The organism is Terriglobia bacterium (assembly GCA_020072645.1).
In the GTDB taxonomy this organism is placed as follows: Bacteria; Acidobacteriota; Terriglobia; order Terriglobales; family Acidobacteriaceae; genus Angelobacter.
Genome location: JAIQGK010000006.1, coordinates 172,557 through 230,227 on the forward strand (window position 1 = coordinate 172,557; position 57,671 = coordinate 230,227).

The window sequence follows — 57,671 nt, forward strand, 5'->3', positions numbered from 1 at the left end:
GGGACACTGGAAAAGCCGGAAATTACGCCGCAACCGTTGACCGCGCAGGCGGCTCCCGCGCACGCTAAATGATCTCTAGAATTGTTTTAACAATATTGCTGGTGGCGAGCGTAATCTTTATCGTCCAGGAAGGGCCCGCCTCGGGGCAGCAGCCGTCTTCTGGAGCCAGCCCAATTGCTGCGGAGCAATCTACCGCCCGTCAGTCTTCGGCTCCGCATGGATCTGGACATCGTCTCGCTGACAGCCTGCAAACCAAACTGGATCATATCCAGCAGAATGGTGAACAAGAGCATCCAGATCAAGCGCCAACCGTAATGACTGAAGAAGAAGTCAATGACTACATTGCGTCGGGAAGGATTGTGCTTCCACAGGGCGTGAAAAAGCTGAAGATGGAAGGCCGCAGCGGGGTTGTGACGGCATTTTTGAATGTCGACTTCGATGAGATTCGAGCGGGACAAAATTCCTCCAACCCTTTGCTTTCAGTCTTCAGCGGTCAGCATGACGTTCGAGTTGAGGCTGATGCATCCGGTAGCGGACGCGAAGGGCGCGTGCATGTACGGGAAGTGGATATTGATGGATTTAGCGTGCCGCGGATGGCGCTGGAATATTTTGTCAGCAAATACATTACGCCCAAATACCCCAACGTGGGCATTGATTCCGAGTTCCAATTGCCGAACAAGATTGACATAGCTACAGTGGGCTACCACAAGGTAACGGTCACCCAGAAGTAGCCTGGCCATCGGCCCCGCCCTGTTTCCGATAAAATAACCAACATGCTTAAACACATCTGTTGGAATGATGTTGAACTGGAAAAACTGAATCCTTTGCTGGATCGCCAGATGATCACGGGCGAAAACCTGATGCTGGCCCGCGTGCTGTTAAAGAAAGGCTGCGTGGTGCCGGAGCACAGCCATTTGAACGAGCAGCTCACTTACATTGTGGAAGGCGCGCTGAAGTTCTGGATTGACGGCAAGGAAATTATTGTCCGAACAGGCGAAGTGCTCTGTATTCCTCCGCACATGCCGCACAAAGCCGAAGCGATAGAAGACACAGTTGACCTGGACGTGTTCTATCCGCCGCGCCAGGACTGGTTGAACAAGTCAGACGTTTATCTGCGGAACGCTGAGCCGGCTGCCAGCCGCTGACCCCGGGCTTTCGCCCGTGTGCTGACGACGCGCAGCTGAGAACTCATAGGGAGGCTGATTGGAGAAAAACCAGCCTCCCCAGTGGTGGATTAACTGCGTCAAACGCAGTCCAAGCTGAAAACAGCAAACGCGCACCCGAGATCAACGTGGTTTCGCGGCAAGGGATTACTCCCGAGCACAGATTACCCGTCAATCTTCGTTACACCGACGCTTCTGGGGGAGGAAAAAGGTATCCTTGCCAAATGCGCCGCAGTCGTGTTGTGTTGCCGTCTTCTGTCCCCGATTGATTGCTGCGCCGGTCGAGCGGGCCAGCGCGTGCAATGCTGAGCAGCGAACTATTTCCACACCCGATTAGCGGGATCGTGATGTCGAACCAGAACACCGCCCGTCCCCAGGGCACACTCCAACCACCACACCACTCCGTGCGCTCGCCTTCATCCTTGTCACAGCACGGGCTTACACTTCATTACCGAAATTTCAAATGGCGACTTGCTGATAATGGCTTTTTCATTTCAACAGCAGCGATTTAAGGGTGGATTAGTGTTTGATTAAAATTTCTCATCGGGCTTTTGCAGAATATCGGCATCGTGATTCCATGCAGTGGATATCGAATGACCATTAACGCGGAGACCGACCTGAACTAAGAAACATCGAGTCCGATGGATTTCATTAGTTCTATTCCATTGCTGGTGGTGACCACACCGGGGCGGAGACGATAATCGAAAGAAAGCCTGTCGTCTTCAAAGCGTTCCTGGAAATGGGCGTTGCGTACATGCTCGGAAAAAACTTGCTCCAGAGAAGTGAGGGCAAGGTCGTGGGTTGTGACAAGACCGATAGCGCCGTTGCGAACCAGTGTGCGCAGCACACCCTCTGTGCCTACCCGCCGATCATGCGAGTTTGTGCCCTGCAAAACTTCATCGAGCAGAAACAATGCTGGCTGTGTAGACGAAAGGTCCACGACTTGGCGGAGCCTTTTGATTTCGGCATAAAAATGGGAAATGCCTTTCTGCAGCGAGTCAGAGACACGCATGGAAGCGCCTACTGCAACGCGGGAAAGCCGCAAGCGCTTGGCTCGCACGGGAGCGCCCATCATCGCGAGGGCCGCATTGATGCCGATCACGCGCAAATATGTGCTCTTACCGGACATGTTGGAGCCGCTCACCAAAAGCACCTGGCTGTTCCCCCCCAGCTGGACGTCATTGCGCACGCATTTGTCGTCGGGTAAAAGAGGATGGCCAAGGCCATCGCCCTGGAAACAGATTGCAGCCTCGGGCGGCGCGAATTCCGCGAACTGGTCCTGGGGATGCTCGTAAGCGTAAGCCGCAATTGAAACAAGGGTCTCGATTTCTCCCACGACATCCAGCCATGCCTTTATCCCGCCGCCGTAGGTGCGACGCCAGCGCTCCAGCGCAAAAGCAATTTGCATCGAGTAAAGCAGTGGGATATCAAAGATCCGCACGAACCAGTTGTGGCGCGAATCATCCAGATCAGCCAATGTGTCAAGGCGTGCGATACACGCCGATGGCGGCAAACCATGGGTAAGAAGTCGTGCCTGCAATTGCTGAAGCAAGGGAGAATCAAACTTTTCTGTTTCGATGCGACGCAGCAGCAATGCCAGCGAATCAAGATCCTTATGGGTGTCGCTCACACCGGCAAAGATCTTTTGCAAACGATGGCGGGCCCGGGAGGTAATGATGCCATTGATCAGCAAAAGAATAATAAAGGGCGTCCACATCACCATGAAGCCGAAGACCAGCGCAGCCATGCTGAGAATGGCCAGACCCAACGCCCACCATCGGCCATCCTTCAAGCCGCTTTCTTCCTGCGCCCAGGCGGTCAGCGCTTCAGGTTTGGCGGCAATGCGCTCGCTTTCGCCGCTTACCGCAAGGTCTTCCCGAAAATCAAGTCGCGACCTCAGTTCGGCGACCGCGGCTTGCCGCTCCTGGATTTCCTTCACCTCAGCATGAGACAGGAGCCAGCGTGCCAGACACTGCTTGCCCATGTTGGTGCGTGCGGTCGATAGCAACTGGAACAGGCTGCCTTCGCCAAGAATATCCAGGTCTTCCGCGTACAGATGTAGCGGATCTTTGAATTCTTCACCTGTTGCACCGCTTCCGGCCCAGCGATCTTCCATGCGTGCGAGTCCGAGGCTATAAACGGAAACCGCTCGCTTCGCCATATTGAGCGCAGTCACTACGCGGCGGTGTGCGACGACGAGGACGGCGAATAGAGCAATGGGAACTAGCAGCCAATAAAGAGACGGAGAGCCGGTTTTGCCGGTGATCCAGCACTGGACGAATATCGCGACAAAAAGGACGATGCGCGCGTTGCCGAGCCAAAGATGCTTGCGTTGGAGCTGCGCAGCTAGAGTTTCACGGTCTTTAAGGCGACGTGAATACTCCTGATGTGGAGCGGAGGCCGTCACCGTCGCCGGGGTTGGGGGAGTTTCTCGTTCTTCAAGGATGTGATCGTTCACCACACACCATTCTGGCTGGAGCGCGAGGCAAATGCAAAAGGGCACGGCTGAAAACCGTGCCCCTGCTAATGACTACATCAAACCCTCACGCCTCACCATACCCTGCACGCATTTTCAGGCGCCATGGGCTGGCCGGGTTTGCATCCGAAAGCTTTCTGAAATTCTGGCATGTTGCGCACAACGCCGTTCACGCGCCATCTGCCGGGGGAATGCGGATCCACGCGGACCAGCATTCGTGACAGCTCCGGCGTGGTGTTCTGGCACCAGACGCGGCCAAAGCCCAGGAAGAAACGCTGATCGGGCGTGTAACCATCAATCTTTTTGTCAGGATCTTCTTTGGCCTGGGCCATGAGGTCGTGCAGCGCCATCAGAGCGATGCGAGCGCCGCCATTGTCTGCGGTATTTTCACCCAGGGTTAAGCGGCCATTCAGTTTGAGGTCGTCAACAGCGGTAAATGAGCTGTATTCATCGGCCACGCAACTTGCGCGTTGTTCAAATTCTTTACCGTCTTCAGCGGTCCACCAATCGCGAAGATTGCCTTTGGGATCGAACTTGCGGCCCTGATCGTCAAAGCCGTGAGTAAGTTCATGCCCGATCACCAGTCCAATGCCGCCCATGTTGACGGCATCATCCAGCGTGCGATCGAAGAATGGCGGCTGAAGAATACCGGCGGGGAAGACGATCTCATTGTGGCTTCCGCTGTAATAAGCGTTCACAGTGGGCGGAGTCATGCCCCACTCCAGCTTGTCCACCGGCTTGCCGATCTTTTGCAATTGCCGGTTGGATTCAAATTCGCTGGCGCGGTAAAGATTGCCAATCATGTCTCCGCGAACGACCTTTAGTTTGCTGTAATCGCGCCATTTATCGGGATAGCCGATCTTGTTGCGGATGGCGGCCAGCTTGACCAGCGCTTCTTTTTTGGTGGTTTCGGTCATCCAGGGCAGAGTAGTAATGTCACCCTTTAGTGAGTGTTCCAGCGCGTCCACCATCTTGAGCATGCGCGCCTTTCCTTCCGCGCCAAAGGTGGCGTCCACGTAAGGCTGGCCCAGGGCCTCGCCCAAAGCATTGTCAGTTGCGTTGATGCAGCGCTTCCACCGTACCGGCAATTCCTTTTGTCCTGTGATCGCCTGCTGGAATTTAAAGTCTTCCTGCACAAAATCGTCTGAAAGCCAGCTGGCGGCATGGTTCACCATTTGCCAAGTCATATAGGTTTTCCAGGCGTCCAGCGGAGTGGAGTCGATCACCGGGTTGATCGCCTTGAAGTACTCAGGATTGCCCACATTCAGCTCAGCAAAAGATGGCGCGCCGCTGGCTGCGAAATAGCGGTCAAGGTGGAAGTTGGGAGCCAGCGCCTCAGCCTGCGCGACCGTCATTTTGTGGTCGCGATTTTTGGGGTCGCGACGCAGTGTGCGCTCCATGAAGGCTTTGGCCAGATCAGTTTCAATCTTCAGAACGGTTTCGGCGCTTTGGGCAGCTTGCTCAGGCGATTGCCCGAGCAATGAGAACACCTTTTTCATGTGATCGACAAACGCAGTGCGAATGGCGACAGTTGGAGCGTCATCTTTCAGGTAATAATCGCGGTCAGGCAGAGAAAGGCCGCTCTGGTCAATAGCGGCAATCGTCTGATCTGCGTTGTGCAAGTCAGGACTGGAGCCAAAGCCCAAGAGGGGGTTAGGACCAATCAGTTGCTCATGCGCCATCACTTCAATCATCTGAGTCTTGTCTTTGATGGCTGCAATACTGTCCAATTCCGGCTTCAGCGGCGTGGCGCCAGCTTTATTCGCGGCGGCTTCATCCATGCATGAGGCGTAAAAGTCGCCGATCTTTTGCGTCACGGCGTTGCGTCCCGGATCATTTTGGGCTGCTTTTTCCAGAATTTGGCGCAGAACCTCCAGATTGTGCTCGTACACTTCAGCAAAGCTGAGCCAAATGGGCTGGTCGCCGGGGATGGGATTATTTTTGAGCCAGTTTCCACAGGCATACTGGTAAAAATCCACGCAGGGATCAACCGTCTTATCAATATTGGCGATATCGAATTTGGGCGCTGGACGGGCCGGAGCATCACTGACCTTTGCGGTCATTGGATTTGCCGGGGGAGTAGTAGGACCGGCGTTCTGAGTCTTGGCATTCCCCGCCTTTTTTGTGGACTTTAAGTCTGGCTTTTGTGGCGTAGGTTGTGGTGATTGGGCAAGCGCCACGCCGGCGGTAAACAATACCAATCCAATGAAAGACAAGACAGACTTGTAAAACAGGTATTTGCGCATTCGCAATTCTCCCCTCAGGCAAAACATGTCATTGTATAAGACGGACAGAAACAAAAGACGTTGGCATTCGCCAATGAGCTGGGATATTCCGATGGCATCCAAGCTGCGCTTTTTGCGGTGAACGGAAGCTTTCCCTTATAGGATCCATCGCTCGCCTTCGTCTTTACCCCGTGAACGCGATATGATGTTTCTTATCCCGCATGGAACAAGATCTGACAACTTTGAAAGATGATATGGTGGCCTTTATTGAGGGCCATGGGCTGCGCCGCTTCAGTGCGTACGTGAGCGATGAGGTCGCCAATGTGCCCTGGTCCACCGACGAAGACCATCCTGATGGCTGGAAAGACTTTGTGGAGCTAGCCAAGGCTTCGAACGTGAGTTTTGTCACCATGAATCACGTTTCGCTGGACAAAGAAGACGTGGACCTGCTGGTGAACCGGCTCCAGGAAATTGAGTACATGAATGAAGAAGAGTTGGAAGAGGCCGGTTGGCTGCGCAGCTTTGTCGGCAAGGTGGGCTATCTTCAGCTTGGATTTCCCTGCCAGGGCGTGATGTTTTTATATGAGGTTTCCACCCCGTGGTATGACACGTACCAGCGGCTGGAGAGCGCGGCCGATGATTATGACGGTATCCTGATTGACGATACCGATCAGGACGACGAGTAAGAGCCGGTGCGCTGGTCATTTGCGAATCCCGATGCGGCCCAGGTGGAAACGCTTTGCGCCGAAGCCAACGTCTCCCCAATTGTCGCCCGACTTCTGGCCCTTCGCGGAATTACTGCGTCCAATGCGGCGAATTTCCTTTCGCCTTCACTCGATCATCTGTATTCCCCCTATCTGATGCGCGGAATGGCGGCTGCCGTGGAGCGCCTGAGTGCGGCCATCGCCAACAAGGAAGGCATTCTGATTTATGGCGACTATGACGTGGACGGAACCACTGCCGTAGTGATCCTGAAAACCGCGATTGAGCTATGCGGCGGCGCAGCGGACTTTCACGTTCCGCACCGGATCAAAGAGGGTTACGGCATCAAGGACGATGTCATCGAGCGGGCCGCTGCGGGTGGAATAAAAGTCGTTATCAGCGTGGATACTGGCATAAGGGCATTTCAAGCGGCTGAGACAGCGCGGCGCGTCGGCATTGATCTGATCGTTACAGACCATCACCTGCCTGAAGCGCATGAAGGCGTACCGAACGCGTGGGCAGTACTCAATCCCAACCAGCAGGGCTGTGATTATCCCTGCAAAGAACTGTGCGGCGCAGGGGTCGCGTTCAAGATTGCGCAGGCGCTATTTGCCAAATTCAAAGATCAGGTGGACCAGGCAAAGCTGATTCCGTCTTTTCTCAAGATGGTAGCCATTGCCACCATCGCGGACGCGGTTCCGCTGGTCGGAGAGAACCGTACGATCGCGCGTTTAGGCTTGGAGGGGCTGCGGCGTCCGGTCAACGGAGGACTTAGAGCTTTAATGGAAGTTTCCGGCCTGACCGGCGAGCGCGCAATTGGCGCTGGCGACGTCGGCTTTCGCCTGGGGCCTCGCATCAACGCAGCAGGACGAATGGACGTGGCTCGCGACGTGATCGAACTCTTCACGTGCAAAGATCAGGACCGTTGCAAAGATATCGCGGAAAAGCTGAATCAGCTGAACCTGGAGCGCCAGTCAGAAGAGCAGCGCATTGTGGCGGATATAGATGAGCAGCTTGCAGCAGAGCCCGATCTTACAGGGAAGTTCTGCATGGTTTTTGATGGCGATGGTTGGCATCGAGGCGTTGTTGGGATTGTGGCATCACGGGTCGTGGAGAAGACCGGCCGCCCGGCACTCGTAATTGCCAAGGATGCGGAAGAAGCTCACGGGTCGGGCCGCTCCATCAGTGCGTTCCATCTGCTGAATGCGCTCGAATCTTGTCATGATCTATTTACGCGCTTTGGCGGCCATGCCCACGCAGTCGGTTTTGCCATGCCCAGCAAGGATGTTCCTACCTTAAGGCAAAGGTTGAATACTTACGCGCAAGCCATGCTTAAACCTGAAGACTTGCTGCCGGAACTGAGCATTGATGCTGAAATTCCTCTCAGTTCGGTGACGCCAGAGTTGCTTAATGATTTAGGCCGATTAGAGCCATTCGGCCACGGTAACCGTGAACCGGTGTTTTCCAGTTGCGGCGTGAGCCTATTGATGCCGCCAAGGATTCTGAAGGAGAAGCACATTAAGTTGCGGGTCAATCAGAGACTGCCAAATGCCAGGGCCAGCTTCAACTATGAAGCCGTGGGCTGGCGGATGGCAGAACGGGCCCAGTCAGCAGCTCTGCAATCGGGTGACAATCTGGATGTCGCCTACAAAATCGGGCTGAACTTTCATCCCGACTTCGGAGGTCTGGAATTGACTTTAGAGGATTTTAGAAAGTCAGCTCCGGCCGCAATTTCTGTTTGCGGCTGAAGGCCAATGGAGTTATAGTGCCCCTGCTATGCCAGAAAACTTTATCTTTTGCTCCAAGTGTGGCACGCAGAACCCTGCGACGGCCCAGTTTTGCCAGAGTTGTGGCTTAACCCTTTCCAGTGGCCTTGCCCCAAATCAGGCAGCAGCTCCGGCGCGTGCTTATGCCGCTGCTCCTCCGGCCGCGTATGTTGCGGCTCCCGCTGTGCCTTATGGCGGTTTCTGGATTCGTTTTCTGGCGCACTTGATTGATCACGTTATCCTGAGCGCGGTAGCGGCTCCTCTGTTTTTTATCATGGTCTTGCCGGCAATTATTCGCATCGCACATGAAGCGGAGCAGAATCAGGAACCGCCTTCTCCAGAGCTCATCGTCACGATTTTAAGTTCGATCTTCATTTACATTGCGCTGGCCTTTGTCGGCCAGTGGCTTTATGAAGCCCTGCTCACCAGTTCCTCATGGCAGGGAACAATAGGGAAAAGAGTTCTGCGCCTAAAAGTGGTGGATGAAGCAGGTAACCGGATTGGTTTCGGGCGCTCCACCGGACGGTTCTTTGCCAAGATTCTTTCTTCCATATTTTTCTATATCGGCTTCATCATGATTGGGTTTACTGACCGCAAACGCGGATTGCATGACATGCTGGCAGGCACGGTGGTGATGAAGTACTAAGCTCTTGTTTGTTTTTGATTCCACGGGAATGTCGCGTTCTTTGTCATTTACCATAAAGGCAAATGTCCTTTGATCCCAAGCGGCTAAGAAAAGTCTTTGCCGGCGGCGCTGTGATGGTGTTCGTCATCGCCCTGGGATTCTATTTGCGTGGGTTCTTTAAGCCGCAGGACAAGATTCCTGATATGCCCAAGAACATCCCTTCTGGCGTGGAAAAAAGCGCAACAGGTTTCAATCTCTCCAAGTCAGAAGGCGGAAAGACGCTCTTTACCATCCATGCAGCCAGCGTCCAGCAATATAAAGAGGGTGGACGCGCGGCGCTGCACGATGTCAGCATCACAGTTTTTGGACGCAACCAGGACCGCTCCGACCAGATTTACGGCGCCGATTTCGGGTATGATCCGGTCGCAAAAGTTGTCTCTGCGGAGGGGGAAGTCCGCATTGATCTGGAGGCTGTTTCCTCCGCTGCAACTCCCGCAGGCGGGCCAGCGGCGGAAACCAAGAACCTGATTCACGTAAAGACGAGCGGTCTTACCTTTAGTGAGAATACCGGAATTGCCCAGACCAAAGCGGCGATTGAGTTTCGCGTGCCGGAAGGAAATGGATCGGCGGTGGGTGCAACGTACGATTCGCACGGCGGCGTGCTTACGTTGAAGTCGGCTGTGCGAATTACCAGCACCGGTCCGCGCAAAGCCACCATCACAGGCCAGAGCGCCACAATCACCAAAAACCCGAGCAGGATCGTGATGCAGTCTGCCAAAGTCGAGGAACAACAGCGTGTGATTTCCGCTGATAAAGTCACGGTTTTCATGAGCGATGACAATAATATTGAGCGCGTTGTTGGTTCTGGGAACCTGCATGCATCCAGCACCGGCGCAAAGGCGTTTGAGATTAACGCTCCTGAAGGTGAGCTGGAAATGACGGGCGCGAACCAGGCGCGAAGAGGCGTTCTTTCCGGTGGCGTAACTTTCCTGAGCAAAGGTGATTCTCCTGCGCAAGGCAAGGCTGGCAAGATATTACTCACGTTTGTGGCTGATAATCGGCTAAGCAAGGCAAGGGCGGAAGATTCAGTCCAACTGAAACAGGGCCCAGCCGGAAAGTCACAGGAGTTGCATGCAGTTGCACTGGATCTTTCTGTGAAGGATGGCCGCCGATTGGAGAAGGCCGTTACTTCCGGCGGACCGGCGGAGATTGTACGCGAGCAGGCTACGGGCAAGACCACGATCAGCGCAGGACATTTTGAAACCGTTTTCAATGACCAGAATCGTCCGGTATCTCTCTATGGAACGCCCGATGCCAAAATTGTTGATTCTGTTCCGGGCAAGCCGGACCGCATTCTCACATCGCGCGAACTCACGGCAAAGTTCAATGACAAAGGTGAGATTGTTTCAGCCGATCAGACCGGCGATTTCCGTTATCAGGAAGGAACACAAACGGCTTCTGCCGAGCGCGCCAAATATGCCGCAGCCGAGGAAACGATCCTTCTTTCCGGATCACCACGTGTCATTGACGCGAACCAGGGTATTGCGCTCACAGCCGACAGCATCCAACTAAATCGCAAAACTCGCAACGCTTTTGCCCAGGACAACGTAAAGACCACTTATTCCAAGATGGGTGCCCAGCCGGGCGGGGCCATGCTGGGCTCGGCTGACCCAATCCATGTTACGGGCTCAACTGCCACCCTGAACTCTGCTACCGGAGTCGCCCGCTACGCCAAAGCCCGTCTGTGGCAAGGTCCAAACATCGTGGAAGCGCCAACCATCAGTTTTGATCGGACGAAGCGCAGCCTTCAAGCCCAAGGTGGACAGGGTGACCATGTTGCATCAGTTTTTGTGCAAAAGGATAAAAATGGCAAGCTAACCCCGGTAAATGTGATGTCAGATAGGCTCTCTTACGTCGATGCGGAGCGCAGGGCGGTCTTTAGCGGCAATGTGGTGGTCCGGGCCCAGGATGCCACTATCACGTCAGCCAGCGTTCAGGTGATCCTGCTGCCAAAGAAAGGCCAAGCCGAAAATCAGAGTGCCAGCCAGCTGGAACGTATTGAAGCGCAAGGAGATATCAAGATTGAGCAAGGAAGCCGGAAGGCCACTGGGAACAAGCTGGTGTATACCGCTGCAGAGGAAAAAATGGTGCTTACTGGCACCTCGGAAAAACTCCCTAGCATTTTTGATGCCGAACGGGGCCAAATTTCGGGCGATTCGTTGACTTTCTTTACCCACGATGGTAGGGTTCTGGTAGGTAGCGGAGAAACATCCAAAACCGAGATTCCAAACAGGATTCCAGACGCGAGCAAGAAGTAAATGCAGACCTTGGCCACGGACGAAATCGCGAAATCGTACCGCGGGCGCAGGGTAGTCAACGGCGTCAGTCTTCATATCAACCAAGCTGAAGTGGTCGGGCTTTTGGGCCCCAACGGCGCCGGCAAAACTACATCTTTTTACATGATTGTGGGGCTTGTGCCCCCGGATAGCGGCCGCATTCTTGTGGACGGTCAGGACATCTCCAATGTTCCCATGTACCTGCGCGCCAGGAATTACGGCATCAGCTATCTTCCGCAGGAGCCTTCGGTATTTCGCAAATTGAGTGTGGAAGAAAACATTATGGCTGTGCTGGAAGTGCAGCCCATCTCATGGCAGGAGCGCCGGCGCAAGCGTGATCAGTTGATTGATGAGCTAGGGCTTGGACATATTCGCAACAATATGGGCTATGCGCTTTCCGGTGGAGAGCGGCGCAGAGTGGAAATCGCGCGCGCGCTTTGTATTGCACCAAAGTTCATTCTGCTGGATGAACCATTTTCAGGCATTGACCCCATTGCCGTGCTCGACCTGCAAAAGATAATTTTTGATTTGAAGGGAAGCGGCATCGGTGTGTTGATCACTGATCACAACGTGCGCGAAACGCTGTCAGTGACGGATCGCGCTTATATCATCAATGAAGGCCGCATTTTCCGCACCGGTACGCCGGAGCAGCTTGGCAACGATCCAGAGGTGAAAAGAGTCTATCTGGGAGAGAGTTTTTCATTTGTTTAATTGCGTCAGGTAAGAAGCAAAAATAGTCGAATTACGACGGTACTCTTTTGGGCCACGGGCCAGCGTGTGATAGTAGAATTTAACTAAAGAAGCAGGGATGGTTTTACTCCAAAACAAACTGAATCTGAGAGTCTCGCAAAAGCAGATTCTCACTCCAGGGCTGGTCCAGATGGTGAGCGTGCTCGCGCTCAACAAGCTGGAGCTCAAGGAGATGATCAACACGGAAATGGTGGAGAACCCCGTGTTGGAGGAGCTGGATTCCACTGTCCCACTGCTGGATGAGATTGCCGGAAAGCAAGAGGCCCATGAACGCCAGGACGCAATCGACATTAAAGAGAAGGATGAAACCGGCCCCGAGGCCGAAAAGAAAGATCCCTTTGATGAGATCGATTTCGGCTCATTCTTCCGCGATTACCTTGATCCCGGCTATCGCAACTCCGCCGATCTGGAAGAGATCGACCGGCCATCCTTTGAAAATTTCCTCTCCAAACCGGGGACTCTCTCTGACCATCTCATGTGGCAGTTAGGTTCCGTCACAGTACGTCCTGCGGTCTATGCCCCAGCGGAACTGGTGATTGGCAATTTAAACGAGGAAGGCTACCTTACTGCTTCAGACGATGAGTTAATGGGGGTGGCACACGCCCAGGAATCCGAAGATCCTGCTCCTGAAGTTGCACCTACAGATGTCACTCTGGCGGATACGCCAGCCGAACCTTCTCACCTGGAACTGATCGTCTCCCATGAGCCCACGCCGGAAGCAGTTGCGGCAGAGAAGAACAATGGGTTTGCTCCGGTTCTGCAGTTCACGCGCGATGACCTGCGAGAAGCGATCGCGCTGATCCAGCATTTTGATCCAGTAGGCGTGGCGGCGCGCGATCTGCGAGAGTGCCTGATGGCCCAGCTTGAGCACCTGATCAAGACGCGAGACATGGAAGGTTCCGACGATCCTGAAAACGATCAAGTGGTTGAAGACGCTTTAAAGATTGTAGACAAGCAACTCCACTTTCTGCAGAACAAGCAATATAAAGAAATCGCCAAGGCCATTGCGCGCCCCATGGAAGCGGTGATCCAGGCGCATGAGTTTATTCGCACGCTCGATCCCAAGCCGGGTCTTCGCTATAACAAGGTTGAGCCCAAGCTGATTGAGCCGGACGTTGCCTTTGTGAAGCATGGTGACGAGTATCTGGTCCTGATGAACGATGAAGACCTGCCGCAGCTTCGCGTGAGCCCGACATATCGGAAGATGCTGAACCAGAATGGCGGCGTGGAGAAGGACGTAAAGTCCTACGTGAAAGAGCGCTATAAATCCGCGGTGCAACTGATTAAAAACATTGAACAAAGACGGCAGACGATCCTAAAAGTTTGTTACGCCATCATCGGACGGCAGCGGGATTTTCTTGATCAGGGTATTGACCAGCTCAAGCCGATGATGATCAAAGAGGTCGCAGAAGAGATTGGAGTTCATCCATCCACGGTGAGCCGGGCAGTTGCCAGCAAATACGTTCATACTTCGCAAGGTGTGTTTGAACTGCGCTACTTTTTCTCAGAAAGCGTGCAGGGCCCTGAAGGCGCGGGCACATCGCTGCTGATCCTGAAGCGCCGCGTTAAGAAGCTGATTGAAGAAGAAGATCCTGCCCATCCGCTGACCGACGACCAGATCACACGCGTCTTGCAGTCGCAAGGCATCCAGGTGACGCGGCGCACAGTGGCGAAATATCGCGAAGACATGAAGATACCCAGCACGCATCAAAGGAGGACGAAGAGCTAAATCGGGAAGCGCGGACACATCCGAGCCGGCGCTTTTCGGGCAGACGTTAAAAAGCCGCCTGTACCCGTGCCGTATCTCCCAAAGCACCCGGCAGACGACTCTCAGTTGGACCCAATTTCAGGAGGGAGTCAATGAACGTCGAATATACTGGCCGCCAGTACGAAATCACTCCTATCACCCGCAAGCAGGTCGAAGGCGGGCTTGAAAAAATCCAGAAAATCCTTGGCACATTTGAGACGCACGTGATTCTCTCAACGGAGAAACGCCGTCATATTGCGGAGATCACAATTACAGTGCGCAATCACGCCCCGATTGTTGGCCTCTCTGAAGCCCAGGAGATGAATACAGCAATAGGAGGAGCGCTGGACAAGATCGAGCGCCAGGCCGTGAAATACAAGACGCGATGGAAGAGCAAGAAACGCCAGGCACGAAAAAAAATGGAATTAGCCGGCGAGTCGCAACAAGAACCCACGATCGCCATTGCAGTAAACGGCGACCTGACGACGGCTGTGCCGGTAAAGGTCCACAGTTTTCCCAGCAGAGTAAAAGTGACTGAGACGCACGTGACCAAGAGCTCTGATTCGGTCTCATACAAGCCTTTGACTTTGGAGGAAGCGGTAAAAGAAGCAGAATTTCGCGACCGCGAAGTATTTGTTTTTCGCGATCTGGAAGGCAGAGTGAAGGTGCTGCATCGCAAGCGTGACGGGAAAATGGAGTTGATCGAAGCGCCGTGATTTTCACATTTGGCATTCAAACAGTTCCATTATCGTGGACTGTAACGATTTAGATATAAAAACCCGCTGAGCTCAGGCCCAGCGGGTTTTGTCATAGCTTATACGTTATTTTAAATCTTACGCGGCTGGCCGCTTTTGTTGAACTCCTGCGCTAAACAGCTCGATCATGGCGCGATTGAATGCGGGAATATCATCGGGCTTGCGGGCTGTCACAAGATTGCCGTCGGTGACTGCTTCCTTATCGACCCACTCCGCACCGGCATTGCGGATATCAGTCTTGAGCGAAGGCCACGACGCGATCTTGCGGCCGCGCGCCACGCCGGCTTCAATGATCGTCCATGGACCATGGCAGATTGCCGCCACGGGTTTGCCTGCGTCAAAGAACGATTTCACGAAAGCGACGGCCTTCGGTTCCATGCGCAGCTTGTCTGGGTTGATCACTCCGCCGGGAAGCAGTAGAGCGTCAAAGTCTTCCGGCTTTGCGTTATCAAGCGTGAGATCTGCCGGGACTTCCTTGCCCCACTTTGTCATGTCCCAGCCCTTTACGGGCCCTTCTTTCAGCGATACGACTTTGGTTTCAGCACCGGCTTTGTTCAAAGCTTCGCGAGGTTGCAATAGCTCGACTTGCTCAAATCCATCGGTGACCAAAATTGCTATTTTCTTGCCTTTCAGATTTTCATTAGCCATTTTGTGATTCCTTTCCTTCAGAAATAAATGCTTTTCAATATGAGTGTGTTTGGAATAAATGACAGACGCGCGCCGGTATGAGCCGGCGCGGTCTGCCAACAAATCAGAGAATGCGACTAAGCTGCGGCTCCATTTGCCCACGGATCAAGAACAACCTTGGTGCAATGGTCCTGCTTGTCGCGGAACACTTTGTACATCTCAGGGGCCTTGTCGATGGGCACCCGGTGGCTTATGACAAAGCTGGGATCGATCTTGCCACCCTGAATCAACTCCAGCAGCGGTTTCATGTAGCGCATCATGTGCGTCTGGCCGGTCTTCATGGTCAGGGCTTTATTCACATAAGCGCCCATTGGCATTTTGTCGATGAATCCGCCGTACACACCCGGGACGGAAACCGTACCACCCTTACGGCAGGCCATAATGGCCTGCCGCAGGACTCCAGGACGGTCAGGCTGCATCTTTAACATCTGCTTTGTCCTGTCGATGGCCCACATTGGTCCGCTGTAATGCGCTTCCATTCCCACGGCGTCCATGCAGGCGTCTGGACCGATGTTGCCGGTCATGTCTTTCAGAAGCTGAACGACGTCGTCAACTTCTTCATAATTGATGATTTCCGCGCCAGCCTGCTCGGCCAGTTGCAGACGGTAGTCAAAGCGGTCAATGGCGATCACACGTTCAGCGCCGAGAAGGAAAGCGCTGCGAATCGCGAACTGTCCCACAGGGCCGCAGCCCCAGATTGCCACCGTGTCGCCAGGCTTGATGTTGCAGTTTTCCGCGCCCATATAACCTGTTGGAAAAATGTCTGAGAGAAAGACGACTTGTTCGTCGGGAATGCCGGCCGGAATTTTCAATGGGCCCACGTCAGCAAATGGTACGCGAGCGTATTGCGCCTGGCCTCCGGCGTAGCCGCCCAGCATGTGTGTGTAACCGAATAAACCTGAAGGCGAATAGCCCATCAGCTTTTCAGCAATCCAGTAGTTGGGGTTTGAATTGTCACAGCAGGACCACAATTGCTGCTGGCAGAAGAAACACCGCCCGCAGGCAATGGTGAAGGGTACGACCACCCGATCACCCACCTTTAGTTTTTCACGGTCGACGCCCGCGCCAATTTCCACTACTTCGCCCATGAACTCATGGCCCATGATGTCGCCTTGCTCCATGGTAGGCATCAATCCGTTGTATAAGTGCAGATCAGAACCGCAAATGCAGGTGCTGGTAATGCGGACAATCGCATCGCGCGGATTCAGAATTTTTGGATCGGGCACGTTCTCCACAGTCATCTTCTCAGTGCCCATCCAGCAAACTGCTTTCATGAGGCCCTCCTTTTGGCGTTTGCAATGTCAGTTAAATTTCCTTCGCCCTTGATGGGATCGTCTGGGTTGAGCACGCGCGCAATGGCTGCCATCCCAGAACGTGGCCCATGCGACTGGCCTTCTACGGTAGGAATTTCGCCGGCTTCAATCAGGGCTTTCAGACGACGCAGGTCTTGACGCATCATAAAGCTGGGGTCTTTGCCTAGAATTTTGGCCAACGCTCCCCCAATGGCGCCTGCTGGCGGCTGATAAACCACAACCACGGTGATAATGGTTCCACGGTTCCCAGGAGCATTGCGGAACTTGACGATGCCATCGACGTAAATTTCAGAATCGGGCAGGGAACGCCATGCGATCACATCGTCTTTGCGATCAAAAGCAATTTCTGCGTCCCAGATAACGCGCCTGCCCAGCGGGCCAATGGCGGTCCACCTGGAGCGGCTATCGCTCAGGAGCGTGACGGATTCAAGATGACGCATGAATAGCGGCAAGTTTTCAAACTTACTCCAGAACTCGTACGCCTGTTCCGGAGTACAGTTCAGCAGGATACTGCTGCGGGCGATCAGTTCCCGTTGGCGGGTGCCGGCCTTGGCTCCCGCATAAGATAGAAGTCCGCCGGCGGTTGCAATGGCAACGCCGGATTTGGAACGTTTAGACAATCCTATTAGGGCAAGCGCGCCCCCGGTGATCAGCGCACCCCAGCGGAATGCAGTAGCTGCCCGGTAACGGCGGCCTTGAGCATTCCTTAGGTGAATGCGTGCAGCTTCGCTCATAACAACACGACCTTTCCTTTGGGAATAATCGGTGAGATGCCACGGGGATTTGAGAGGTGCGCTCGCCAGCAGGTTTTTCGCGGAGCTCACGATGAGGAGAGAGATGAGGCGTTGCGGGTGTAAAACTTTCGTAATAGAAAAAGCGGCTGCTTGGATAACGAGTATTAGCAGCGCTGGCTCGAACTAAGGGGACGTCGGCTGCGCAGGTTCTTGCTTTTCATTCCAGAGAATAACACCAGCGCTGATGAACCAGACTGCTTGTCCGATTACGACCATGCCAAAACCGTGCACGTTAAGCCGTATATGTCCGGAAAGAACACCTAGGATGGTCAGGGGGCCCAGAATACATCCGTAAATTCCAAGTGCCCGGTTGAAGATGCTGCTTTTTAGGATTGCTGCTGACCAGAACACAATCGCAACCGATGAGGCCACGGTAAAGATCAGGGCAAATGCCTGGTTCAAATGTCCATTGAGTGCCATAGCGGCGCGCCATGCGTCGGCTGCAGCCGGGCCGGCCTCTGACATGTGATGAAAGAGACCGGGCGTAATCAGTCCGCTTGCCGCTGCTGCAATCATCACTGCAACCTCGGCAAATCCAAACAGCACCAGCCCTGACAGCGCAAGCCGGTTGGGCGAGGCTAGCCGTTGTGTCAGGCCAAGCGCGCCCAGAAATAGTATGGGAACGCACACCAGGGCCAGCGTATGAACCGCCACATTCAGTTGCATCATGGAAGCAGCGTGTCCAGAGATCAGATCGTGTCCGGTTGGATGGAGCGCCATGGTTATAATGGTGCCCGCCATTCCCGTAATCAATGCGATTCCGCTCTTGCGATCGTCTGTCATGAGTGTGACGTTAAAATTGAAACGCAGCGCAGTCAATATGCCCTGACCGGAAAAGCCGAGTTACGGAACAAAGGGGCCGACAATGTCCGGAAAAAAGCCGGGAGCTAAATCAACACGCGCGGAAAAGTCCCGGACAAAGTCTCCCGCCAAAGTGAAAGGCAAGCCGAGAACTGACAGGCGCACGCTCCGGACGAGAGACGCGCTTGGTGATGCGCTGGTTGAGTTAATGCATGAGAGACCGTTCAAGTCTATTACCGTGCAGGATGTGCTGGATCGCGCCGGAGTCGGTCGCTCCACTTTTTACACACACTACCGCGATAAAGACGATCTGTTCATCAGCGATGTTGAGGACTTCTGGGAAATGATGTCCAGCATGCTGGATCGGAGCGGCGAAAGCTCAACGCGTGTTGCTCCCGTGCGCGAGTTGTTTTCCCACATTGCCGATGTGAAGATTTTCCGCGATGCGCTGGTCGCCGCCGGCAAAATGCACGATGTGATGGAGTTGGGCCAAGGACACTTTGCCCGCGCCATTGAGAAGCGTCTTGTGAAGCTGACCAGCGGACAGGGAACTGTGCTCGCGCAGCTTTCCGCCACGGCTCATGCGTTGGCGGGCGCACTGTTTTCATCCATGATGTGGTGGATCGACCGCGGCATGCCAGCTTCTCCCGAAGCGATGGATGAAGCCTTTCACCGACTAGTCTAGTCGGGCGTGAACGCCTCAGCGAAGGGTTAGTCCAATGAAGCACAAATCATTCTAATCTTGCGGAGAACACAGAAGAGAGGCCATGAACCGGATGGCTCTCCGGGTTTGCCTGTTGAAAATCTGTCCGCTTGAAAGCGGTATAATCTAAGTTCCAGCATGAGCTATCAAGTTCTAGCGCGCAAGTACCGGCCACAGCGTTTTTCTGAGGTAATTGGGCAGGAACACGTGACCCGCACCCTGAAGAATGCCATCGATCAGCAGCGGATTGCGCACGGTTATATCTTCAGCGGTCATCGCGGCATCGGCAAAACGACCATTGCTCGCATTCTGGCTATGGCGCTGAATTGCCGTGGTATTGATGGCAAAGCGGACAAGCCGACGCCAGAACCCTGTGGCATGTGCGACTCATGCGTGGAAGTGCGTGCAGGTAGCTCGGTGGATGTAATTGAAATCGATGCGGCGACGAACCGCGGCATTGATGAGATACGGGAGCTGCGCGATGCAGCACGGTATCGACCGGCGCGTGATCGTTTCAAAATTTACATTCTGGACGAAGCGCACCAGATTACCGATGCGGCGTTCAATGCTCTGCTCAAGACACTGGAAGAGCCACCGCCACACATTATCTTTATGATGGCGACCACGCAGGCCGAGGATATTCCGCAGACCATCCGGTCGCGCTGCCAGCATTTCAGTTTCCACGCGGTCAAGTTCGATGAGATTGTCAGCCAATTGGGCGCGATTGCCGCCAAAGAAAATATTCAAACAGACGATGAAGCATTGGCTGTGCTGGCTGAGGCCGGCGATGGTTCCATGCGCGACGCTCTCTCCATCATGGACCAGGCCATCGCTTGCTGCGGCACCAAGCTCAGCGGTGAACTGGTGCGCGGGCTGGTTGGGAACGTGGGCTCTGAGGTTTTTGAAGATTTGATGGGCACCGTGTCGCGTGGTTCCAGTGAAGAAGCTTTGCGAACACTTGACCGGCTCATGACTGAAGGACACAACCCAGCGCATTTTGCCCGGCAGTTGGTACGTTTTCTGCGTAATACAGTGGTTGCCAAAGTAGCGGGCGACGATTCGTCGCTGCTGCAAATCTCATCGGACGAACGTGCACGCGTGGGACGGGTGGCCAGCCAGTTTTCTGAGGAAGAGCTGGCGCGGTTTCTTCAGATTATGCTTCGCACTTTCGATGAATTGGGATACCGGCAGGAGCAAAGATTTCATCTTGAACTTGGCGTACTGAAGTTGGTCCACGCGCAGCGTATTCTTCCGTTGGAACAGATACTGAGCCAGGTTAGCGCAGAAACTCAGAAAATCCCTGACGTGCAACGGGTGGCGTCGACGCGGCCCGCACCTGTCAATGCTTCCTCGACGGCCCCAGCAATAGGCGGTGTTCCGAGGCAGCAAAGCCCCGTTTCGCCGTTTGAAGCTGATCGTGCCCGCAAAGGCCGCAGCTTCGACCCGGAAATGTCAGCAGCAACCGTGACAGCGGTCCAAGAACAGACGTCTGCAGCGGCTATAGCAGTTGCAGTGGAAGAGCCAGAATCTACCGAAGATCCTGGGAGGGTCATGGGCCACGTGTTGGCGGAGTTGGAGAAAGCAGGGCACAAGATGTTGGCTTCAACGCTGGAAAGCGGCAGTGTGACACTGAAGGGGAATGAAGTTGTTGTGAGCATTGCTCAATCGGCGGCGGTAATTGATTTGATGATGAGCGCGGAACCCAAGCGCCTGGCCAATGCCGCCGCCAGCACGGCAATGGGACGCCCAGCAAAAGTCAATGTGGTGAGCGGTGTTGCTGGGGCATCGAATGGAGCGACGGCCGTGGTGCGGCCACGCAATGGCGCCAGCGCGCGCAGCCGCGCGGCAGAAGACCCAATCGTACAGCGCATGCGCGAGAAATTTGGCGCAGAGATTCGCACGGTGATTGATCATCGCGATAAGAACTAGGAGAAGCCATGGGCGGATTTAATTCACGCCAATTTCAAGAGATGTTGGAGAACGCACAGAAGCAGGCACAAGACCTGCAGAGCAAGATGAAGCAGACGGTTGTCGAGGCTTCTTCCGGCGGCGGCACGGTCACCATCAAGATGAATGGGCAGAAGCAGGTGCTAGCGACAAAGATCGATCCGGAAGCGGTGAAATCCGGCGACGTGGAGATGCTGCAGGACCTTGTGACTGCAGCCGTCAACGCGGCGGGGCAGAAGGTGGATGAAGCAATGCAATCGACCGTGGGCGGCATGCTGGGCGGAATGGGAATTCCGGGAATTTAGAGGGACCTGTGTCAAAGTTCGCCGAGCCAATGGCTCGACTGATTGATGAGTTAAAAAAACTTCCGGGCATTGGCGGCAAGAGCGCCCAGCGTCTGGCATTTCACATATTGCGCTCCAGCGCCGAAGATGCCGATGATCTGGCCGCGGCCATCCGCAACCTTAAAGAGAAACTTCACCTTTGCTCCGTATGTAGCAACATCACGGATGTTGATCCGTGTAGCTATTGCACCAGCGCCACTAGAAATCAGCGATTGGTTTGCGTGGTTGAAGAGCCCACGAATATTGCTTCCATTGAGAAGGCCCGGTTTTATAACGGCGTTTACCATGTGCTTCACGGAGCCATTTCTCCCCTGCATGGGGTCGGGCCGGAGCATTTACGGATACCGTCGCTGATGAGACGAATTGAGAGTGGCAGCCTGGATGAAGTCATTATCGCAACTAATCCAACGATTGAAGGCGAGGCGACCGCCGTTCATCTTACTGGTTTGCTGAAGCGTCCAGGCGTAAAGATCACGAGGATTGCCACCGGAATTCCCGCCGGTAGCGACATTGAATATGCTGATGAAGTGACGATGCTGAAGGCGATGGAAGGCAGAAGAGAGCTGTAACCACAAAGGACACGAAGGACACGAAGGACCACAAAGAAGTTGAACCGAGGAGTCACCTAAGTCCTTTGTGGGCCTTCGTGACCTTTGTGGTTAAGTCCTAATTCCTCAACTTTGCCAGTAAATCCTGGGGATGAACTGGTTTTGCAAGAATCTCAAACTCGTGCCCTTGGGCGCGGGCTTTTTCCAGTAAATCGGCGGTTGCAGCCTGGCCGGAAAAGAGAAGAATCTTGCATCCGGGCAGTGCCTTACGGATCCGGATGGCAGCTTCAATGCCGTTCATATCCGGCATGATTACATCGCTAATGATCAGGTCGGGCTTGGTTTCGCGGGCGCGATCCACGGCCGCAGTTCCCGTATAGACGGCTGAAGCGTCAAATCCGTTCTGATTGAGAATTATCGCCAGGGTGTCGGCGATAACGCGCTCGTCATCCACCACCAAGACTCGGGGTTTGGAAGGCTGACCATTGGATGTCAATTTGGGAACTCCTGTAGCGGTAAGATCAGAACCGGTTCATCGACCAAGAAACATTATAACGTGTGACGGCCTACAGCTGTCTCTTTAACAGAGATGCTGGATTTGGCAAAAAAGAGGGCTGACCCAGGCCAACCTGCGATCAATTGGCAGCTTCTCACCTGTGGTGTAACCACATGGAGGACGTTTACTTTATGCGCAGGACAGCCACGCTCATACTGTTCGTGCTTGTGGCTGCGGCCATGGGGTTTGCCCAGAACCCGCCCGGAACCAACAATAGCCCGGCAACCACGCGGCAAGCGCAAAATCCGGCCATACCGAATCCCAATAATGGCGCCGTACCGCCTGCACGCACATCGCCCGCCGACATGCCACAAGGGAATAATGGACAAGCGGCGAACCCTGCCCAGAGCGCAAACACAGCCGTGCTCGATGAAGTGGGTGCGGGTACGGAAATCCATGCAGCCCTGGATACCCCCCTCTTTAGCAAGACTTCCAAGCCGGGTGATCGCTTTACTGCCACGGTGAGTGATCCAGTGCGGGCGAATAATGGCGCGGTGGTTATTCCTGCAGGCGCTCGTGTAGAGGGCGAAGTAGCTGAGTCAGACGATGAGAAGACGCTGGCCGCTCTTAAGGATAAGCCCAAGCTGAGCCTGCGCTTCAGGGACGTAGTGCTTCCCAGTGGCCAGACACTGCCGCTGACAGCAACCTTGGTTTCAGTACACGATAGCAGCAGCAAGAATTCCAAGAAGGTGATTAAAGAAGGCCAGGGCGAACCGAGCAGAAGTGCCATTGGGGCTACTGAACAGGGTCGGAATTTCGGCGGACCGATCAAGGGCTTAGCCATTGGTACGCTTTCCGGCGGTGGCTACGTGGTAGCGACTAATGGAAAAGATGTGCATCTTCCTGCGTCCGCTGGGATGCTTATCCGCGTGGACCAGCCAGTGAGTTGGAATGGGACTTCTGCGCCGACGCCAAGATAGATCGAAATTGATTTCGTAGAAAACACGCAATGCCGTCGCCAGAAGCGGCGGCACTGCCTTTTAGAAGCTGGTCAGGGCTTTCGCTAACCCCTCCGGGCTGCCACCCGTTTTTCTTTTTTGCGACGCAGGCGAGCGGCTTCCCTCCGCTTCTTGCGCTGGCGCAGAACTTTTTTCTGGCGCGCAACTTCCTCCTCAGAAAACATGGTGCGGCGGCAGTTTTTCAGACCGCAATAGCACGGCGCGCTCTCGCCGATATCGCCATCAAAGAGATTGTAGTCATAGGTGAGCTCTTCTCCGGCTTCGATGTCGCGAAGGGCCATGATCCAAATTCGGTTGTCGATCTGATCGGTTTCGCAGTTCGGGTCACAAGTATGGTTTACGAAAGCGGCCATGCCGAAGCCATCGATGATTGTGTCGCCGTCATCCATGGCAAAGAGGTACGTTACCTCGGTATCCGCATACATTCCTTCGCAAGCCTTTGCTGTAAGCCGAGGGCCCGTATATTCCAGGATGAGAGTGCCTTTTTTTATGGGAGCAGTGGTGTAAACGCCGGCGCCATGCAACGAGGAAGATTTAACGATTATGGCCATTGGTTTATCTGATGAATGATAAATGATAAACAACACTGCCTTGGCATTGGCATGATGTATTACTTTGACTGCCGCTGCACCGCGCGCTGCAATGTTTTATCCAGCGCTGCTTTGGCGGTCTGATAGTCCTGCGGATTGATCTTGCCTTGCAAGCGGTCTGATTCAAGCTGAAATACTTCTTCTTTCATGGCTTCCATCAGCAAGGCAGAGCGATCTTGCGGGATGGCCGGACCTGCCGTGGCAGCTACATTCTGGTTGGAGGTGTAAACAAAGACTCCGCCCGCAGCCAGAAAGAGCGACAACACACCCAGGAAGAGCCATTGCCCGGAATGGAGAGGATCAGGTCTTTCATTGGGCACACCCAGACCGCCGCCGGGACCAGCGGGCTCTCCGGGTGCGCCGCCGTTCGAGGCGGTCTGCTCCTGCTCACGCGGCATTGCGCCTTTGCCTGAAATCGTGAAAGCTACTTTCTGTTTTGGCGTGACGTTTTTGGCGATGAAAAAATTTACGCTCTTGAATTGAGGATTGGATTTTGCCTCATAGACGGCGCTGTCACTGGCGGCAAACTTGATCGAGTCAGGTGCTGCCACCATCAATGTTCCTGTCGGCAAATCGGAGCGTGGGTCGAGCTCCAGTTTTCCGGAGTAGGGCAGCGTGTACAGGATGTGAAACTGGGTCTGCCCCGGCCGTATTGGAAAGACGAAAGCGTATTTATTTTTTTCTCCAGCGGGAACCACCGCCGTCTTCAACTGTGTTTTGCCGGTCTGAACGCTGGACTCGCTGAGCGAAGCGCCTTCAGGCAGATAGAACTCCAGCGTTTGTTTTCCAGTGAGAGTCCGGGGCGGCGATGATTGGTTCCCCACGGTATAAAACTCTTCGCCGCTCAACGTGGCGCCATCTTCAGACGTCTGGATTGCGATGGCATGGTCAAGAATGCTGATTTCTTTGATGCTGCTGGCCGCATCAAAAACCCGCACTGCCACGGGCACGCCTCCCGGCAAACCCGCTTGGGTGTAAGTGACTCCCTGATGCTGTACCCAGACCAAATAGGGCTGCTGCGCCGGAGGAACGTTAAACGTGAACTCTCCCCTGGCGTTGGTCTTTGTCTTGGCAACATCCTCCATGCCATTGCCAATTTTCTTGAGCGTAACTTCATCGCCCGCAGAAGGCTTATTGGTAGTGCTGTTCTGCACAACGCCCTTCAGCGTGTCCGCCGCGGCGGCAAGTGAACAGACAAGGAGAAGTGTGAACGCAACTTGCTTCAATGGGATGGACTCCTTCAGGCTTTCGCCGATTCCAGCATTTCGATTTCGGCCAGGATGCGCGCAGCCTCTGCTTCCAGGCCAAGACGCATGCCGTCATAGTCAGCCTGGGTAAATTTACCGGACTTAAATTCAAAACTCAGGTCGCGCAGGTTCTCATAGACCACTTCTTTGCGCTCATTGAGGTAGGCGGTCCGGGTCTTGGTGACTCCAGTATCGGTATCACGGCTGGGATAGAAGACGTAAATCAAAATGCCAGCCGCAAAAACGCAACACACCATCTTGATGATGTAGTCAAAGATGGCCGGATTCATAGCTCAGTCTCCCGGCGGGCGCGCTCGCGGAGAATTTCAAGATCGGGGGCAAGACTCATGTCTGCGGCGGCAACCGGCGCCGGGCGCATTTTCCAATTGCGGATCAACACGACGACCAGCATAAGTCCCAAGCCCAAACCGGCGGCGGGCAGGATCCAGGCCAGCAGTTCAAAGCCATGCGTGGAAGGCTCCACAACAGCCGTAACGCCCCATTTGGCGCGAAACCAGTTCAGGACGGCTTCATCATCCTTTGTCTGTGCGACGTTGGCACGGAGCTCGCGAATCATCTGGTCAGAATTGGGGCAGCCTACGTGGTTGCACTTTAGCAGCATTTGCGAGCAACTGCAGGTGCACATGATTTTGCCACCCAGATTCTGGAAGCGGGCTTCCTGATTGTCGGCCCCCATGAGCAATACCAGAGCGCAGGGAAGCAGCAGAGCTTTTAGAAGTTTCTTCACTTGCCTGCTCCCGCGGGATGCATGCCCCGCTCATCCATCTGTGATACGGCGACGGAGCTTCGGACGGGCACGCTGACGGGCGCCGCGTTCGGAATCAATGCCATGCCGGTTCCCATCACTATTACCAAAACGCCAATCCATATCCAATTCACCAGCGGATTGATAATGATCTTGATAATGGGATGGTCGGTGTCAGGGTTGCGGCCTTCATAGACCACATAAAGATCTTCGCGCAGGGTGGAGTGGTTCGCCACAATGTGGACTGGCTGACCGCCACTGGCTTTAAAGAAACGTTCTTCAGGATTGAGTCGAGTAAGAAATTTACCGTCTTTATAAACTTCCAGTAGCGCGGCCTGAGACCTGTAATTGGCGTTATCGTCCTCGGTATATTCCTCGCCTACGACCGTGTATGAGCCGATCTTGACTGTATCGCCCTTACCAATTTCCTGTTCTTTATCCTGGTTAAAAGCTGCGCCGGCCAGCCCGATCACGACCAGCACCACGCCAAAATGGACAACGTAGCCACCGTAGCGGCGCATGTTGCGGCGCGATAGCTGATAGATTCCAGCAAGCAAATTGGTCTGCAGCTTGTTTTTCCAGACAATGCCGCCGCGGACGAACTCAGATGCAACCGTGGCGAAAACCAGCGTGCTCAGACAGAAAGCGATCATCGCGTACATCTGGCCCATATCCGTCCAGAAGCGGACGCCACTTCTATAGAGCACGAAGCCGACGACAATTTCAATCAGCAGGGCCGCTGTTGCTGGTATGGCAAAGTTGCGCTTGATGCTACCTACGGATGTGTTGCGCCACGCAAGCAGAGGCCCGATGCCGGTAAGAAAGATCAGCGACAGGCCGATCGGAACCATTACCTTGTTATAGAAGGGAGCGCCCAGGTTCATTTTTACGTCACGCACCGCTTCAGAAAGGATGGGGAAAAGTGTGCCGCACAACACGGCAAAACATGCGCCCAATAACAGCAGGTTATTGAACATGAAGCTGGATTCGCGTGATACCAGCGATTCAAGCTTATTTTCAGACCGCAGATGGTCGCGGTTACGGACGTAAAAGACCATGCAGACGGCAAAGATGATCGCCAGAAATCCTGAGAACCAGTTGCCGATGCTGGACTGAGCGAATGAATGCACAGAACTGACAATGCCACTGCGCGTAAGCAGCGTTCCGAGCACGGAGAGCATGAAGGTGATAAAGATCAACCAGACGTTCCAAACCTTCATCATGCCGCGCTTTTCCTGCATCATCACGGAATGCAGGAACGCAGTTGTGGAAAGCCACGGGAGCAGGGAAGCGTTTTCTACCGGGTCCCAGCCCCAATATCCGCCCCAGCCCAGAACCGCATATGCCCAGTGCGCGCCCAGTGAGATGCCAAAGGTGAGAAAGAGCCATGCCACCATGGTCCAGCGGCGGGTAATGTGTATCCATTTCTCACCGGGATAACGCATGATCAGTGCGGCCAGCGCAAACGCGAATGGAACCGACACGCCGACATAGCCCAGGTAAAGCATCGGCGGATGAATGACCATCTCCGGATACTGCAATAAGGGATTCAGGCCGTTTCCATCGGAGGCGAGGCGATCCATGATCCCAAAGGGATTGGCTACAAAATTAACCAGAATCAGGAAGAAAATTTGAATGGCGGCCAGAACCATGGACGCCATCGCGACCAGGCGCTGATCGACCTTGTGGCGCAAGCGCAGAACAAACCCATACGCGGAGAGCAGCAGCGCCCAAAAGAGAATCGAGCCTTCCTGGCCAGACCATAAGACTGCAAATTTGTAAGGCCCCGGCAGAGCGCGATTGGAATGATGAAGAATGTAAGCGACGGAAAAATCATCCGTCAGCGCGGCATATACCAGCGCACCCGCAGCCACCAGAACAGCAAAAAAAGACGCCATGCCGGCACGCCGGGCCGTTTCCGCCAGGCGATACCCAAGGGCGTCTTTGCGGACAGCTGCGATGACCCCAGCTACAAAACAGTAGCCGGCCAGCGCCAAAGCGAATAAAAGACAGAAGCTTCCTAGTAATGGCATTGTCAGGAGCTTAATATGCTTTCACATCTACTGCAATGATTCAATTAGGCGGAGGCCCTAACATTTAGCGCGGATTTCACTAGGGCAATTAAGTCCTCTGGATCACACGGCTTAACCCGGAAAATGACGCTCAGCCCGGCATATTCAGTATCAGCGTCCGGGAGGCCACTGATCACGATTACCGGTACTTCCTTATTAAAAGCCCGCAACTGGCGGACGAACTCCACGCCATCCATGTCCGGCATCAGGTGGTCTGTGATGACCACGCCGATTTTTGTCCGTCCGGGATCACTGCGCAAAAAGGCCAGCGCGCTTTGTCCCTTGGTGGCGACATGGCTTTCAATCTCCGCTTTGCGCAGCACCAACTCACGCACTGTGAGCTGTGCAATATTGTCGTCCAGCAGAAGGGCCTGCTTCATGCGGGCTATGCCGTTTTGTCCCTTCGATATTTAGCCAGGACTTCAGCCTCCGCCCGTGCCCAATCTTCGTCATGAAAGCCTTCCAGCCTTCCGCGCTGCTCAAAAAGTTCATAGGCGCGGATGCGGATCTCTTCTTCGATTCTCTGGTCTCCTGAAGGCTTGTGGTCGATTGGCTGGAATGCACGATTGCTGGTTTCCGCAACACTGGAACCCTGGCCGATCTGGGTGACGGTGGATTTTTGCTGTGTTCCTTCTTTTGCAGACGTGGTTTTGCGGGGTTTAGACGGTTTCGTTGCCATGCTTTTCTTCTTGCTCCCTCAGCTCCGGAAATGGTGATTTTCAAACGAGAGCGGCGTTGCTTTGATTATAGAAGAATCCCCGCCCGCCTGCGGGCAGACGACAACAAAAATTGAGGATATTGCTATCGATCCGACAGAGGTGTTAAGTGTTTTGTGTCACACCCATTTGTATCGCGGTACGAGACCCTGATTTTTTAAAGCATTGGAAAGAAAAGGCAGCAATTTGATAACAGTAAACCGGACGGGATTGCTCTGGGGCCTTAGAGCTTTGTTATACTGCATAAGCCCCCGCACAACAGAGTGGCGCTATCGTCTAGGGGTTAGGACGTGAGATTCTCAATCTTAAAACCCGGGTTCGATTCCCGGTAGCGCTACCAAACCTTCTTTTTTGATTGCCTTTGTTCCCATCCCATTGAAAAGTAAGCAGGTTACAGCGGTTCGATATTTCCCGTCTGAATAGGTGACGCCCTCGGGGAATAGAACCTGCTGCAAACGCTGCTTCTGCTCAGATGGCGCGGCTTTCCAGAGGTTCGATGCATTCGTTAAAACCATCTCCGCGTAGTCCAGAACGGTCTCTATTTCGATTTCTTCGGCTTGTGCTTCCCGCAGCTCCATTTCGGCGAGGGTGAGGTCCTCAGTCAGTTTTGCGCGCATTTCCTTATACGTGGATGCATCGATGGCCTTTTGATAGATAAATGCTTCTTCCAGCTTGGTCTTGTTTTTGCGCAGCTCCGCGATTTTCCGAGATACAACGCCTTGCACCTGCTGGCTGTCGCCTTGCTTCTTTCGCCAGACATCCAGCACGATCTCGCGATACAGGCGCATATACCCGGCGTTCGGTTGCAACTGCCGCATGAACTCCTCAAATTGGCCCTCCATCGCGTCCTTGGTCACGCGGATGCAGCCATCCTGACAATGATAGTAGGCGTAGTAGCGATTGCGGCCTTTGGACCAGCTTCCAGTGAGCGCCTCAGCGCAATATCCGCATTGCACGAAACCCCGCAGCGGAAAATCGGCATGGCTGCGAGCGCGAGGGGTAACCGATACTGTCCTGCCGTTGAGGATCGCTTGCACCTTGTCGAAGATGGCCTCAGTCACCAAAGGCTGGAATTTGCCCGAAACGTCAATATTCCATTCAGGCACGACAATGCGACCGGAATAAACCGGCTTCCTGAGCGTCTGTGAGAACGTCTGAGAACTGAGGAATTTGCCTTTTTTGGTTCGCAACCCAAGCTGAGTAACCTTGCGGAGCACCTGCTCTCTCGTATGAAGGCCGGTCGCGAACTCCTCGAATGCTTGGGTAATGAGGGGAGCGGAATGCTCGTCTGGCATGATCGTCTTTGCGCCGGTCGCATCTCGTCCAGCCCGATAACCAAGCGGAGGCGGAAACGTCCAGCAGCCACTTTGAAGACGCTGCTTCATACCTTTGACGCTCCGCTCGGTTCGTATGTCATTGTCCAACTGAGCGACTCCAGAGAGAACTACCTCCATAAATCTCCCGGTTGAGGTCTCGTCAATCGGCTCAGTTACGGAGCGAAGTTGAACGCCCAAGCCGCTCAGAACGGCACGTAATTGAGCGTGATCCGTAGTATTTCGGGAAAACCTGTCCAGCTTGTGAACCACAACAGCTTTAATGTTTTTGTCTTCCCGACAATATTTGAGCATGGCCTTCAACTCAGTCCGGTTTGCTGTCTTTGCAGACTCGCCCTCTTCCACAAAGACCCTAGCCACCTTGAATCCCTGCTTCTCGCAATACTCCAGACATGCGGCTTTCTGACCGGCAAGGCTAGTGCCGCCCTTGGCCTGTTCCTCTGTCGATACGCGGGTATAAATTACGACTCGCTCGGCCATGATTTACCTTGCCCTTCCTCTGGCTCTCTTCGGCTCGCGATGCCGGGTTCTTCGTCCATCGGTAAAACCGTCAACAATCGCCTTTGCTTTAAAGATGTCTTTGTCCTTCCAGAGCCGTACCGTCACCCCGCCCACTCGGGTTAGCGGAGGAACTGGGATTGTCCCGGCCACGATATAGCGGTTAATGGTCGCCATGCTCACGCCCAACAATTTCGCCGCCTCTCTAGTTGAGTAACTCGCCATAGTGATATACACCTATCTCATATATAGCATAAGATGTCAAATGGATTTTGACTTCCTCGGTTTTTTCTTCCGGGCATTCCTACGTGGCTCGCCTGGAGGTTTCTTTGACTGTACCCACTCCCCAAATGCCTGCCGCTCGGCTTCGGGTTTTTTCAGGTTCCCCTCGTACTCCAGGATCGCAGCCCGCTCTGCAACGGTCTCGCGTTCGTCGTCCGGAATTGCGTCTAGGCAGCTCTCAACGATTGGACCTACTCGGGGCGTTTTAGACGCACGGAATGATTCCAGAGCAATGTCGGCATAAGCATACAGTTCCTGCCGAAGTTGCTCTAGCTCTGCGTCTGTCAATTTGCAATCAATGCCGAGAAGAGATCGGCACCTTTGCAAAGTCAGCACGGCTCTCCTGGAGAGAATCGTGACATTTGAATCGGACCCATGACAACGTCAACAAACGAATAATTACGCGCTATCTAAAACGAGGGCCAACCCGCTCGAACGCGGGAACCGGATTGAAACCATCAGAATGTTTGGAAATGTCAGGTATAAGAATCGGATTTTTGGGCGTTTTACCACATCCCTAGGCACGATGAATGCCTAGCTGGTCAACCGCTTTAACGTGCGGGCTACGTTTCCGGTCGGTTCCACTTTACTTCTCAAGGCCGCCGTTCCGCATTATGTTTAACCGGTTGCGGAGAACCAATTTTTCATGGTGTTTTCTTCTGCCCTACCTGCCTAGCGGACGATACACGAGGGGCTTTGGTAGACTTCAACACCCCGTAAGCGCCGATGCTTCGCCGTGCGGTCGATCAAAGCCGCTGTTTCCGTCATACACATAAGCTCCTTGAATCGCCTACCCCTGGGATCAAGAAGGACGGGGGAACAACGCCTTTCCGCAACGATAAGATTTTGGGTCTTTCCACCTCGCAGTGCCCTGGAAGTCGCCGGGTTGGGCTACGAAGCTAGATTCAGCATAGGAGAAAATCTGGCGACACTCAAGTAAAAAATGAGCCCGACCGATATCTAAAATTCTGTCGTCTTTTGGAGTCATTCGGTGCAAGGTGTAAGCTATCCGGTCTCAACATTGTTCAACAGCCCGGAGTCTCCTGAATGCCACGCAAGAGCACGACGCCCGCGCGCAGCAAGTCTGCCAAGAGTTACAAGCACCCTGAATCTGAAAGCCCCATGCGGCCCGAGGTCGGGACGCAGGCGCAATTCAAGAAGAAGAAAGCGCCGCAAAAGTACCGTTACGATGATTCCCTCGCTCCGTCGCTGGAATGGGACGGGCAGAATCCCGCCCGAGAGCGAGGCGAGACAAGGATCGCCAGAGCTGAGGCAGAACTCAGCGAGGCCCGAAAGAAGCTCAACGGAAAGCCGGAGGCGAAAGAGGCTGCCGCGCATGTCTCTGCCGCTCAAAAGGCCGTCGCTGAACTGAAGGCCATGAGCAAGCCCTTCCTGAATTGGGCAGGGAAGGCCGAGCGGCTCTCTTTTGACGTTCCCACGCTGCCCTTGTTCATTCACGAGCGGCTTTCTACCAAGGCGATTCTGGACACGCTGAAGGGCCACAAGCGAGATAAGCAAACAGACTTGTTCGACCTCTTCGGCGATCCTCAGCACTCAATCACAGATCAAGTCCTCCGAGCGTACGAACATAAAGACAAATGGGTCAATCGCATGATCCTGGGCGACTCGCTCGTCGTAATGAATTCTCTTTTGCGCTACGAGAATCTCGGCGGACAGGTGCAGATGATCTATATCGACCCGCCGTATGGAGTGAAGTTCGGCTCAAACTTCCAGCCGTTTGTACGTAATCGAGATGTTAGCCACAACGACGACGATGATATGACTCGCGAACCTGAAATGGTCCAAGCCTATCGAGATACTTGGGAGTTGGGGCTGCACTCGTATCTAGCGTATCTGCGTGACCGATTTCTTCTGGCCCGTGATTTGCTTTCCATAAGTGGCAGTATCTTTGTCCAGATCAGTGACGAAAACCTTCACCACTTGCGTGAGTTGCTTGATGAGATATTTGGAAGTGAGAATTTTTGCTCTGTCATAAGCATTAAGAAGACCAGCGGACTTGGCGCTACATTGCTTCAGAGTACCCAGGATTTCTTACTCTGGTATGCCAAGGACAAGAGTCACGTAAAGTTCCACCGGCTATTTGCTGATAAAGCCGAAGCCGCCGAAGGTGACTCACATTACACCAGCGATGAATCAGGACGCTTGTACACCCTCAGCGATCTCACAGCACAGAACAACAACGTCCGGTCTTGTCTGTACGACTTCACGTTTGAAGGGCAAGTCTTCCACCTGCCAAGAGGCAGGCAGTGGAAAACAACCGAAGAGGGGATGAAACGTTTGGTAGAGGCGAAGCGAGTCGTCGCGTCTGGAAATTCGATCCGATATAAACGATTTCTCGATGATTTCGCGATGAGTCCAATTACTGATACCTGGCATGACATAGGCGGCAGTGTCCAGAGTCGCTCTGATCCAAAAATTTATGTGGTGCAAACTGGTACGACCATCGTCCAGCGTTGTTTGCTAATGACAACCGATCCCGGCGAGTTGGTCCTCGATCCGACTTGCGGGAGTGGTACCACAGCATATTGCGCAGAAATGTGGGGAAGACGTTGGCTCACTATTGATACGAGTCGGGTACCCCTTGCCCTCGCACGCCAGCGTTTGCTCACCGCAACTTTTCATTGGTGGGAATTAACCGATGAAAGCCGAGGCCCCACTGCTGGCTTTCGCTATGAACGTAAGCAAAATCGAAAAGGAGAACACATTGGCGGTATTGTGCCGCACATAACCCTTGAGTCATTTGCGAAAGATGAACCAGCCGAGGAAGAGGTCATAGTTGATCGACCGGAAGTATTTACAAATATCACGCGGGTTACCGGCCCGTTCTGCGTCGAGGGCACTATTCCCACTCCCATTGATTGGGAACAGACGAGCGCAAGCTCTTCAGAGACCGATGCGGACCTCTCTTTTGTTGACCGCATGATGGAAATTTTGCGGAAATCGCCTGTTCTAAGGTTGGAAGGAAATCGCACTGTAACGCTCAAGAACATCCGTCCACCGGCAAAGAGCCTCTCCCTTTCTGCCGAGGCCACGCTTAACGGCAGCAATGGAAACGGAAAATCTAAGTCCCTGCCGGAAGCAGTACAGGAAGCAGCCGAAGCCAGCGGCAAGTCATTGCCATTCTCACAGAAGACTGTCGCCCTGGTCTTCGGCCCGGAAAATGGAGCAGTGAGCGAGAAGCTCGCATACGAAGCCGCACGGGAAGCCCGCGCTAAAGATTATTTCCATCTATACGTGATTGGCTTCGCGATCCAGCCAAACGCACGGCAGCTAATCGAGAAATGCGACGAGGTGGTCGGGATTTCCGCGACCTACATTCAGGCGACGCCCGACCTGATGATGGGCGACCTGCTCAAGAACATGCGTTCAAGCCAGGTCTTCAGCGTCTGCGGTATGCCTGAGGCTGAATTGCGTCGCGTTAAACCTCAGAGCAAGGACGACGCGCCGAAATATGAAGTGCAGCTTCTCGGGATGGACGTATTCGACCCTGCGACGATGGAGGTCATTCATCGAAAGGGGGAAGAGGTCCCGGCATGGTTCCTGGACACGGATTACAACGGCCTCTGCTTTCATGTCTCCCAAGCTTTCTTCCCACGTACCGGCGCATGGGAGAGCCTGAAAAAAGCTCTCAAGGGAGAATACGAGGAATCCGTCTGGGACCATCTTGCAGGAACCACGAGCACACCTTTTGAAGCCGGAGACCAAATTGCCGTAAAGGTTATTGACGACCGAGGGAATGAATTGTTGATCGTGAAAGCTCTGAGCGAGGCAAAGAGATGAGCGGCTACACAGCGCCTGAAGTTGACGAGCCAATTCTCAATACGCCGTTTGAGAAGCCGCTGCGCTACTGGTATATCCAGGAAGGCGAGCCGCCGGTCAAACGCGAAGGCAAGCGCCGGCCAGCGATTGTGTTTCCGCCTCGCGACCAGCGAGAGCCTTGGCAGACCGATGAAAAATTGCTCAAGGTCTCTCAGGAATATCCCTCGGGGTACGATCTCGCTCTCGTCAATCTAGTTCGCGAGCGCGTGGAGAACTGGCAGTCGCAAGGTTGTCCTGGAGTGACTCGCACGACGCTTGAACTGATCCAGTGGTGGACACGCGACGGAAGAGAGAAGCGGCTCTTCTTCGCGCAATTGGAAGCCGCTCTCACAATCATTTTTCTGACCGAAGCGAGAGCCGATTTTCTTCAAGGAATTTCAATACCTCGCGACGAGCCGAGCGACGACCGAAAGGCCGAAGGCTATACCGGCTTTCAGCGATACGCCTGCAAGATGGCGACCGGCAGCGGCAAGACTACGGTAATGGGGATGCTTACGGCCTGGAGCATTCTCAATAAGGTGAACAATCGCAGCGACGCGAGGTTCTCAGACGTGGTCCTTGCTGTTTGTCCAAATGTGACAATCCGGGACCGTCTACAAGAGCTAAATCCCGAGAGGGGCGAAGCGAGTATCTATCTCAGCCGTGATCTTGTCCCGCCTCATCTCATGCCTTCACTTACACAGGGCAAAGTCCTGGTCACGAACTGGCATATCTTTGAACCGCAAACCACGCAAACCGGAGGGGTCGGCGGAAAGGTAATAAAGGCTGGCGTTCCTGTCTGGAGCAAGGAAAAAATCCTCATCGGTAGGAAGACTCAGACCGCACGGGGAAAGCGTTATTTCACCTTGGCCGCTCTCGAAGCAATGAAAGCTCAGGGCAAAGTGGACGTGGTTCCCGGCAGCGAAGAATACGACGAGACCGGCAATTTAGTAAAAGTCGAAATAGGTACGCTGCGGTACGTTGAGAGCGACACATCCGTCATCAATCGTGTGATTGGTCGCGAGGTTGGCGGCAAACAGAACATCCTTGTTCTGAATGACGAAGCTCATCATGCGTATAGACTTAGACGCGACGAGCCGCAAACCGGAGAAGAGGACGAATTCGGCGAAACGGAAGAGGCTGACGAGTTTTTCCGCGAGGCCACCGTGTGGATTGATGGCCTCGACAAGATCCAAAAGCTACGCGGCATCAATGTCTGCATAGACCTCTCAGCAACGCCTTATTTCCTTGGGCGAGTCGGCCAGGAAACAAATAAACCATTTCCCTGGGTCGTGAGTGACTTCGGCCTGATTGACGCCATAGAAGCCGGACTAGTGAAAATTCCACAACTCGCGGTACGCGACACGACCGGCGCTGAGATACCGGGCTATTTCAATATCTGGCAATGGATTCTGCCGCAACTGACTCCAGCCGAGCGAGGCGGAAAGAAGGGAAGCCCGAAGCCGGAAGCCATCCTCAAGTTTGCTCATCACCCGATTGCGATCCTAGGCGCGAAATGGGAAAAGGAACGCGAGGAATGGAAAAAAGAGGGAGTGGACCCGCGTCCCCCAGTTTTCATTCTGGTTTGCAAGAATACGGCAATCGCGAAAGTAATTTATGAGTGGCTGGCGAATGACGCTGAGCCTGTCGGAATTCCCCCTGCAAAAATAGACGGCTTTCGCAACAAGAACGGTCAGATCAATACCATTCGCGTCGATTCCAAAGTCGTGCATGAGACCGATACGGGAGAAGCGAAGAGCGACGAATCGCGATGGATGCGAATCACTCTCGACACGGTGGGCAAAATGGATTGGACCCGCGACCGGCAGGGAAGGGCGATCTACCCCGAGGGATTTGAAGAACTGGCAAAGAAACTTGAGCGCCCGTTGCATCCTCCCGGACGAGATATTCGCTGCATAGTAAGCGTCGGAATGCTTACCGAGGGCTGGGACTGCAATACCGTGACTCAGATCGTCGGTTTGCGTCCTTTCATGTCGCAATTGCTCTGCGAACAAGTAGTCGGACGCGGACTTCGCCGAGCTAGTTACGAAATCCGCGAAGACGGGAAATTCACGGAAGAAGTCGCTCAGGTCTTCGGAGTGCCTTTTGAGGTTATTCCGTTCAAAGCTAGCAAGACCGGAACATCAGCCCCAAGAGTTAAGCGGTTTCACGTTCATGCTTTGCCTCAGCGGGCAGAGTTTGAAATCAGATTTCCTCGCGTTGAAGGTTACACTCAGGCGATTCGTAACAAAGTAACTGTGGACTGGACCAGTGTTCCCAAACTCGTCCTTCAACCTGACCGTATTCCGCCCGAAGTCCAGATGAAGGGGCTGAGTGTCAATAACAAAGGGCGATTGTCGCTAATGGGACCGGGACGAATCAGCGACGCATCTTTACAGGAATTTCGCGCTAACCGCAGATTGCAGGAACTCGTTTTTGATCTGGCAAAGGCATTTACCCGCGACTGTCTCGCGCAGCCACAATGCATAATTCCGAGTCACGTCCTATTCCCGCAACTCGTCCAGATCGTTTCTCGGTACCTGCAAGCGAGAGTCGAAGTGCGTCCACCGGCAGACCTGAAAGACCTCTTCCTCGCTCCTTATTACGGCTGGCTGGTCGAAATTCTGCTGGAAGCCCTGCGGCCCGACACCTCAGCCGGAGAAGCGCCGGAGATTCCACGATATGAATCCACTCGCGGCCCTGGTTCAACCGCAGACGTGGATTACTGGACGAGCCGCGATCCTGTCGAAGTGCTTCGCAGTCACGTCAATTACGTGGTTCCCGATACCAAGAGATGGGAGCAGTCTGCCGCTTACTACATTGACAAACATCCGGCAGTGCATTCATTCGTCAAAAACGCGGGACTCGGCTTCGCCATTCCGTACCTGTACAACGGCCAAATGCACGATTACATGCCGGACTTCATCGTTCGCCTGAAAAGCGACTCGCCCGTTCACATGATCTTGGAAACCAAGGGATACGACCCCCTGGAGGAAGTGAAGAAAGACGCGGCAAACCGCTGGGTTTCGGCTGTGAATGCTGAGGGAAGCTATGGAAAATGGTTTTATCGTGTCGTGAAAAAGACTACCGATGTTTCAGGGACGCTTTCTGAGCAGCAAATTGAAAGCGCTTAGGACGAGAAATGGCTTCAATTCGCCAAATCCGCGGAGCACTACTAGAAGAGATTATCCTGTTTTTGCTCGAACACTCGGGATACAGAATTGTGCTCCTCGGCGAAGAAGGGACTCACGACGGTCGGGCTGGGCTGGAAGTAGAAGGACGAGGTTCTCGCCATCAAATTGATGCTCTTGCTACGCCACTGCACGCCCAAGCTTTTGTTTATCCCATCCGGCTCATCGTGGAAGCAAAATGCGAAATCAAGCCGGTACGATTAGGGACGATCCGTTCTGTGGTCGGAACCGTAGCTGACATTAATCAAAACTACTTTTCTGCGCCGGTCAGACGTGGAAAGAGCGTCAGAATGCAACGCTTCAACTATCATGCGGCAATGTTTGCAGCAAACGGCTACTCAGACAACACGGAACGATTTGCGATGGCCCATCAAGTGTTCTTGATTGATTATTCGCATGTTGCCAGCATGAGACCTGTTGTCGATGCTCTATTTGAGCTGGACATTGACGACATTGGGGAACTCGCTGAGAACGGGAGAAGGCTCGGACTGACGGAGATTCGCCTTGGATTTAGGGCACTATTGCGAACACGGGAGGTCCAAGCTGCTGAAGAAATATTTTCGCTTCGAGGCACAGCCAAGATTCAAGAACGGCTCTTGCCTGCACTCCAGCAACTTCGCGGCTCCTATTACGGCATGATAGAGAGTATTTACCCTGTTCATCTAGTTTCGCGCAGGCCGATACCGACACGATTAATTCGCGAACAGGGAGAAATTCCCTGTGAGATTCGAGTAAGTGACGACGATCAAACCTGGGCATTCGAGCCTTCGCGGATTCCACCAAATTCACCCGATTTCTTCCGCTTAGAATTCTCAATTCCCGATTTCATTGCTGACATGCTAAATGTCACTACCGGACCGGAAGGCAGGCGAATTCCTGGTTGGCGACATCTCGTAAACATCAAACGCGAGTACATGCGTTACATTGACGTTACAGCCGTGTTGGATGGTCGCTTACTTGGTTTCAAATTAACTTTAGACGAAGATTGGCTTAACCAGTATGCGGAGAACCGGGAGAGGCTAGCGCGTCGGGCGAGACGGAACCGTGAATTTATGGAAGAGTAAGTGGCCATTGAAACAGCAAGCCTTTTGGCGGGGTGAGAATCAGCGCTTTTCACTGATACATTGCAAACAAAGAAGCGATTTCGTTCACATATGACTCTTTTCGCACGACGGCATCCCAAAGCGCATTCAGAACTGCAGTTGGTGCCGCATCAGGCACTCTACCATTCTGGAGAGCTTCTTTCACTTTGGTTTTGGCGTCATCATGTTCAGTGACTGTGTACGGTCGGGGAACCAAGGCTTGAATATCGCGGCTTAAGGTGTTACCGATTGTTTCGTCTCCCACTGTCAGGAGCTTAGATTGGAACGGAACATCAAACCCCCTGGCTTTTAGAAATGCAAGACAGCAGCGTAATCTATTAGCAAATGGAGGGTGCGTCTGCGTGCCCTTGCGGCGCGACTCGCTCAAAGTGCCGGTTGCGAACCTTGCCATGGCATAAAGAAATGCCGGTCCAGCAATCAGCGCTGCAACGCAATCGGCAAGGAGCTCAAGTGCCCACGCACGGGCCATTTCAGCCTCCTGCATTTTGCTAGGCAAATCATCTTCGGCCATCTGGCTAATTTCCTCGATAGTTGTCGTGAGTGAATCTTTTTCCGCACGGTATTTGCGATCGGCCAATTTCTCAACGAGTAGAGAGTGATCGAGAACCAGATGAGCTATTTCGTGTGCAAGCACCGGCAGAGCCCCCAATCGCAATCGGAATTGAACTGGTATCGTGGCAAGCACCGTTTTTTCAAAAGTGTCCGACCAGTCCGTAGAATATCTAACAAAAAAAGGATCGTTATGGATGGTAAACGCGTCCGCAATGACAGGAATAACTTTCGTTCTAGCAATTCCGGACCTACTTACAAATTCCTCCGCGAGATTTCTGGCAGCTCGCAAGAAAAAAGGAGCAACCGCCTCCGAATAAGAGGCAGTCTCGGCGACGGGTTCTGTCAACAAGTTTTTCGGTGAGGCGTATTGATTGGCTTGTCGAATGAGTCTATCGAAATTACTTGAAAAGGCATTAATCTGAGCGCTCAAATTATCTACCAACCCTAGAGCAATGGCTTGTTCGCGTCGATCATCCGCAAAGACCTCTAGAAACTCTCGCAGAGTCTCTCTGTTTTTCATGATCGTATTCTCGATGACTCGTAACTCCTGCGGCGGAGTGCCGCCTACAGAATGTCGCCAAACCGTGCCGAGCGTCTTTAACTGTTCGGCGATTACTGCGGAACTGCTATTTAAGACTTCTCTTATTTGCGCATTTAAAGGGTCATAAGCTCCTTGACTCGGTTTGCGGGGTTCTCGTAGCGATAAAACTTCATGGCAGCACACGAGACCTGTGAGAGGGCGAGGTAACTGTTGGTGCTTCCGAAATAGTTGGAGTCCTTCCGCGCTCGGCAAAATTCCACAAATCAAATTCGGTGCCACTGCGCAAAAAATGTTCCCAAGCTCCTCGTCGGCATTTAACAGGCCACTTTTCTTTGGATCACTTGCGTCATAGAAGAGATATGCGTCTCTCTTTGGAGGGACCAGAGCTGAACCCTCCAGAATTCCCGCAATCACGGATGAGCCGTCGATCATCTCATGGGCTTTGTGTAACCAAGCCTGCACGGGTTCAGCATGTTGTTCACCCACAGCAATGGCCACTGTTACTTCGGGGGATGCATACACCCAAACAGACAGCCCTTCGACGGGAGAAAGACTAGAAAGGACTGTCTCTGACTGTGATACGCGGGAAAAGAACAGGCCAGCGTAGCTGTCCGCGAAATGTAGGTGAGTTAGCACAATTGTCAACTCGAAAGGTGTCCAATATGGTACTCGAAATCGCGAGCGCTTGGAGCGTCGGTTCTGCTGTCTAAGAATCTCTTCAGTAAGTTGTGAAATTGTTAACCCGAATCTGCCCGCGTGCTAAGATTCCCGATGTTCTACGGCATCGGAAGACAATGGAAGATGAAAGAATGGACCAAAATAATATTGGTGATTCAATTTTGAAGGAAATGCACAAGGCATTCCTAGAAGCATTGCGCCAACGCGAACAGGAAATATTTACGTATCTGACGACACTTGGACTGGCCTTCGGCGGATTTGCCTGGTTACTAGTCCAACAGAACTCGAAAGAACCCCCTCCCACAACGATCCCATTTCTATTCGGAACAATGGGCGTTTTGTTCCTCCTCTGCCTAGGAGCTGTTTATGCTGCCGCCCTTGGTTACAACTATCGTTATCTCACGTTTCAACTCGCAAAAATTGAGGACTTTTTGAAAATCAAAGAAGTCATTCTGCGCGGTTGGCCTAGAACAGTTCGGGAATTTGAAAAATACTCGCGATGGTGCGATCCTCCGGAGATTATCAAAGTTTTTTGGTTCTCTTTCATAGCGGGAATTCCCTTCGTCACTTGGTTCGCTGCCAAAGTAAGCGGGTTGCCGGTTCGTATTTGGCTGTGGGGTGGCGTCTTTTTCTGCATCGGCACATTAAGCCCAGGCTATTTTGCACTCCGGTTCGGTCGGCTGTTGAGAAAGGAAACCCATTGGTCGGAGCGGCAGAGCGAAACAGCAAGAAGTTAGCGCGACAATTCTCGTTCTTCTAAACGCTTCGGGCTAACAGCTTAAGAATCATCGGAGGCCAGCTGTGGTCTTCCGCTTCATCTGCTTTTTGCTTCCAGCGCCAATATGTCCGCCAGTGCATCCCTTTGGGTTTCTGCGGGAATTCATCGGCAACGCAAGGCGTTCCACCGAGTTTTTCGCGAATTGCCTGGGCTTTGAGAAGCATTCGACCATGACGCGTTTCACTCTGGCTGTCATACGCTAGATTGTGACAACGCCTGCAAGCGAAGATGGAACCGCCGTACAGGATCGCCACACGTCGCCCGCATCCTAAAGCGGGACATCGGAACCAAGCTCGCTCACCACCGTAGTTGCACCGCGTCCACTCTACCGACACGGGATATTCTTTTTGCTCCCATTCATCGCTTCCCCGATCCCTCGTGCGATATGACAGTGTGACGTGTCCATCCCACGCGCTCAAGTTGATGGAAGCGAACTGTTCACCACGTCGCGACCATTTTTGCGAAGAGCCCGTGCCCGGACGCAAATATCCATTCCGTTGAAGATACCGCACGTCCAGAAACAAATATCCCGAGGTCGTTGACCGTCCGCTGCCGCTATACCTACTCATGATTGCCTTTCGGTGCCATTTCCGAAATCATAAGACAAAAAATGCTTTCCAACATGCGGCAATTTGGGTGCGCCCACTAAGGGGAATCTGATTTCGTACATCAAAAGACTCATGGAAATACAAAAAGATCTGACGGAAGAGATCGTGATAGAAATCGCATTCGCCATCAAAAAATTGGGCGGCGAACCTGGGGCTCTGAATCTGACCGACACGTGGGCTGTTAATCGTTTACTCGAATTTTTAGGAGCGGATATTTACTTGATGGCAGCCGTGGGCTCTTGGCGCGACACTCTTTCCGACGATGAGGTTCTAGCGGACTTACGGAGATGGAATCGCGGTGAATCGCTTGGCCCAGAAATCTCTTTTGTTAAGTGATTTCAGGCGGTGAGGGCTACGCTTTCCATTTCCGAAATCATTAGGTAAGTTACCTGTTTTTCAAACAAGCTTTTCCGCTCACTGGAACCTGATAAAACTTGAGTTTTCTTTAAGCTACGTGTTCAACCAACGACCCGTTTTTCACCATGCCGGGGGGTGATCCCACCCGGTGCCCTTTGTGGGACTCCAGTAACCTTTTCTCGCTTGTTAAATGCCTGTTCTCAGGCATTGATATCAACGTCCCCGCGACTCTGACACGCCTGTGATCCAATCGGTGCCATGACCGATTCGCAGTTCACTGCTACGTTCACAGTTCTGAGTGAAATGCTCTCGGCAAGGGCTGCACCTCAGCTACAAAGAAAAAAGGGCACCGAGGAGATGCCCCTTAACGTGATATGGAGAGTGCCTTCCTGTTTTGCAGAATTTTCTACTTGGTTGTTCTCTTTCGTTGTTTGGCAAGTTGCTTTTTGCGTTCTTTGGCGTGAATGAAAACGTCGTCGGGATCGCGGAGATGCTTTTCGTATTTGTCTCTGGCCTTTCCGTAACGTCCCCAATCATCAAGCTCAAGCTGATGCAGGTGTTCGAGAAATTCTTGGTTAAATTCGGCTTGCAGCTCTTGGGTGAAACTCGGAAAAAGTTTGGCCGCTTTTGATTTGAACAGTCCGGTTTTCTGAAGGGTTTGAAGGTGCTGGACAATTCCAGCAAAGGCCATGTTGAGAGATGACAGAGTTTCATAAACCTCCGTCTTTTGGGTAACATCGAAGGTAGCCATTGGTCGCCTCTAATCCAGGTGATTTTTTGGTTAGGGCGCGTTCGGTGCTCATTACACCGGGCGCTGCCCGTTAGTTAAGGTTTGGACTTGCGTCCCGTTTGTTTCTTTCGTTGTTTCTGATACCGGGTCTTTCTGCCGTTGGCAATCTTCGGCAGTAAGGCCCGGACTCGTTCTATGTCCTCTTCTGTCCAGCCGTGCAAACTGGCGCTTCCAACCTTCATGATCTCGGGTGCTGGCACTTTTTTCGATGCGACATACCGGCTGAGAGTCTTGGGAGCCAATCCGAGTTTTGCAGCGGCTTGCCTTGTAGAGAACATGTGCGCCAGTGTGACAGATTGCTTTACTGAGAGTCAAGCGAATCGCCGATCTCAAATTTTCTCAGTCTCTAGGTGTTTGGCTTCCGCCGGTTTTTTGACCATCCCCCTTGGGGTGTCCTGCCACTCGGTTCGCTCGGGTCCCCGGAAAAAGAATTCTTTTATGCCTGTTTACAGTAAGAGCGTCAAGGGCCATTTAGTTCAACAAATGTTAACAGGCCCTCAGTAACGGCATGAGAGCCGCTCAGGTCGCCTTGTGACGCGGTACAAGGGTATTTGGCGTTACTCTCTGAATCCGGTGACCGCACAAAGGACAAGAACCAGCTTTCGCTTGCTGCCTTTTTGCTTGAATGCGTTCTCGCTTGTCTGCATTCTTACAGTCAGGCCCGCAAAAATGCCGATGGTAGTCAGGTGCTCCGTCCTTGCGGACGAGACGCCTTGCGCAACCTTCGCGAGCGCAGATTCTCGGCATTGATTAAGCCCTCATGAATCAAAAGAATCAGACCCGGTGAATACGTGGCTGCTGGGAGAAGGGACACCCTTCTCCCAGTCCCTCATCCCGTTTTGTTAGTGAAAAAATGCCCGTCTTCGGAGGACCAATAGAGGTTCAATGCAGTCTTGGGAGCAGGGAAGATGCGGCAACCGGCGTCTTTGGCCGTCCTGGGGCGCTTTCCTGAGAACTCTAGGCTGCACGGAAGAGGCCCTCACGCCTCAAGAGGTCCATTTCCCGCAAGCCAGTGACAATTTGGTTCCAACCGGCAACCGTTTGGGCTACCAACCCTTCCTTTGCGACCGCGTTTGTTTATTCCACTGAAAAGCAAGCAAGTTACAGCGGTTCGATAATTTCCTTCGGAATAGTCACGCCCTGCGCGCCAAGCTCGCCTCGGTTCTGGTACATCAACGTTGGCTATGGTCGTCTCTCTGGTGTGGGTTCCCTCTCCCCCCTTTCGCGGGATCGGGATTACAGAAAAAAGCTATTCCAATCCCGCCTCATGCATACGCTGATTGTGGTTCGCATAAGAGATCTGCTGGATGCGTTCCCGATCGAGCCCGAGTGGATTGGGCGTAAATACAAAATCCGTCCGGCGAGGAATGTTCGCGGCCTGTGTATTGAATAATTCACGCACTGGCGCCACATGCTCCGGATACTTCATTAACTGTTCGCGAAGGAAATCCATGCCGTGAACCAGGTGGCGGCCTTCGTCGGCGCGAATTAGCTTGATTCCTTCAAGCAGGCGAGGGAACATTCCGGTTTTGGCCAGCAAGTCTTCAAAAAATTCATACCCGGTGAGCGCCATTGTGCCTTCCACCACGGCCATGTAATGGCACGCGAAGAGGCTAAGCGCCAAGGGAAGGTCGCCTTTGCCGCTGGTGAGCGCCTGACCAATGGTTTCACCTCGCTGGCGGAGTTCGTCGAGCAGGACGCCTTTGTATTCCGGGACGAGGTAAGCCGATGTATCCACCTTGCCGCAGACTTCCTGAAAATAGCGTTCAAAGAACTCAGCGTGCTTTACTTCTTCAAAAATCTGGGTGGAAAGAAACATGCGGCGATCGAGATCAGGCATGGCCAGCATGAACCAGGCGAGTGTGTCTGATACGCTGACTTCGCCTTCATAAAAGAGAGCACAGGTCTTGATGAGCTGCTCGCGCTGATCTGGATTCAGCATCTGCCAGTGCGCTTTGTCTTCCGTCAGGTCAATCTTTGCCGGGTCCCATACGCCAAGCGTTTTGGCGATGTTATAAAGCTGGCGTGGAGATTTGCTGGTATGAGCGGCCGTGGACATAAATAAAGCCTCCGCTGAAGCAATAACAGTATCAAAAAATTCGATGCCGGGAGCATGCGGGACAAAGTGCACTGCTTCTGCCACTGCTATCGGCACGTGAGCGGCTTACAATTTGTTAGACCGAAAAAAATGAGCGGGAGAATAATAAATCTTGCGCCTCCGGCATGGGTACAATCATCTGATCAACGATTATTCAGGAGGCACCATGGCTGCACAGCCACAGACATTCCAGCAAGGAAGCAGAAACATTAGCCAGGCACTTCTGCCGGAGTTCGACCACGAAATGGCCAACACGCGCAAGTCACTGGAGCGCGTTCCGGAAGATAAGTTCAGCTTTAAACCACATCCCAAGTCCATGACGCTGGGCGCACTCGCGACGCATCTGGCAACCATCAACCATTGGGCTGAAGCGATTTTTGGCCAGGACAGTTTTGACGTGAGCACAGCGCCGCCCAACCCCGAACTCAAGACGAGGGCTGAAGTGCTGGCGTCCTTCGATAAAACCACCGCGGCCGCACGCAAGGCAATCGCAGATTCCACTGACGCTCACTTCATGAAACCCTGGACTCTGACGGCAGGGAACCAGACAGTACTTTCGCTGCCACGCGTGGCGGTGGTGCGCAGCTTTTTGCTGAACCACAACATCCACCATCGCGCGCAGCTGGGCGTTTACCTGCGCCTGAATGATGTGCCTGTTCCCTCGATTTATGGGCCCTCGGCTGATGAGAGAAATATGTAAGCTGGAGTTTGGGCGAGCTTGGTCCGATGTCCGGCGAGCTAGCTGGGAAATATGCTAAAAACTACAGGCCTCGGTTTAAGCCGAGGCCTGTTTAAGAGCCCTAATCTGACCGGGTGCTTTCCCCCGAAACCACCAGCCAGATTCTTGATGCACAGTGATCATCGCAGGGACCGACAAAACCAACAAGAGTACCGAGGTAACAAGCGGGAAGGCTTAATTTTCCACGTTTTCCCGGTTTCTGCCGGCCGCACAAAATGCCGTAATTCATGATGAGTAGCTCAGGAAAAAACCTTAACTTCCGCCGCCACCTGCGATACACTTCTTTTGAACGCCTATGACTGCCATCCTTTAATTCGGTTCGTTCTGTAGCAACTCCTCACAATCAGGTTCCCGGACGTGTGCCTGCGTCTTTCGCGTGGAATGCGTTGGTTTCCGCAACCGACTTGGAGTGTACCGAATGCTGCAACAAGCAGGATGGGATGAAGTGTGGGAAAAGAAATTTGCTGAGTTTGCCGGGAAAGGGCTGAAGCCGGCGCGCGTTCTGGCGCAACACAGACACAGCTATTCACTTTGGAGAGCGGCGGGCGAAGCCGACGCCGAACTTGCGGGAGCGCTGCTGTATCGCGCTGAAACGGGTGATCTACCAGTTGTGGGCGATTGGGTTGCCGTTCGCCAATATTCGCCTGCGGACATGGCCATCATCACAGATGTTTTGCCGCGAAGGACGAAGTTTTCCCGCAAGGCCAGCGGAACATCCGGGGAAGAGCAGGTCATTGCCGCGAATATCGACCTGCTGTTCATCGTTTGCGGGCTGGACCATGACTATAACTTACGTCGGCTGGAACGCTATCTGATAGCGGCAGCGCAGAGCGGAGCAAAGCCGGTCATCGTGCTCAACAAAGCCGACCTTTATAAGGCCGATCTTCATCATGCAGATCTGGGTGCCGATCTGCAAGCGCGTATTGCGGAAGTGAATGCCATTGCTGCGGGCGTTCCGGTGCAGGCGATCTCGGCGCTGAGAGAAGGCTGCAGTGGCCAGGACTCAGCAGCAACATTGCTGCCGATGATCGCCTCTGGACAAACCGCAGCGTTGTTTGGATCTTCAGGCGCGGGTAAATCGACAATCGTGAATCAACTTTTGGGAACAGCGGCGCAGACAACGCAACCGACGCGCGAGTCTGACAGTCGTGGACGCCACACGACGACGCATCGGGAGCTATTCTTTCTGTCGAATGGCGGATTGATTCTGGACAATCCGGGAATCCGTGAACTGCAATTGTGGTCACAAGATTTGCGGCAGGGAAGCCCACGATCCGCAGTGGATGAAGCTTTCCCGGAGATTGAAGCGCTGGCAGCGACGTGCGCTTTTCGCGACTGCACTCACATTGCTGAACCTGCGTGTGCCGTGCAGCAGGCTTTGGCGTCTGGTGAAATCGACGACGCGCGATGGCGCAGCTATCTAAAGTTGCAGCGTGAACTGCGCCATGCGGCGGCGCAGGTGGACCCAAATCTGCGTCGCACAGAAAAAGAGCGATGGAAGAAGCTGTGCAGCGGCGTGAAACGTAACCAGAAGCGGAGATGAGCGCTGCTAAGAATTCTGCGAACAAAGTTCGGTCCTTATTCCGGCAGAAAAATAGAAAACACCGTCCCGCTGTGGCCGGGGGCAACGCTGCTGCGCAGCGTAATGTTGCCACCGTGTTTCTGCACAATTTCGCGTGACACCCAGAGTCCCAGCCCTGTGCCCACGTCTTGCTTGGTGGTATAGAACGGCTCAAAAAGCTTCTTGCGATGTTCCGGCGTGATTCCGCTGCCGGTATCGGCGATAACAATTCTTCCGCCTGCCCGATGTGAGTTGTTCAGCTCTGTGGCATGGTGCACGCGGATACGCAACGCACCGGCTGCGGGCAGGGCATCAATGGCATTGGCGACCAGATTGGAAACCACCTGGCGGATTTCTCCCGGCAGTCCCATAACTTTTACCGTCTCATCGTACTCGCGGGAGAGCCGGATATTTTTTGCCTGAATGCGCGGCAGGTACAAAGACAATGCTTCTTCCACGATTTTCGGCAGGTCCATTACATGTGGCGAAGTAGTGTCGCGATAAAAACCCAGAGTTTGCCGCGTCACATGCGCAATGCGCGCCAGTTCATGCTCGGCCTGGGCAAGGTAGCTGCGGGTGTTATCGTCCCACTTGTCGGTCAGGCGCAGGATGTAGAACAGGTTCGTCACGGCTTCCAGCGGGTTGTTGATTTCATGCGCAATGGTGGCAGCCAGCCGTCCTGCGGCAGCCAATTTTTCTGATTTGCGCAATGCATCCTCCGCCAGCTTCTTGCTGGTAATGTCCATGGCGACGCCAATCATCCGCTCAGGCTGGCCGGTTTTATCAAAGATGACCCGGCCGCGAGCGCCAATCCAGTGCACGCTTCCATCAGGGAACGTGGTGCGATATTCAGTTTCATATTCGCCTTTACCCGCCAGGGCGTCCTGGAGCGCCAGTTGCACTCGATCACGATCATCCTGATGAATGAACGCCATTCCATGTTCAAAGCTCGGCGCCATGAGGCCGATAGGTTGGCCATGCACCAGCCACATGCCATCAGCCCACCATAGTTCGTTCGTCTTTACGTTCCACTCCCACGAGCCCAGGCGGGCGGAAACCTGCGCAATCTGTAGCCGGCGCTCCGTGGTGCGCAGGGCTTCACGCGTTTGCCGGGTCTCTGAGATGTCCTGGAAAATCACCGTAAGGCCAAGCGATCCGGGATAGCCGGAAATCGTGTACCAGCGGTTCAGCCGCGGATAAAACGACTCAAAGTGTACGGGCTCGCGCTCGCGCATCGCCTTCTTGAAATTGGCTTCCAGCTCGGTACCCACACTGTCCGGGAAGAGTTCCCACAGTTTGCGCCCGGTCATTTCCGCCACAGTTGAACCGCATAACCGCGCTCCGGCGGGATTTACGTAATTAACTGTCCAGTCAGGGCTGTAGGAAATAAAACCTTCTGTGATCGTCCTGAGCGTTTCCGCCAACTGACTCTGGCTCTTGAACGCGGCCATTTCCGCCACCGATTTCTGCAAGGCAACGTTGGTGATCAACAGTGAAACCATCACAAAAAGAAAAACCTGGATCAGCGCGTTGGGTCCAAAACCAAACGAAAAGTAAGGCGGCAAAAAAAAGAAATTTGCCAACAAGCCGGAAAGCACCGTGGCCATAACCGCCGGGCCAAAGCCGCACAGCCGCGCCGTGAGCGCCACTGCGGCAAAAAAGAAGAAGAAAGGGAGCCGCTGCCCAACGATGGGCATAAAATTTGCCGTCAGCGCCGCTAACACAAAAAACAGCGCCAAGCCATACCGCAACACAGGATTCTCGCGATATAAGTCGATACCTGCAAGCCGATGGAGCAGCCCATCCATTTGCGATCATTCTAGCTGAATCAGAGCAGCAGGGCGGACGTGCGAGAAAGAGAGACCTTACTACTGATCACGCTTCGAAACAACGCAGTATTCCGGGCCAGATCCGCAATTGGTCCGCAGTGATCTGCGGTAGCCTTCTTATTCTCGCGATGTCCCGGTCGCGCTCCTTTGGCAATCGCCCGATGGATCGCGTACGGGTCTCCCGGGTTCGGCAGATCAATCTTCTCCGGCCTCGCCGATTTTCAGCATCTCGTGCATGTAATATTTCTTCCCGTGCAGTCGGGGCACGCGGCTTGTCGTAGCGATGAATCCGTAGGCCGTTTCCAACGGTCTGTCAATAACTCGTCTCTCTTTAAAATAATTTTGCCAACGTATGAGAAGAAGATGATCATTCTCCTGCTGCCCGGGATTCGGCTTATTTCCCCACAAATCGCACCAGGCCGTCGCGATAATCGATCATCACTTTCATGTTCTCCATGGCGCTGAAGCCAATCTGCCCGGAAACTTCAATCCCCAGGTCTTTGCTCACCGAGTGAAGATCGAGCGTGCTGATGCGGTCATTGCGGTTTACCTTGGCAAATCGCAGCGTTGCGTCATCGGCGATGAAGGCGCTGTTCACCACGCCGCTGGCCCCGGACATGGGCGAATTAAAGGCCCGCATCTCCGGCATCAACCTGGCCAGCTCAGGTGAGATGGTGTTGGCATTCGAGCCGCTATCGACCACAAACAGCCCGGTGGCTTTTTTGCCCACTTCAGTTGGCAAAAGCAGAAAATGCCCGAGTGTAAAGGTCTGACTGAAGGCGTCTGTCTGCGCAGGCTCGCCGTCATTGCGTCGAGCTGGCATCGGTTCCAAGCGAAGCTTGCGCGCAGGCATGTCCAGCGTGACCAGGTATTTTGAGAAAACATCCATGCCAATGATTCCGTCCACTTCCGCAATCTCTCGCGGTGTGGCCTGGACAAAGCAGTCATGAAATTCAAGATCGCCAATCACAACCTTGTCCACCCACGCCTTGTAGCCCACCGCTGCTCCCGATTTACCTACGCCTTCCAGCGCCTGCTCAGATAGCTTGCTCGCGCCAATCTTTTCCGCCAGCTTGCGGGTGATCGTGATGCCAGAAGATCCGGTATCCACCAGCAATGTCACCGTGGCGCGGTCATTCAGCCGTGCTCGAACGCCGTAACCACGCAGCACAAAGTTGGCGCTTACGGTCAGCGCTTCCATCTTGATTTCCGCGCGCTCCACGTCACGCGCCGGTATCCAGGTCTTGCGGCCGGCCAGGGCTTTTACAAAGTCTTTGTATTCCCGTTCATGCCGTTCTGCTTCTGGATCACTGTGGAACTCCGCCAGATGGCGCTCAAGCGCCGCCACATTTTCCGGATAGGCCAGCCGGATGGCCCATTCATAAAACGCATCATTATCTTGCGGATCAAGCTCGTGTGCTTTGGCGATGGCTGCTTTTGCTTTGCTGTGACGCGTATAAACAGCATCAACCTTCCCCTGTCCCAGCCACGCGCGAGCGCATTTGTCGTCGAGCTTAAGCGCTGCCCGGAACTCATCTTCAGCCTGCGGAATTAAGCCGCGGCGATAGTAAACATCACCTCGCGCGGAGTGAATGATTGCTGATTCCGGGAATAAGGCCAGCGCTTTTTGTGAGCTTTCTTCGGCGGCCTTGACGTCATCGGCTTTCAAGAGGCTGCGCACCAGACCCGTATACGCTTCAGCGGAGGGTTTTGCGTCAACAATCTTTCGGTATGCAGCCGCCGCGCCGCGAAAATCGGCCTGGAGAAACAGATGATGCGCGTTGGCTAAGGCCGCGTCGTCGGGCGTGCCCGACAAGCTCTGCGCCCGTGAGAGCGGCGCGACAACTACGATCAGCAGGAAGCAGCAGAACCGGGACACAACTCCAGAACGCATCACCAGAGAATACTTGCGGCAAGAATCATTGGCAAAGAATTCCCCCTATTCGCGGGCTTTCTTAAACTCATACACTTCAAAATTAACCAGCCCGTCGCGATAGTCAATCGCCATTTTCATCTGTACAAGCGTACGAATACCAATGAATCCTGCTATCTCTGTGCCTTCAGAAGCGCTGATGTTGTCAGTAGAGAAAACAGGAAGGTCATGGCTTTCAATCCGCATCTTGGCAAACTGCAGGATCGCTTTCTGTCCGGTCAAAACTTCCTGCACCTTGCCGCTCACCCCTTTCATGGTGTAATCACCGTCCGCGCTGGCTTTAGTCACCTGCGAGGCAAGCTTCGGGCTCATGATGTTGAGGTCTGCGCCGGTATCGAGGATAAAATTTCCCACCGCCTTGTCGTTGACCACCACAGGCACCACAATGTCATGCCCAAAACGATAAAACTTGGTGAAAGACTGCATCTCAGGCGCGATATAGCGGTCCTGGGCCGGATCATCGTCGCTGACGGCATTCGGGTTTTTGGGCAGAGGAGTCAGCAAGACCTTCTGTTCGCGGAAATTCAGCGTGACCAGGAACTTCCTGAAGACGTCCGCCCCAATAAGGCCGGCTTCATCGGCGATATCATTTTTGCTGGAAACCGTGACAACGCAGTTATGAAACTCCACGCTGCCAATGGTGATCTTATCGACCCACGCCTCGTAGCTGAGCGTAGATCCCTGATCTCCGATGCCGCCAATCCGGCTGTCCGCGATCTTCACCGCGCCCGCCTTCTCCGCCAGTTTTCGTCCAATCGTGATTCCCGGCGCACCCGTGTCCAGCAGCAGAATGGCTGAAGCTCGATCGTTAAATTTCACCTGCAGACCGAAGCCCTTGCTGATATTCATGGGGCCGTTGCGATTGATGTCATAGACGCCGGTGATCTCCTTGCCATAGGGCAGTGCTTTCAGTTCAGTGGGCTTAAGCTGGCTGGCCATGATCCAGGGTTGCTTGCCTGCAACGGCGGTAAGATATTTGATCCGGTTGGCGTCGGCGTCAGTGGGATGGTCCCCGGCCGATTTTTTGATTGCCTCAAGCTGCTCCGCATAAGGCAGTGTCTCTACCCAATATTCATAAATCTGTTCATCCTGCGGATCGAGTTCATGCGCCTTGGCGAACGTCTCTTTGGCCCGCTTGTTCATGGAGACCATTTGAAACATGCGGCCCATGCCGAACAGGGCGCGGGCGGAGTTGGCATCCAATTTTAAGGCAGCGCGATATTCAGTTTCCGTATCTGCAAATTTTCCCGCGCGAAAAGCCACGTCACCCGCCGCTGCATGCACCATGGCTGAGTTTGGGACGGCGACAACTGCTTTCTTCGCGGCTTCCTCGGCCTCATCAAGCTTGGACGCGCGCAGTAAGCTGCGGACCAATCCGGCATTCGCTTCCGGTGACGATGGGTTCTTGGCAAGAATGGCCTGGAACGCTGTGGCAGCCTCTGCAAATTGCCTCTTGCTCATCAACAACTGGGCATCCACCAGGGGATCCGGAGCGGCGGCGGCAGCGCTGCGGGCCGCGGGCGGCACGGCAGGCTTGGCATTGTCCGCGGTGGTCTGCGCCGTGGCGGACGCAGCAAGGCATAGGGCGAGCAAAAAACTGGATTTCATGCGCGATATAGTACAACAAAAGGCTAGATTACTTCCGCCAGTTTTTCCCCTTATAAACCACGGAATCCAAACCATCCATACTGGGAATGTTTTTATTATGGCTAGGCTTAACGGGCTTCCTTCGCACATGAACAGCCTCACGATTTACAATACAAATTGCTCACACATGCGAAAGTGGCGGAATTGGCAGACGCACCAGACTTAGGATCTGGCGCCGCAAGGCGTGGGGGTTCGAGTCCCCCCTTTCGCACCAGCAAACTTTCATTTGAATCGCAGCGAGCATGGATGCAAGTCACGCGAGCACGAGATTTTCTTCCGCATTCTCCATGCATTTACGCGCAAAGACCTGGGGTTGAATCCGCAAACCTTCCCAATTTACTATTCCGCTCATCATGGGAACCAGGACCAGAGCAGGACAATTTTTCGTCACGCTATTGGCGACTACACTTTTTATCGCCAGCGCTGCGGCGCCCCAACCCACCGCCACAATCGACAAACCCAAGTCGCGGACTGTGACCGGAGGCTTTTGTCGAATTCTGAGCAACAACACCTTTTCTGGCAACTTTGGCCCAAATAGCTCAATGCCCACGCTGGCCCTGACGATCGGACCAGCTTCCGCAATGGCCGACGCATTGCACGCAAACAAGGCCAACTTTACCGGCCCCGGCACTTATAAGAATGAGATCATTGCGGTCTACCTGGGCAAGACCGCGCTGGAAGATAGCTACATGGGGCTTGGCACAGTCGTTATCAATGCGGACAAGCACTCTGGAACTTTTTCATTGAACGACAAATCCACTTCCGGGCATTTCGACTGCGGCGCTCCACCAGCATCCTGATGGTTCCAAATACCTGGCAGGTGGCGAAGCTGGCCTTATTAACGTCTTAACGTCCTTAAGCCCAATTCCGGGGCTTTTCGCCGACCAGGTACTAGCACCTTTGCCTTCCAGCTCTGGATTGTATAAACCCTGCAAATGTGGTGAAATCTGATACACCCAGTACGTCGTTTGGATACACTTTTGGCTCCAACGAACGGTCCCGACCTGTCTATGTCATTGAAAAACAGGTTTAGGCCGATCACTTGCCTGCTAATAGAGATAACCAAGCACGCGGGCTCGAACACATGAAACGTCAAGCCATCTTCGTCAGGATTATTACGGCCATGCTCGCCCTGGTGAGCACGCACCTTTTTTCCCAGCAGACCCTTTCACAGCAGACGCCCGAACAGGAAATTGCGCAGATCGTCGCGCAAAGCCAGGAGGCGCTAAGCGAGCACAATGAGCAAAAGGCGCTTTCGATTATTCAGCAAGGGCTAATCAAGTTTCCGAATCGCGAAGAACTGCAAATCCAATTGGCGCGCATCTACGTGGAGCAGAAGCGAGATCGCCAGGCGATTGGCTTGCTGAATTCCGTCCTGTTGGCCAATGCATCCAGCCGTAACGCCAAACTGGAGCTGGCACAGATTTTTGGGTATCGGGAGAACTACCGCGAATCTGACCGACTCTATCGCGAACTGCTCGCGGTCGATCCGGATGACGAAACCGCAGCGCTTGGGCTGGTTCACAATCTTGCGCTGGAAGGCAAGCGCGCAGAAGCGCGAGCACAGTTGCAGCAGGCTTTTTCACGCCACCCCACCAGCCTGCAACTGCAGCAGTACAGTGATTATCTGGCATCCGAGCCTATTGAAGGCCAGGCGCGGAAATTCCATCGCGTACAAAACTCTGAATCATTCTTTACCGATACTTCAGGAAACAGCTCTGTTTATTCCAGCCAGGGCGTTGTCTATCAGTTCAGTAAAAACATGACCAGCCGAGTGGGCGTGGAAGAAACATCGCTGTGGAAGACCGGCACCTTCACTGAGACGGTGCTTTCCGGCGCGGCGGACACTCGCCTGCGGCTTGGTAAATATGTTGCCGTGCGTACCAGCCTGGGAGCCGTTCGCTTTGCCGATACCAGCAGCCAGCTTCTTTATGGCGGAGACCTGGAACTCTACCCTCTGAAGGGACTTTATCTTTCTGGTGGTTTCTCGCGATATCCAATTTCGCCCACGTTTGATTCCACCGCGTTCGATCTGCTGGCGCACGGCTGGCACGGCCATCTTGATTACCGCGGACACAATTTTTCCGTCGCGGGTAGTTTTTCCCTGACGCACTACTCTGACAGCAATCATGGCGAGCGCGAGTGGGGAGAAGTGTTGCGCTGGTTCCCATGGCATGACAATCAGTTTGCCATCGGCGGCGGCTACGCTTTTCGCCATATTCATTTCACCAAAGATCTGAATCACGGCTACTTCAGTCCCAACCAGTATCGCAGCCACCTTGGCGCGGCCGGATTCCGCATGCGGCTGGGAAAACATTATCGCGGGGAATATTTGGGCTATGGCGGCGGTGAAATTCTGGAAGATTTTGCCGGCTACTCGCCTGCAGGCGTGGCCGTGATGAAAAACGACTTTTTATTTGGTCCGTGGGACCTTTCCGCGGACTACACCTATTACCACCTCATACAGTCAACCGGCGCTTTCCGCACGAATGCCGTGAGCGTGACCTTGGGGTACAAATTTTAAGGAACAAGTTTTAAAGACATTAGTTTTGAAGACGCAAGTTTTTGACGAAACAAATTTCGATGGATGCAAGTTGTGGCCACAGCCGTGACAGGCTGTAGAAAGGCTCTTTCGGATGTCCGGCAGCGAAAAAAATCGTAACTTCAGAATTCTGGTGGTGGACGACGACGATTCCACCCGCAGCTTGCTCAGCTCCGTGCTGGCCGCGGAAGGTTATGAATGCCTTACCGCGAACAGCGTGGCCTCGGCAGACGTAATCCTGCGCCAGGAGCCGGTGCAGCTTGCGCTGCTTGATCTTTATCTGGGCACGGCCAACGGGCTAAACGTGCTTGACCTCATCAAAGTTCTGCAGCCGCAGTGCGCCTGCGTGATCATGACGGCGCATACCAGCGTTGAGACTGTAACCAAGTCTCTTGGCTCCGGAGCCATTGAGTATCTGGGCAAGCCCTTGCTCATCGATGATCTTTTGACTCTGGTGCGACGGGTGCAGGCCAGCAAACGCGCATCAGGCGAGGCCACAGCCACTGTCGATGAAGGCCCGGAGACATCCATCATCGGACGCACGCCGAAAATGCTGGAAGTCTATCGCGCGATTGCGCGCGTCGCGCCCACGGAAGCCAGCGTGCTGATTCTGGGCGCAAGCGGCACAGGCAAAGAGCTGGTGGCGCGCGCCTTGCACGATCATAGTTCGCGCGCAGACAAGCCGTTTGTGCCAGTAAACTGTGGCGCTCTTCCGGAAAACATTCTGGAAAGCGAGCTTTTTGGCCATGAAAAAGGCGCATACACCGGCGCGGACAGCGCCCGTCCCGGCCTGTTTGAAGCCGCCCACGGCGGCACGCTTTTTCTGGATGAAATCTCTGAAACCAAGCCCGGCTTCCAGGTGAATCTTCTGCGCGCGGTGCAAGAGCAGCAAATCCGGCGCGTTGGCTCGCATAAGTACACGCAGATAAATGTCAGAATTCTCGCGGCCAGCAATCGCGACCTGACCAAGCTGATGACCGAGGGCCGCTTCCGTGAAGACCTCTACTATCGGCTGAGCGTTGTGGTGATCAATCTCCCCGGACTCGAAGAGCGCCGCGAAGATATTCCGCTGCTAGTGCAACATTTCCTGAAACGTTCCAACAACAAGAGCAAGCGCAATATCACCATCACGGATTCCGCAGTAAAGATGCTGACCAATGCGGCGTGGCCGGGAAATGTCCGTGAACTGGAAAATCTGGTGGAGCGGCTGGCAATTTTCTGCTCGTCCGGTGAAATCGGCGTGGCCGATGTGGAGCGTGAACGGCAAATGGTACGCACCAATGGCCTTCCCGACAAGACTCCACCTTCTTCACTGGAAGACATGGAGCGGCAGCACATTTTGCGCGTGTTGCAGGAGCATGCGGGCAACAAGTCCAAGGCCGCCCGTGCCCTGGGCATTGAACGAAAGACTCTGTACCAGAAGGCACGCCGGCTGGGGATTGATCTGATGGTCGGCTGATTGCAAGGAATTCATTGGGTTCAGCGATGAAGTTTTTCTCCAATTCGAGGCACGCAAAGCCCATCCCGTGGGGCCGTTGGATCAGGCTCAACGCGGTGTTGCTGGCATTGGTGTTCCTTGTGGGCCTGAGCTTTCCCGTTTCCACGCTGAGCCAGAAGCTGAATGACTTTTTCTTTCGCGTGCGGCGTCCGCTGCCGACTTCGACTCAGGTTGCGCTGGTGTTGATTGACGATGCCACACTGGAGCAGCATGGACGCTGGCCGTGGCCGCGCGCAGAACTGGCTAAGCTGATCCGCGCCGTGAGCGCGCAGAACCCAAAAGCCATTGGCGTGGATGTGCTTTTACCTGAGCTTGAGGACGAGCAGAATGATTCCGCGCTGGCCAGCGCCATACAGTCCGCTCCCAACCTTGTGCTGGCGGCTAAAATTTCCACGTCGCCCACCGGCAATTTGTGGATGGATCCGCTTCCCCGCTTTGCGCAGGCCGCTAAAGGCGTAGGGCACGTACAGGCAATCATCGACTTTGACGGCCTCTGCCGCAGCATTCCCGTGCAGGAACCAAGCGCGGACGGAGTGCGGCCAGCGTTTGCGCTCAAGCTGGCTGAACTGGCCAAGCCGGGAGTGCTCCCCAAAAAAATTGTCCTCGACACAAACTTGCCCGGCGTCGAACGCATGGCAACGCTGCCGCCTATGCTTATTGATTATCGTCCGCAGTTTGAGCCGGGAGAGTCGAATCCGCCTTTCG

At 53.8% G+C, this 57,671-nt stretch carries 48 protein-coding genes and 2 tRNA genes (2 of these 50 cut by a window edge); 28 read left to right on the forward strand and 22 right to left on the reverse strand.

Annotated features, from left to right (window positions below; genetic code table 11):
* The 3 genes in view from LAO76_10825 to LAO76_10835 are tightly spaced (at most 42 nt apart) and all read left to right on the forward strand, a layout consistent with a single transcriptional unit that may run on beyond the window.
* On the forward strand, window positions 1-72 hold the final stretch of the coding sequence (locus LAO76_10825; GenBank protein MBZ5491414.1) for an AsmA family protein. Its footprint begins 2,487 nt before the window's first position; 72 of the gene's 2,559 nt are visible here — the last part of the coding sequence; its start codon lies beyond the left edge, outside the window; the stop codon is at window positions 70-72.
* The gene (locus LAO76_10830; GenBank protein MBZ5491415.1) at window positions 69-731 is read left to right on the forward strand and encodes a hypothetical protein; all 663 of its coding nucleotides are present in this window, start codon (window positions 69-71) and stop codon (window positions 729-731) included. The genes LAO76_10825 and LAO76_10830 overlap by 4 nt, the downstream gene beginning before the upstream one ends.
* Before the next feature lie 42 nt (window positions 732-773).
* Window positions 774-1,145, forward strand: a complete 372-nt coding sequence (locus LAO76_10835) for a cupin domain-containing protein (GenBank protein MBZ5491416.1) — start codon at window positions 774-776, stop codon at window positions 1,143-1,145.
* A gap of 640 nt (window positions 1,146-1,785) precedes the next feature.
* Here the strand turns inward: LAO76_10835 and LAO76_10840 are convergent.
* Together LAO76_10840 and LAO76_10845 are read right to left on the reverse strand one after the other, a co-directional pair.
* Window positions 1,786-3,621 (reverse strand): mismatch repair protein, encoded by a 1,836-nt coding sequence (locus LAO76_10840; protein MBZ5491417.1) that lies wholly within the window; start codon window positions 3,619-3,621, stop codon window positions 1,786-1,788.
* A gap of 92 nt (window positions 3,622-3,713) precedes the next feature.
* Window positions 3,714-5,885 (reverse strand): M13 family metallopeptidase, encoded by a 2,172-nt coding sequence (locus tag LAO76_10845; GenBank protein MBZ5491418.1) that lies wholly within the window; start codon window positions 5,883-5,885, stop codon window positions 3,714-3,716.
* Between the two features lie 200 nt (window positions 5,886-6,085).
* On the opposite strand from LAO76_10845, the gene LAO76_10850 reads away from it, so the two are divergent.
* From LAO76_10850 to raiA, 7 genes are all read left to right on the forward strand, one after another.
* Window positions 6,086-6,550: a hypothetical protein gene (locus LAO76_10850; protein ID MBZ5491419.1), complete on the forward strand. Its 465-nt coding sequence runs from the start codon at window positions 6,086-6,088 to the stop codon at window positions 6,548-6,550.
* Window positions 6,551-6,556: 6 nt separating this feature from the next.
* Window positions 6,557-8,314: a single-stranded-DNA-specific exonuclease RecJ gene (recJ, locus tag LAO76_10855; protein ID MBZ5491420.1), complete on the forward strand. Its 1,758-nt coding sequence runs from the start codon at window positions 6,557-6,559 to the stop codon at window positions 8,312-8,314.
* 28 nt (window positions 8,315-8,342) lie between these two features.
* Window positions 8,343-8,978 carry an RDD family protein gene (locus tag LAO76_10860; GenBank protein ID MBZ5491421.1) on the forward strand — a complete coding sequence of 212 codons (636 nt, stop codon included), beginning with the start codon at window positions 8,343-8,345 and terminating at the stop codon, window positions 8,976-8,978.
* A gap of 62 nt (window positions 8,979-9,040) precedes the next feature.
* Complete coding sequence (gene lptC / locus LAO76_10865) at window positions 9,041-11,275, forward strand: LPS export ABC transporter periplasmic protein LptC (GenBank protein MBZ5491422.1); 2,235 nt, start codon at window positions 9,041-9,043, stop codon at window positions 11,273-11,275.
* Window positions 11,276-12,004 (forward strand): LPS export ABC transporter ATP-binding protein, encoded by a 729-nt coding sequence (gene lptB, locus LAO76_10870; protein ID MBZ5491423.1) that lies wholly within the window; start codon window positions 11,276-11,278, stop codon window positions 12,002-12,004.
* A 97-nt stretch (window positions 12,005-12,101) separates the two neighbouring features.
* The gene (gene rpoN / locus LAO76_10875) at window positions 12,102-13,772 is read left to right on the forward strand and encodes an RNA polymerase factor sigma-54 (protein MBZ5491424.1); all 1,671 of its coding nucleotides are present in this window, start codon (window positions 12,102-12,104) and stop codon (window positions 13,770-13,772) included.
* A 131-nt stretch (window positions 13,773-13,903) separates the two neighbouring features.
* On the forward strand, window positions 13,904-14,506 hold the full coding sequence (gene raiA / locus LAO76_10880; protein ID MBZ5491425.1) for a ribosome-associated translation inhibitor RaiA: 603 nt from the start codon (window positions 13,904-13,906) through the stop codon (window positions 14,504-14,506).
* A gap of 117 nt (window positions 14,507-14,623) precedes the next feature.
* Here the strand turns inward: raiA and LAO76_10885 are convergent, their stop codons facing one another.
* The 4 genes from LAO76_10885 to LAO76_10900 form a co-directional block, all read right to left on the reverse strand.
* The gene (locus LAO76_10885) at window positions 14,624-15,193 is read right to left on the reverse strand and encodes a type 1 glutamine amidotransferase (protein ID MBZ5491426.1); all 570 of its coding nucleotides are present in this window, start codon (window positions 15,191-15,193) and stop codon (window positions 14,624-14,626) included.
* Window positions 15,194-15,309: 116 nt separating this feature from the next.
* Entirely contained in the window at window positions 15,310-16,506 is a 1,197-nt protein-coding gene (locus tag LAO76_10890; protein MBZ5491427.1) for a glutathione-dependent formaldehyde dehydrogenase, read from the reverse strand.
* Window positions 16,503-17,279 (reverse strand): cyclase, encoded by a 777-nt coding sequence (locus LAO76_10895; GenBank protein ID MBZ5491428.1) that lies wholly within the window; start codon window positions 17,277-17,279, stop codon window positions 16,503-16,505. Before LAO76_10895 ends, LAO76_10890 begins: the two co-directional genes overlap by 4 nt.
* A 183-nt stretch (window positions 17,280-17,462) precedes the next feature.
* Window positions 17,463-18,122, reverse strand: coding sequence for a hypothetical protein (locus LAO76_10900; protein MBZ5491429.1), 660 nt, complete (start codon window positions 18,120-18,122; stop codon window positions 17,463-17,465).
* Between the two features lie 82 nt (window positions 18,123-18,204).
* Here LAO76_10900 and LAO76_10905 point away from each other — a divergent pair, with 82 nt between their 5' ends.
* The 4 genes from LAO76_10905 (at window position 18,205) to recR (ending at window position 21,703) form a co-directional block, all read left to right on the forward strand.
* On the forward strand, window positions 18,205-18,825 hold the full coding sequence (locus tag LAO76_10905; protein ID MBZ5491430.1) for a TetR/AcrR family transcriptional regulator: 621 nt from the start codon (window positions 18,205-18,207) through the stop codon (window positions 18,823-18,825).
* A gap of 156 nt (window positions 18,826-18,981) precedes the next feature.
* Window positions 18,982-20,772, forward strand: coding sequence for a DNA polymerase III subunit gamma/tau (gene dnaX, locus LAO76_10910; protein MBZ5491431.1), 1,791 nt, complete (start codon window positions 18,982-18,984; stop codon window positions 20,770-20,772).
* An 8-nt stretch (window positions 20,773-20,780) separates the two neighbouring features.
* Window positions 20,781-21,095 carry a YbaB/EbfC family nucleoid-associated protein gene (locus LAO76_10915; protein MBZ5491432.1) on the forward strand — a complete coding sequence of 105 codons (315 nt, stop codon included), beginning with the start codon at window positions 20,781-20,783 and terminating at the stop codon, window positions 21,093-21,095.
* A gap of 29 nt (window positions 21,096-21,124) precedes the next feature.
* Window positions 21,125-21,703, forward strand: a complete 579-nt coding sequence (gene recR, locus LAO76_10920) for a recombination mediator RecR (protein MBZ5491433.1) — start codon at window positions 21,125-21,127, stop codon at window positions 21,701-21,703.
* A gap of 97 nt (window positions 21,704-21,800) precedes the next feature.
* Here the strand turns inward: recR and LAO76_10925 are convergent, their stop codons facing one another.
* Window positions 21,801-22,178 (reverse strand): response regulator, encoded by a 378-nt coding sequence (locus LAO76_10925; protein ID MBZ5491434.1) that lies wholly within the window; start codon window positions 22,176-22,178, stop codon window positions 21,801-21,803.
* Between the two features lie 191 nt (window positions 22,179-22,369).
* Between LAO76_10925 and LAO76_10930 the strand changes: the two genes are divergently transcribed.
* The gene (locus LAO76_10930; protein ID MBZ5491435.1) at window positions 22,370-23,158 is read left to right on the forward strand and encodes a hypothetical protein; all 789 of its coding nucleotides are present in this window, start codon (window positions 22,370-22,372) and stop codon (window positions 23,156-23,158) included.
* Window positions 23,159-23,241: 83 nt separating this feature from the next.
* On the opposite strand, the gene LAO76_10935 is transcribed toward LAO76_10930, so the two are convergent.
* From LAO76_10935 to LAO76_10965, 7 genes are read right to left on the reverse strand one after another with little or no spacing between them, the layout of a single operon-like run.
* Window positions 23,242-23,748, reverse strand: a complete 507-nt coding sequence (locus tag LAO76_10935) for an SET domain-containing protein-lysine N-methyltransferase (protein ID MBZ5491436.1) — start codon at window positions 23,746-23,748, stop codon at window positions 23,242-23,244.
* Window positions 23,749-23,807: 59 nt separating this feature from the next.
* On the reverse strand, window positions 23,808-25,013 hold the full coding sequence (locus LAO76_10940; GenBank protein ID MBZ5491437.1) for a carboxypeptidase-like regulatory domain-containing protein: 1,206 nt from the start codon (window positions 25,011-25,013) through the stop codon (window positions 23,808-23,810).
* 14 nt (window positions 25,014-25,027) lie between these two features.
* Window positions 25,028-25,291, reverse strand: a complete 264-nt coding sequence (locus tag LAO76_10945; protein ID MBZ5491438.1) for a hypothetical protein — start codon at window positions 25,289-25,291, stop codon at window positions 25,028-25,030.
* A gap of 29 nt (window positions 25,292-25,320) precedes the next feature.
* On the reverse strand, window positions 25,321-25,782 hold the full coding sequence (locus LAO76_10950) for a cytochrome c-type biogenesis protein CcmH (protein MBZ5491439.1): 462 nt from the start codon (window positions 25,780-25,782) through the stop codon (window positions 25,321-25,323).
* On the reverse strand, window positions 25,779-27,833 hold the full coding sequence (locus LAO76_10955) for a heme lyase CcmF/NrfE family subunit (GenBank protein MBZ5491440.1): 2,055 nt from the start codon (window positions 27,831-27,833) through the stop codon (window positions 25,779-25,781). The genes LAO76_10950 and LAO76_10955 overlap by 4 nt, the downstream gene beginning before the upstream one ends.
* A 44-nt stretch (window positions 27,834-27,877) precedes the next feature.
* Window positions 27,878-28,252: a response regulator gene (locus LAO76_10960; protein ID MBZ5491441.1), complete on the reverse strand. Its 375-nt coding sequence runs from the start codon at window positions 28,250-28,252 to the stop codon at window positions 27,878-27,880.
* A gap of 5 nt (window positions 28,253-28,257) precedes the next feature.
* Window positions 28,258-28,551: a DUF2934 domain-containing protein gene (locus tag LAO76_10965; GenBank protein MBZ5491442.1), complete on the reverse strand. Its 294-nt coding sequence runs from the start codon at window positions 28,549-28,551 to the stop codon at window positions 28,258-28,260.
* 302 nt (window positions 28,552-28,853) lie between these two features.
* Between LAO76_10965 and LAO76_10970 the strand changes: the two genes are divergently transcribed.
* Window positions 28,854-28,928: transfer RNA gene (locus LAO76_10970), tRNA-Glu, on the forward strand.
* Here LAO76_10970 and LAO76_10975 read toward each other — a convergent pair.
* The gene (locus LAO76_10975) at window positions 28,894-30,402 is read right to left on the reverse strand and encodes a recombinase family protein (protein ID MBZ5491443.1); all 1,509 of its coding nucleotides are present in this window, start codon (window positions 30,400-30,402) and stop codon (window positions 28,894-28,896) included. The genes LAO76_10970 and LAO76_10975 overlap by 35 nt on opposite strands.
* 3 nt (window positions 30,403-30,405) lie before the next feature.
* Window positions 30,406-30,645, reverse strand: a complete 240-nt coding sequence (locus LAO76_10980; protein ID MBZ5491444.1) for a hypothetical protein — start codon at window positions 30,643-30,645, stop codon at window positions 30,406-30,408.
* Between the two features lie 1,104 nt (window positions 30,646-31,749).
* On the opposite strand from LAO76_10980, the gene LAO76_10985 reads away from it, so the two are divergent.
* The 3 genes from LAO76_10985 to LAO76_10995 are packed head-to-tail and all read left to right on the forward strand — an operon-like array spanning window position 31,750 to window position 38,776.
* Entirely contained in the window at window positions 31,750-34,503 is a 2,754-nt protein-coding gene (locus tag LAO76_10985) for a site-specific DNA-methyltransferase (GenBank protein ID MBZ5491445.1), read from the forward strand.
* A complete protein-coding gene (locus tag LAO76_10990) occupies window positions 34,500-37,655 on the forward strand; it encodes a DEAD/DEAH box helicase family protein (GenBank protein MBZ5491446.1) in 3,156 nt (1,051 codons plus the stop codon). Before LAO76_10985 ends, LAO76_10990 begins: the two co-directional genes overlap by 4 nt.
* A gap of 8 nt (window positions 37,656-37,663) precedes the next feature.
* Window positions 37,664-38,776, forward strand: a complete 1,113-nt coding sequence (locus LAO76_10995) for a hypothetical protein (protein MBZ5491447.1) — start codon at window positions 37,664-37,666, stop codon at window positions 38,774-38,776.
* Between the two features lie 49 nt (window positions 38,777-38,825).
* On the opposite strand, the gene LAO76_11000 is transcribed toward LAO76_10995, so the two are convergent.
* Window positions 38,826-40,406, reverse strand: coding sequence for a hypothetical protein (locus LAO76_11000; protein ID MBZ5491448.1), 1,581 nt, complete (start codon window positions 40,404-40,406; stop codon window positions 38,826-38,828).
* A gap of 296 nt (window positions 40,407-40,702) precedes the next feature.
* Here LAO76_11000 and LAO76_11005 point away from each other — a divergent pair, with 296 nt between their 5' ends.
* Window positions 40,703-41,323: a hypothetical protein gene (locus LAO76_11005; GenBank protein ID MBZ5491449.1), complete on the forward strand. Its 621-nt coding sequence runs from the start codon at window positions 40,703-40,705 to the stop codon at window positions 41,321-41,323.
* A 721-nt stretch (window positions 41,324-42,044) separates the two neighbouring features.
* Window positions 42,045-42,308 (forward strand): hypothetical protein, encoded by a 264-nt coding sequence (locus LAO76_11010; protein ID MBZ5491450.1) that lies wholly within the window; start codon window positions 42,045-42,047, stop codon window positions 42,306-42,308.
* 427 nt (window positions 42,309-42,735) lie between these two features.
* Here LAO76_11010 and LAO76_11015 read toward each other — a convergent pair whose 3' ends face one another.
* Together LAO76_11015 and LAO76_11020 are read right to left on the reverse strand one after the other, a co-directional pair.
* Window positions 42,736-43,080: a hypothetical protein gene (locus tag LAO76_11015; protein ID MBZ5491451.1), complete on the reverse strand. Its 345-nt coding sequence runs from the start codon at window positions 43,078-43,080 to the stop codon at window positions 42,736-42,738.
* 1,288 nt (window positions 43,081-44,368) lie between these two features.
* On the reverse strand, window positions 44,369-45,178 hold the full coding sequence (locus LAO76_11020) for a ribonucleotide-diphosphate reductase subunit beta (GenBank protein ID MBZ5491452.1): 810 nt from the start codon (window positions 45,176-45,178) through the stop codon (window positions 44,369-44,371).
* A 205-nt stretch (window positions 45,179-45,383) separates the two neighbouring features.
* Here LAO76_11020 and LAO76_11025 point away from each other — a divergent pair, with 205 nt between their 5' ends.
* On the forward strand, window positions 45,384-45,917 hold the full coding sequence (locus LAO76_11025; GenBank protein MBZ5491453.1) for a DinB family protein: 534 nt from the start codon (window positions 45,384-45,386) through the stop codon (window positions 45,915-45,917).
* Window positions 45,918-46,374: 457 nt separating this feature from the next.
* Entirely contained in the window at window positions 46,375-47,499 is a 1,125-nt protein-coding gene (rsgA, locus tag LAO76_11030) for a ribosome small subunit-dependent GTPase A (protein ID MBZ5491454.1), read from the forward strand.
* A 35-nt stretch (window positions 47,500-47,534) separates the two neighbouring features.
* On the opposite strand, the gene LAO76_11035 is transcribed toward rsgA, so the two are convergent.
* From LAO76_11035 to LAO76_11045, 3 genes are all read right to left on the reverse strand, one after another.
* Window positions 47,535-49,325: a PAS domain-containing protein gene (locus LAO76_11035; protein ID MBZ5491455.1), complete on the reverse strand. Its 1,791-nt coding sequence runs from the start codon at window positions 49,323-49,325 to the stop codon at window positions 47,535-47,537.
* Between the two features lie 415 nt (window positions 49,326-49,740).
* Entirely contained in the window at window positions 49,741-51,240 is a 1,500-nt protein-coding gene (locus tag LAO76_11040; protein ID MBZ5491456.1) for an aspartyl protease family protein, read from the reverse strand.
* 45 nt (window positions 51,241-51,285) lie between these two features.
* A complete protein-coding gene (locus tag LAO76_11045) occupies window positions 51,286-52,887 on the reverse strand; it encodes an aspartyl protease family protein (GenBank protein ID MBZ5491457.1) in 1,602 nt (533 codons plus the stop codon).
* Window positions 52,888-53,055: 168 nt separating this feature from the next.
* Between LAO76_11045 and LAO76_11050 the strand changes: the two genes are divergently transcribed.
* The 5 genes from LAO76_11050 to LAO76_11070 form a co-directional block, all read left to right on the forward strand.
* Window positions 53,056-53,140, forward strand: a tRNA-Leu gene (locus LAO76_11050).
* A gap of 139 nt (window positions 53,141-53,279) precedes the next feature.
* The gene (locus tag LAO76_11055; protein MBZ5491458.1) at window positions 53,280-53,726 is read left to right on the forward strand and encodes a hypothetical protein; all 447 of its coding nucleotides are present in this window, start codon (window positions 53,280-53,282) and stop codon (window positions 53,724-53,726) included.
* Between the two features lie 284 nt (window positions 53,727-54,010).
* Window positions 54,011-55,450 carry a tetratricopeptide repeat protein gene (locus LAO76_11060; protein ID MBZ5491459.1) on the forward strand — a complete coding sequence of 480 codons (1,440 nt, stop codon included), beginning with the start codon at window positions 54,011-54,013 and terminating at the stop codon, window positions 55,448-55,450.
* A 112-nt stretch (window positions 55,451-55,562) separates the two neighbouring features.
* Entirely contained in the window at window positions 55,563-56,927 is a 1,365-nt protein-coding gene (locus tag LAO76_11065; protein MBZ5491460.1) for a sigma-54 dependent transcriptional regulator, read from the forward strand.
* Window positions 56,928-56,953: 26 nt separating this feature from the next.
* Window positions 56,954-57,671: the 5' end (the start) of a CHASE2 domain-containing protein gene (locus tag LAO76_11070; GenBank protein ID MBZ5491461.1), read on the forward strand. The gene runs 1,637 nt beyond the window's last position; the window shows 718 of its 2,355 coding nt (coding positions 1-718); its start codon is at window positions 56,954-56,956; the stop codon falls past the right edge of the window.

Bases quoted from the DNA above. Each gene is read 5' to 3' on its own strand.
- LAO76_10830 (MBZ5491415.1), top strand. From the start codon at position 69: ATGATCTCTAGAATTGTTTTAACAATATTGCTGGTGGCGAGCGTAATC.
- LAO76_10835 (MBZ5491416.1), top strand. From the start codon at position 774: ATGCTTAAACACATCTGTTGGAATGATGTTGAACTGGAAAAACTGAAT.
- LAO76_10845 (MBZ5491418.1), bottom strand. From the start codon at position 5,885: ATGCGCAAATACCTGTTTTACAAGTCTGTCTTGTCTTTCATTGGATTG.
- LAO76_10850 (MBZ5491419.1), top strand. From the start codon at position 6,086: ATGGAACAAGATCTGACAACTTTGAAAGATGATATGGTGGCCTTTATT.
- LAO76_10860 (MBZ5491421.1), top strand. From the start codon at position 8,343: ATGCCAGAAAACTTTATCTTTTGCTCCAAGTGTGGCACGCAGAACCCT.
- lptC (MBZ5491422.1), top strand. From the start codon at position 9,041: ATGTCCTTTGATCCCAAGCGGCTAAGAAAAGTCTTTGCCGGCGGCGCT.
- lptB (MBZ5491423.1), top strand. From the start codon at position 11,276: ATGCAGACCTTGGCCACGGACGAAATCGCGAAATCGTACCGCGGGCGC.
- rpoN (MBZ5491424.1), top strand. From the start codon at position 12,102: ATGGTTTTACTCCAAAACAAACTGAATCTGAGAGTCTCGCAAAAGCAG.
- raiA (MBZ5491425.1), top strand. From the start codon at position 13,904: ATGAACGTCGAATATACTGGCCGCCAGTACGAAATCACTCCTATCACC.
- LAO76_10885 (MBZ5491426.1), bottom strand. From the start codon at position 15,193: ATGGCTAATGAAAATCTGAAAGGCAAGAAAATAGCAATTTTGGTCACC.
- LAO76_10890 (MBZ5491427.1), bottom strand. From the start codon at position 16,506: ATGAAAGCAGTTTGCTGGATGGGCACTGAGAAGATGACTGTGGAGAAC.
- LAO76_10895 (MBZ5491428.1), bottom strand. From the start codon at position 17,279: ATGAGCGAAGCTGCACGCATTCACCTAAGGAATGCTCAAGGCCGCCGT.
- LAO76_10900 (MBZ5491429.1), bottom strand. From the start codon at position 18,122: ATGACAGACGATCGCAAGAGCGGAATCGCATTGATTACGGGAATGGCG.
- LAO76_10905 (MBZ5491430.1), top strand. From the start codon at position 18,205: ATGTCCGGAAAAAAGCCGGGAGCTAAATCAACACGCGCGGAAAAGTCC.
- dnaX (MBZ5491431.1), top strand. From the start codon at position 18,982: ATGAGCTATCAAGTTCTAGCGCGCAAGTACCGGCCACAGCGTTTTTCT.
- LAO76_10915 (MBZ5491432.1), top strand. From the start codon at position 20,781: ATGGGCGGATTTAATTCACGCCAATTTCAAGAGATGTTGGAGAACGCA.
- recR (MBZ5491433.1), top strand. From the start codon at position 21,125: ATGGCTCGACTGATTGATGAGTTAAAAAAACTTCCGGGCATTGGCGGC.
- LAO76_10930 (MBZ5491435.1), top strand. From the start codon at position 22,370: ATGCGCAGGACAGCCACGCTCATACTGTTCGTGCTTGTGGCTGCGGCC.
- LAO76_10935 (MBZ5491436.1), bottom strand. From the start codon at position 23,748: ATGGCCATAATCGTTAAATCTTCCTCGTTGCATGGCGCCGGCGTTTAC.
- LAO76_10945 (MBZ5491438.1), bottom strand. From the start codon at position 25,291: ATGGTGTGTTGCGTTTTTGCGGCTGGCATTTTGATTTACGTCTTCTAT.
- LAO76_10955 (MBZ5491440.1), bottom strand. From the start codon at position 27,833: ATGCCATTACTAGGAAGCTTCTGTCTTTTATTCGCTTTGGCGCTGGCC.
- LAO76_10960 (MBZ5491441.1), bottom strand. From the start codon at position 28,252: ATGAAGCAGGCCCTTCTGCTGGACGACAATATTGCACAGCTCACAGTG.
- LAO76_10965 (MBZ5491442.1), bottom strand. From the start codon at position 28,551: ATGGCAACGAAACCGTCTAAACCCCGCAAAACCACGTCTGCAAAAGAA.
- LAO76_10975 (MBZ5491443.1), bottom strand. From the start codon at position 30,402: ATGGCCGAGCGAGTCGTAATTTATACCCGCGTATCGACAGAGGAACAG.
- LAO76_10980 (MBZ5491444.1), bottom strand. From the start codon at position 30,645: ATGGCGAGTTACTCAACTAGAGAGGCGGCGAAATTGTTGGGCGTGAGC.
- LAO76_10985 (MBZ5491445.1), top strand. From the start codon at position 31,750: ATGCCACGCAAGAGCACGACGCCCGCGCGCAGCAAGTCTGCCAAGAGT.
- LAO76_10990 (MBZ5491446.1), top strand. From the start codon at position 34,500: ATGAGCGGCTACACAGCGCCTGAAGTTGACGAGCCAATTCTCAATACG.
- LAO76_10995 (MBZ5491447.1), top strand. From the start codon at position 37,664: ATGGCTTCAATTCGCCAAATCCGCGGAGCACTACTAGAAGAGATTATC.
- LAO76_11005 (MBZ5491449.1), top strand. From the start codon at position 40,703: ATGGAAGATGAAAGAATGGACCAAAATAATATTGGTGATTCAATTTTG.
- LAO76_11010 (MBZ5491450.1), top strand. From the start codon at position 42,045: ATGGAAATACAAAAAGATCTGACGGAAGAGATCGTGATAGAAATCGCA.
- LAO76_11015 (MBZ5491451.1), bottom strand. From the start codon at position 43,080: ATGGCTACCTTCGATGTTACCCAAAAGACGGAGGTTTATGAAACTCTG.
- LAO76_11020 (MBZ5491452.1), bottom strand. From the start codon at position 45,178: ATGTCCACGGCCGCTCATACCAGCAAATCTCCACGCCAGCTTTATAAC.
- LAO76_11025 (MBZ5491453.1), top strand. From the start codon at position 45,384: ATGGCTGCACAGCCACAGACATTCCAGCAAGGAAGCAGAAACATTAGC.
- rsgA (MBZ5491454.1), top strand. From the start codon at position 46,375: ATGCTGCAACAAGCAGGATGGGATGAAGTGTGGGAAAAGAAATTTGCT.
- LAO76_11035 (MBZ5491455.1), bottom strand. From the start codon at position 49,325: ATGGATGGGCTGCTCCATCGGCTTGCAGGTATCGACTTATATCGCGAG.
- LAO76_11040 (MBZ5491456.1), bottom strand. From the start codon at position 51,240: ATGCGTTCTGGAGTTGTGTCCCGGTTCTGCTGCTTCCTGCTGATCGTA.
- LAO76_11045 (MBZ5491457.1), bottom strand. From the start codon at position 52,887: ATGAAATCCAGTTTTTTGCTCGCCCTATGCCTTGCTGCGTCCGCCACG.
- LAO76_11055 (MBZ5491458.1), top strand. From the start codon at position 53,280: ATGGGAACCAGGACCAGAGCAGGACAATTTTTCGTCACGCTATTGGCG.
- LAO76_11060 (MBZ5491459.1), top strand. From the start codon at position 54,011: ATGAAACGTCAAGCCATCTTCGTCAGGATTATTACGGCCATGCTCGCC.
- LAO76_11065 (MBZ5491460.1), top strand. From the start codon at position 55,563: ATGTCCGGCAGCGAAAAAAATCGTAACTTCAGAATTCTGGTGGTGGAC.